The organism is Streptomyces sp. NPDC097129, from assembly GCF_055668065.1.
The window spans coordinates 1-56442 of sequence record NZ_JBVOQE010000013.1; the positions used below are offsets into that span (position 1 = coordinate 1).

Annotated in this window: 51 protein-coding genes (1 of these 51 only partly in view); 19 read left to right on the plus strand and 32 right to left on the minus strand. The window is 72.6% G+C overall.

Features of this window, described 5'->3' with window-relative positions; genetic code table 11:
* Window positions 1-526: 526 nt before the first annotated feature.
* From proC to AC0B9F_RS31055, 6 genes are all read right to left on the minus strand, one after another.
* Window positions 527-1339: a pyrroline-5-carboxylate reductase gene (proC, locus tag AC0B9F_RS31030; RefSeq protein WP_472008123.1), complete on the minus strand. Its 813-nt coding sequence runs from the start codon at window positions 1337-1339 to the stop codon at window positions 527-529.
* A 123-nt stretch (window positions 1340-1462) separates the two neighbouring features.
* Entirely contained in the window at window positions 1463-2233 is a 771-nt protein-coding gene (locus AC0B9F_RS31035; RefSeq protein WP_472008125.1) for an ABC transporter permease, read from the minus strand.
* On the minus strand, window positions 2230-3021 hold the full coding sequence (locus AC0B9F_RS31040) for an ABC transporter ATP-binding protein (protein ID WP_472008126.1): 792 nt from the start codon (window positions 3019-3021) through the stop codon (window positions 2230-2232). The genes AC0B9F_RS31035 and AC0B9F_RS31040 overlap by 4 nt, the downstream gene beginning before the upstream one ends.
* Window positions 3022-3178: 157 nt before the next feature.
* Window positions 3179-3994 carry a class I SAM-dependent methyltransferase gene (locus AC0B9F_RS31045; RefSeq protein WP_472008128.1) on the minus strand — a complete coding sequence of 272 codons (816 nt, stop codon included), beginning with the start codon at window positions 3992-3994 and terminating at the stop codon, window positions 3179-3181.
* Window positions 3995-4066: 72 nt separating this feature from the next.
* The gene (locus AC0B9F_RS31050) at window positions 4067-4561 is read right to left on the minus strand and encodes an EamA/RhaT family transporter (protein WP_472008130.1); all 495 of its coding nucleotides are present in this window, start codon (window positions 4559-4561) and stop codon (window positions 4067-4069) included.
* Window positions 4562-4682: 121 nt separating this feature from the next.
* Complete coding sequence (locus AC0B9F_RS31055; RefSeq protein ID WP_472008132.1) at window positions 4683-4994, minus strand: SH3 domain-containing protein; 312 nt, start codon at window positions 4992-4994, stop codon at window positions 4683-4685.
* Between the two features lie 178 nt (window positions 4995-5172).
* Between AC0B9F_RS31055 and AC0B9F_RS31060 the strand changes: the two genes are divergently transcribed.
* Complete coding sequence (locus tag AC0B9F_RS31060; RefSeq protein ID WP_472008134.1) at window positions 5173-7374, plus strand: outer membrane protein assembly factor BamB family protein; 2202 nt, start codon at window positions 5173-5175, stop codon at window positions 7372-7374.
* Window positions 7375-7447: 73 nt separating this feature from the next.
* On the opposite strand, the gene ilvD is transcribed toward AC0B9F_RS31060, so the two are convergent.
* The 4 genes from ilvD to AC0B9F_RS31080 form a co-directional block, all read right to left on the minus strand.
* Window positions 7448-9301 carry a dihydroxy-acid dehydratase gene (gene ilvD / locus AC0B9F_RS31065; RefSeq protein ID WP_472008135.1) on the minus strand — a complete coding sequence of 618 codons (1854 nt, stop codon included), beginning with the start codon at window positions 9299-9301 and terminating at the stop codon, window positions 7448-7450.
* A 126-nt stretch (window positions 9302-9427) separates the two neighbouring features.
* Entirely contained in the window at window positions 9428-10030 is a 603-nt protein-coding gene (locus tag AC0B9F_RS31070) for a TetR/AcrR family transcriptional regulator (RefSeq protein WP_472008497.1), read from the minus strand.
* A gap of 305 nt (window positions 10031-10335) precedes the next feature.
* Window positions 10336-11160, minus strand: a complete 825-nt coding sequence (locus AC0B9F_RS31075; RefSeq protein WP_472008137.1) for a sugar phosphate isomerase/epimerase family protein — start codon at window positions 11158-11160, stop codon at window positions 10336-10338.
* A 163-nt stretch (window positions 11161-11323) separates the two neighbouring features.
* A complete protein-coding gene (locus AC0B9F_RS31080; RefSeq protein WP_472008139.1) occupies window positions 11324-12256 on the minus strand; it encodes a Ppx/GppA family phosphatase in 933 nt (310 codons plus the stop codon).
* Between the two features lie 83 nt (window positions 12257-12339).
* Here AC0B9F_RS31080 and AC0B9F_RS31085 point away from each other — a divergent pair, with 83 nt between their 5' ends.
* Window positions 12340-13239, plus strand: a complete 900-nt coding sequence (locus AC0B9F_RS31085; protein WP_472008140.1) for a DUF3109 family protein — start codon at window positions 12340-12342, stop codon at window positions 13237-13239.
* 221 nt (window positions 13240-13460) lie between these two features.
* Here AC0B9F_RS31085 and AC0B9F_RS31090 read toward each other — a convergent pair whose 3' ends face one another.
* Window positions 13461-15197 (minus strand): BACON domain-containing protein, encoded by a 1737-nt coding sequence (locus AC0B9F_RS31090; protein ID WP_472008142.1) that lies wholly within the window; start codon window positions 15195-15197, stop codon window positions 13461-13463.
* 235 nt (window positions 15198-15432) lie between these two features.
* On the opposite strand from AC0B9F_RS31090, the gene radA reads away from it, so the two are divergent.
* Window positions 15433-16842: a DNA repair protein RadA gene (gene radA, locus AC0B9F_RS31095; RefSeq protein WP_472008144.1), complete on the plus strand. Its 1410-nt coding sequence runs from the start codon at window positions 15433-15435 to the stop codon at window positions 16840-16842.
* Between the two features lie 79 nt (window positions 16843-16921).
* Window positions 16922-18046 (plus strand): DNA integrity scanning diadenylate cyclase DisA, encoded by a 1125-nt coding sequence (disA, locus tag AC0B9F_RS31100; protein WP_472008146.1) that lies wholly within the window; start codon window positions 16922-16924, stop codon window positions 18044-18046.
* Between the two features lie 218 nt (window positions 18047-18264).
* Here disA and AC0B9F_RS31105 read toward each other — a convergent pair whose 3' ends face one another.
* A complete protein-coding gene (locus AC0B9F_RS31105; RefSeq protein ID WP_472008148.1) occupies window positions 18265-19107 on the minus strand; it encodes a hypothetical protein in 843 nt (280 codons plus the stop codon).
* A gap of 464 nt (window positions 19108-19571) precedes the next feature.
* On the opposite strand from AC0B9F_RS31105, the gene AC0B9F_RS31110 reads away from it, so the two are divergent.
* The 5 genes from AC0B9F_RS31110 (at window position 19572) to cseC (ending at window position 24231) form a co-directional block, all read left to right on the plus strand.
* A complete protein-coding gene (locus AC0B9F_RS31110) occupies window positions 19572-20501 on the plus strand; it encodes an HhH-GPD family protein (protein WP_472008150.1) in 930 nt (309 codons plus the stop codon).
* Window positions 20502-20832: 331 nt separating this feature from the next.
* Window positions 20833-21372, plus strand: a complete 540-nt coding sequence (locus AC0B9F_RS31115; protein ID WP_361633701.1) for a SigE family RNA polymerase sigma factor — start codon at window positions 20833-20835, stop codon at window positions 21370-21372.
* Window positions 21360-22028, plus strand: coding sequence for a hypothetical protein (locus AC0B9F_RS31120; RefSeq protein ID WP_472008152.1), 669 nt, complete (start codon window positions 21360-21362; stop codon window positions 22026-22028). Before AC0B9F_RS31115 ends, AC0B9F_RS31120 begins: the two co-directional genes overlap by 13 nt.
* A 130-nt stretch (window positions 22029-22158) precedes the next feature.
* Window positions 22159-22863: a two-component system response regulator CseB gene (cseB, locus tag AC0B9F_RS31125; protein ID WP_472008154.1), complete on the plus strand. Its 705-nt coding sequence runs from the start codon at window positions 22159-22161 to the stop codon at window positions 22861-22863.
* Window positions 22864-22875: 12 nt separating this feature from the next.
* Window positions 22876-24231, plus strand: a complete 1356-nt coding sequence (gene cseC, locus AC0B9F_RS31130) for a two-component system sensor histidine kinase CseC (RefSeq protein WP_472008156.1) — start codon at window positions 22876-22878, stop codon at window positions 24229-24231.
* Window positions 24232-24682: 451 nt separating this feature from the next.
* Here cseC and AC0B9F_RS31135 read toward each other — a convergent pair whose 3' ends face one another.
* On the minus strand, window positions 24683-26257 hold the full coding sequence (locus AC0B9F_RS31135) for an MDR family MFS transporter (RefSeq protein ID WP_472008159.1): 1575 nt from the start codon (window positions 26255-26257) through the stop codon (window positions 24683-24685).
* A gap of 151 nt (window positions 26258-26408) precedes the next feature.
* Between AC0B9F_RS31135 and AC0B9F_RS31140 the strand changes: the two genes are divergently transcribed.
* Window positions 26409-26996 (plus strand): TetR/AcrR family transcriptional regulator, encoded by a 588-nt coding sequence (locus AC0B9F_RS31140; RefSeq protein ID WP_472008161.1) that lies wholly within the window; start codon window positions 26409-26411, stop codon window positions 26994-26996.
* A 28-nt stretch (window positions 26997-27024) separates the two neighbouring features.
* On the opposite strand, the gene AC0B9F_RS31145 is transcribed toward AC0B9F_RS31140, so the two are convergent.
* Complete coding sequence (locus AC0B9F_RS31145; RefSeq protein ID WP_472008163.1) at window positions 27025-27747, minus strand: M23 family metallopeptidase; 723 nt, start codon at window positions 27745-27747, stop codon at window positions 27025-27027.
* A gap of 437 nt (window positions 27748-28184) precedes the next feature.
* Between AC0B9F_RS31145 and AC0B9F_RS31150 the strand changes: the two genes are divergently transcribed.
* Window positions 28185-28826, plus strand: a complete 642-nt coding sequence (locus tag AC0B9F_RS31150; protein ID WP_472008164.1) for an HAD family acid phosphatase — start codon at window positions 28185-28187, stop codon at window positions 28824-28826.
* Window positions 28827-28917: 91 nt separating this feature from the next.
* Here AC0B9F_RS31150 and AC0B9F_RS31155 read toward each other — a convergent pair whose 3' ends face one another.
* A complete protein-coding gene (locus AC0B9F_RS31155) occupies window positions 28918-31443 on the minus strand; it encodes an ATP-dependent Clp protease ATP-binding subunit (protein WP_472008166.1) in 2526 nt (841 codons plus the stop codon).
* A 429-nt stretch (window positions 31444-31872) separates the two neighbouring features.
* On the opposite strand from AC0B9F_RS31155, the gene AC0B9F_RS31160 reads away from it, so the two are divergent.
* Complete coding sequence (locus AC0B9F_RS31160; protein ID WP_472008167.1) at window positions 31873-32679, plus strand: SCO3374 family protein; 807 nt, start codon at window positions 31873-31875, stop codon at window positions 32677-32679.
* Here the strand turns inward: AC0B9F_RS31160 and AC0B9F_RS31165 are convergent.
* The 10 genes from AC0B9F_RS31165 to AC0B9F_RS31210 all read right to left on the minus strand — a co-directional run bounded on the left by AC0B9F_RS31165 (window position 32658) and on the right by AC0B9F_RS31210 (window position 41252).
* The gene (locus AC0B9F_RS31165) at window positions 32658-32993 is read right to left on the minus strand and encodes a histone-like nucleoid-structuring protein Lsr2 (RefSeq protein WP_472008169.1); all 336 of its coding nucleotides are present in this window, start codon (window positions 32991-32993) and stop codon (window positions 32658-32660) included. The genes AC0B9F_RS31160 and AC0B9F_RS31165 overlap by 22 nt on opposite strands.
* 251 nt (window positions 32994-33244) lie before the next feature.
* Window positions 33245-33778: an amino-acid N-acetyltransferase gene (locus AC0B9F_RS31170; protein ID WP_469816147.1), complete on the minus strand. Its 534-nt coding sequence runs from the start codon at window positions 33776-33778 to the stop codon at window positions 33245-33247.
* Between the two features lie 9 nt (window positions 33779-33787).
* A complete protein-coding gene (locus AC0B9F_RS31175) occupies window positions 33788-34252 on the minus strand; it encodes a BlaI/MecI/CopY family transcriptional regulator (RefSeq protein WP_472008170.1) in 465 nt (154 codons plus the stop codon).
* A 196-nt stretch (window positions 34253-34448) separates the two neighbouring features.
* Window positions 34449-34631 (minus strand): hypothetical protein, encoded by a 183-nt coding sequence (locus AC0B9F_RS31180; RefSeq protein WP_472008171.1) that lies wholly within the window; start codon window positions 34629-34631, stop codon window positions 34449-34451.
* A gap of 86 nt (window positions 34632-34717) precedes the next feature.
* Window positions 34718-35377 (minus strand): hypothetical protein, encoded by a 660-nt coding sequence (locus tag AC0B9F_RS31185; RefSeq protein ID WP_472008498.1) that lies wholly within the window; start codon window positions 35375-35377, stop codon window positions 34718-34720.
* Between the two features lie 352 nt (window positions 35378-35729).
* Window positions 35730-36527, minus strand: coding sequence for a type III pantothenate kinase (locus AC0B9F_RS31190; protein WP_472008172.1), 798 nt, complete (start codon window positions 36525-36527; stop codon window positions 35730-35732).
* A gap of 9 nt (window positions 36528-36536) precedes the next feature.
* Window positions 36537-37514 (minus strand): carboxylating nicotinate-nucleotide diphosphorylase, encoded by a 978-nt coding sequence (gene nadC / locus AC0B9F_RS31195; RefSeq protein ID WP_472008173.1) that lies wholly within the window; start codon window positions 37512-37514, stop codon window positions 36537-36539.
* A gap of 5 nt (window positions 37515-37519) precedes the next feature.
* Window positions 37520-39328 (minus strand): L-aspartate oxidase, encoded by a 1809-nt coding sequence (locus AC0B9F_RS31200; protein ID WP_472008175.1) that lies wholly within the window; start codon window positions 39326-39328, stop codon window positions 37520-37522.
* On the minus strand, window positions 39325-40317 hold the full coding sequence (gene panC / locus AC0B9F_RS31205) for a pantoate--beta-alanine ligase (protein WP_472008176.1): 993 nt from the start codon (window positions 40315-40317) through the stop codon (window positions 39325-39327). The genes AC0B9F_RS31200 and panC overlap by 4 nt, the downstream gene beginning before the upstream one ends.
* The gene (locus AC0B9F_RS31210) at window positions 40314-41252 is read right to left on the minus strand and encodes a Rossmann-like and DUF2520 domain-containing protein (protein ID WP_472008177.1); all 939 of its coding nucleotides are present in this window, start codon (window positions 41250-41252) and stop codon (window positions 40314-40316) included. Before AC0B9F_RS31210 ends, panC begins: the two co-directional genes overlap by 4 nt.
* 236 nt (window positions 41253-41488) lie before the next feature.
* Here AC0B9F_RS31210 and AC0B9F_RS31215 point away from each other — a divergent pair, with 236 nt between their 5' ends.
* Complete coding sequence (locus AC0B9F_RS31215) at window positions 41489-42712, plus strand: threonine aldolase family protein (protein WP_472008178.1); 1224 nt, start codon at window positions 41489-41491, stop codon at window positions 42710-42712.
* On the opposite strand, the gene AC0B9F_RS31220 is transcribed toward AC0B9F_RS31215, so the two are convergent.
* A complete protein-coding gene (locus AC0B9F_RS31220) occupies window positions 42684-42944 on the minus strand; it encodes a hypothetical protein (RefSeq protein ID WP_472008179.1) in 261 nt (86 codons plus the stop codon). The genes AC0B9F_RS31215 and AC0B9F_RS31220 overlap by 29 nt on opposite strands.
* Window positions 42945-43118: 174 nt before the next feature.
* Between AC0B9F_RS31220 and AC0B9F_RS31225 the strand changes: the two genes are divergently transcribed.
* Entirely contained in the window at window positions 43119-44225 is a 1107-nt protein-coding gene (locus AC0B9F_RS31225) for a DUF5937 family protein (RefSeq protein ID WP_472008180.1), read from the plus strand.
* Between the two features lie 9 nt (window positions 44226-44234).
* On the opposite strand, the gene AC0B9F_RS31230 is transcribed toward AC0B9F_RS31225, so the two are convergent.
* Genes AC0B9F_RS31230 through AC0B9F_RS31240 form a run of 3 tightly spaced genes read right to left on the minus strand, consistent with a single transcriptional unit; the run spans window position 44235 to window position 46806 of the window.
* Entirely contained in the window at window positions 44235-44867 is a 633-nt protein-coding gene (locus AC0B9F_RS31230; protein ID WP_472008181.1) for an AAA family ATPase, read from the minus strand.
* Window positions 44868-44900: 33 nt separating this feature from the next.
* Complete coding sequence (locus AC0B9F_RS31235; protein WP_472008182.1) at window positions 44901-45572, minus strand: response regulator; 672 nt, start codon at window positions 45570-45572, stop codon at window positions 44901-44903.
* 31 nt (window positions 45573-45603) lie between these two features.
* Window positions 45604-46806 carry a sensor histidine kinase gene (locus tag AC0B9F_RS31240; RefSeq protein WP_472008183.1) on the minus strand — a complete coding sequence of 401 codons (1203 nt, stop codon included), beginning with the start codon at window positions 46804-46806 and terminating at the stop codon, window positions 45604-45606.
* Window positions 46807-46924: 118 nt separating this feature from the next.
* Between AC0B9F_RS31240 and AC0B9F_RS31245 the strand changes: the two genes are divergently transcribed.
* The gene (locus AC0B9F_RS31245) at window positions 46925-47947 is read left to right on the plus strand and encodes an SAM-dependent methyltransferase (RefSeq protein ID WP_472008184.1); all 1023 of its coding nucleotides are present in this window, start codon (window positions 46925-46927) and stop codon (window positions 47945-47947) included.
* 81 nt (window positions 47948-48028) lie between these two features.
* On the opposite strand, the gene AC0B9F_RS31250 is transcribed toward AC0B9F_RS31245, so the two are convergent.
* On the minus strand, window positions 48029-49180 hold the full coding sequence (locus tag AC0B9F_RS31250; RefSeq protein ID WP_472008186.1) for an NADH-quinone oxidoreductase subunit D: 1152 nt from the start codon (window positions 49178-49180) through the stop codon (window positions 48029-48031).
* Between the two features lie 31 nt (window positions 49181-49211).
* Between AC0B9F_RS31250 and AC0B9F_RS31255 the strand changes: the two genes are divergently transcribed.
* Together AC0B9F_RS31255 and AC0B9F_RS31260 are read left to right on the plus strand one after the other, a co-directional pair.
* Entirely contained in the window at window positions 49212-49775 is a 564-nt protein-coding gene (locus tag AC0B9F_RS31255) for a PH domain-containing protein (protein ID WP_472008188.1), read from the plus strand.
* Window positions 49772-51106, plus strand: a complete 1335-nt coding sequence (locus AC0B9F_RS31260) for a PH domain-containing protein (RefSeq protein WP_472008190.1) — start codon at window positions 49772-49774, stop codon at window positions 51104-51106. Before AC0B9F_RS31255 ends, AC0B9F_RS31260 begins: the two co-directional genes overlap by 4 nt.
* A gap of 383 nt (window positions 51107-51489) precedes the next feature.
* On the opposite strand, the gene AC0B9F_RS31265 is transcribed toward AC0B9F_RS31260, so the two are convergent.
* Window positions 51490-52512, minus strand: coding sequence for a hypothetical protein (locus AC0B9F_RS31265; RefSeq protein ID WP_472008191.1), 1023 nt, complete (start codon window positions 52510-52512; stop codon window positions 51490-51492).
* Between the two features lie 113 nt (window positions 52513-52625).
* Window positions 52626-53750: an alpha/beta hydrolase gene (locus AC0B9F_RS31270; RefSeq protein ID WP_472008193.1), complete on the minus strand. Its 1125-nt coding sequence runs from the start codon at window positions 53748-53750 to the stop codon at window positions 52626-52628.
* 233 nt (window positions 53751-53983) lie between these two features.
* On the opposite strand from AC0B9F_RS31270, the gene AC0B9F_RS31275 reads away from it, so the two are divergent.
* Both AC0B9F_RS31275 and folP read left to right on the plus strand, forming a co-directional pair.
* Complete coding sequence (locus AC0B9F_RS31275) at window positions 53984-55792, plus strand: phosphatidylglycerol lysyltransferase domain-containing protein (RefSeq protein WP_472008195.1); 1809 nt, start codon at window positions 53984-53986, stop codon at window positions 55790-55792.
* A 110-nt stretch (window positions 55793-55902) separates the two neighbouring features.
* On the plus strand, window positions 55903-56442 hold the 5' portion of the coding sequence (gene folP / locus AC0B9F_RS31280) for a dihydropteroate synthase (RefSeq protein WP_472008197.1). It continues 432 nt past the right edge of the window; 540 of the gene's 972 nt are visible here — the first part of the coding sequence; its start codon is at window positions 55903-55905; its stop codon lies beyond the right edge, outside the window.

Here is a 56442-nt window from a genome sequence, read left to right on the forward strand (position 1 = left end):
TCAAGGAACGGTCGCTTCCTTTGTACTCACCCTCTCGGGCTTTCCTCCGGGCTTCCCTTCGGTCTTGCGTTTCCGACTCTATCAGATCTTTCCGACCCGATTTCCTCGGTGCTTTCCAGGTTTTCGCTCTCGCGTTTCCCTTTCCGGCGGTTCCGACTCTATCAGATCCTTTCGGCGTCTGATCCCCGGTCAGCGGGGTTTGTCTTCCCGGCTGTTCGGCCGTTCCGACGAGTGAGACTTTAGCGGATTCCCGGCCCCCGAGCTAATCGGGGCCCCTGCGTCCTTTCGAACGCGGATTCCTCATTTCGCAAATGCACGCGCCTACGACACGACAGCAGCGCAGTGAAACGACTGGCCGTCGAGTAGAAGGTGGTGCTTGCGGAATGGCTGTCCGGGGACCGACCGGAGTCGGCTCTCACGTCGGACAACTCGAAGAACCCTACGGATGCCACCGGGGTGTGTCAACTCGTGGCGGGACGACACCCCGGCGGTCGTTTCGGTACCTGTGGCCCTGGGGCGGGCGGGGTCAGTCCTTCGTGCCGGCGGCGAGCTCGCGGCTGCGGTCGCGGGCGGCTTCGAGGGCGGCGATCAGGGCGGCGCGCACGCCGTGGTTCTCCAGCTCGCGGATGGCGTTGATGGTCGTACCGGCGGGAGAGGTGACGTTCTCACGCAGCTTGACCGGGTGCTCTCCGCTGTCGCGGAGCATGGTCGCGGCGCCGATCGCGGACTGGACGATCAGGTCGTGGGCCTTGTCGCGGGGCAGGCCGAGCAGGATGCCGGCGTCCGTCATGGCTTCGACGAGATAGAAGAAGTAGGCCGGCCCGGAGCCGGACAGTGCCGTGCAGGCGTCCTGCTGGGACTCGGGGACGCGGAGCGTCTTGCCGACGGCGCCGAAGATCTCCTCGGCGTGGGCCAGGTGGGCCGCGGTGGCGTGGCTGCCGGCGGAGATGACGGACATGGCCTCGTCGACGAGGGCGGGCGTGTTCGTCATGACGCGGACGACCGGGGTGCCGGCGCCGAGGCGGTCCTCGATGAACGCGGTGGTGATGCCCGCGGCGCCGCTGATGACCAGGCGGTCGGCGGGGACGTGGGGGGCGAGTTCGTCGAGGAGGGCGCCCATGTCCTGCGGCTTGACCGTGAGGATCAGGGTGTCCCCGCTCTTGGCGGCCTCGGCGTTGGTGACCGGGGTGACGCCGTAGCGGGTGCGGAGTTCGTCGGCGCGTTCCTGACGGCGGGCCGTGACGAGGAGGTCGGCCGGGGTCCAGCCGCTGCGGATCATTCCGCTGAGCAGGGCTTCGCCGATCTTGCCGGTGCCGAGAACCGCGACTTTCTGCGTCATGGCTGGGGATGCCTCCGAGGGGTGCGTCGTCCTGGGGGCATCCTCGCACCCGCCGGCGGGGGTGGGCCCGTGTTGTCCGGTGGGCGGGACGGCGTACGGGGCGTCTCGGCGCTCGGGCGTGGTTCAGGCCGTACGGCGTCGGAGGGTGGCCGCGCCGAGGGCGAGGACGAGCAGGGCGCAGCCGGCCACGATGACGGTGTCGCGGACGAAGGCGGCGGTCAGGTCGGTGTGGTGGAGGACCTCGTTCATGCCGTCGACGGCGTACGACATGGGCAGGACGTCGGAGATCGCTTCGAGGGCGGGGTGCATGGCGGACCTCGGGGTGAACAGGCCGCACAGGAGCAGCTGCGGGAAGATCACGGCCGGCATGAACTGGACCGCCTGGAATTCGGAGGCCGCGAAGGCCGAGACGAAGAGGCCGAGGGCGGTGCCGAGGAGCGCGTCGAGCAGGGCCACCAGGAGGAGCAGCCAGGGGCTGCCGGTGACGTCCAGGCCGAGGACCCACAGCGCGAGGGCGGTGGCGAGGGCGGACTGGAGGATCGCGACGGCGCCGAAGGCGAGGGCGTAACCGGCGATCAGGTCACCTTTGCCGAGGGGCAGGGCGAGGAGGCGTTCGAGGGTGCCCGAGGTGCGTTCGCGCAGGGTGGCGATGGAGGTCACGAGGAACATCGTGATCAGCGGGAAGATCCCCAGCAGGGACGCGCCGATGCTGTCGAAGGTGCGTGGGCTGCCGTCGAAGACGTAGCGCAGCAGGACCAGCATCAGGCAGGGGACGAGCAGCATCAGCGCGACGGTGCGCGGGTCGTGGGTGAGCTGGCGCAGGACCCGGGTCGCGGTGGCGGTGGTGCGGGCGGGGTGCAGGGCGCGGGCCGGTGTGGTCGTGGTGGTGCTCATCGGGCGGTCTCCTGGGCGCGGGCTGTGGCGGTTGCCTGGTCGACCAGGTGGAGGAAGGCGGCCTCGACGGTGTCGGCGCCGGTGCGGTCGCGCAGGGCCTCGGGGGTGTCCTCGGCGAGGATGCGGCCGTCGCGCATGAGGAGCAGGCGGTGGCAGCGTTCGGCCTCGTCCATGACGTGGGAGGAGACGAGGAGGGTCGCGCCGCGGTCGGTGAGGGTGTGGAAGAGGTTCCACAGGTCGCGGCGCAGGACGGGGTCGAGGCCGGCGGTGGGTTCGTCGAGGACGAGCAGGTCGGGCGTGCCGAGCAGGGCGACGGCGAGGGAGACGCGGCTGCGCTGGCCGCCGGAGAGGTTGCCGGCGAGGGCGTCGGCATGGCGGGTGAGGTCGACGTCGGTGAGGACGCGGTCGACGTCGGCGCGGCGGTCGGGGGTGGCTTGTGCGGGGTGGAGGACTGCCGCGAAGTAGTCGAGGTTCTGGCGGACGGACAGGTCGTCGTAGACGGACGGGGCCTGGGTGACGTAGCCGATGCGGGTGCGCAGGGCGGGGTGGCCGGCGGGGTGGCCGAGGACGTCGAGTGTGCCGGTGACCTTGGCCTGGGTGCCGACGATCGCGCGGATGAGGGTGGATTTGCCGCAGCCGGAGGGGCCGAGCAGGCCGGTGATGCGACCACGCGGGACGGAGAAGTCCACGCCGTGCAGGACGGTGCGGCGGCCGCGGACGACGGTGAGGCCGGTGGCGTGAAGGGCCGGGGGGTCGGTGGGGGGCGCGCCGGACGAGTAATTCATCATGCGATGAATAATGCGCCGGGTGCGGTGCGCCGTCAAGCGCCTGGTGCGGGGCAGCGTCAAGCGCCCGCGGGGCTCGGGGCCTCGCGGGCGCAGGGGTGGTGAGGGGAGAGGGGTGGTGAGCGGGGAGGGGAGGGATGGGGGCGGGAGTGGGGACGGGTCAGGGGGTGCGGGCCACGAGAAGTTCCACGTCGTAGGTCTCCTCCACTGCGCCGTCCGGGAAGGCCGTCAGCAGGTGGGCGCGCTCGGCGGTGAGGAACGCGCGGGCACTGCTGTCGCCGTGGACGAGGAAGACGGAGTGGCTGCCGATGTTGGCGAGGTGGGTGTCGACGGGGACGCGGCGGCTCCAGCGCACCCGGCGGTGCGTGAAGTGGAGGCGGCCGCTGGGGTCGGCGGCGCGTGGGTCGAAGGCGCCTTTCTTCGCGTGGGAGTCCTCGATGCGGAAGTGGCGGGCGATCCGGGTCGCCTGGTCGGCGATCCAGGGCACGTCGAGGGCGCTGGTGTTCCACCACAGTGCGAGTGCGCCGCCCGGACGCAGCACGCGCCGGGCCTCCGGGACCGCGCGGGAGGGGTCGGTCCAGTGCCAGGACTGGGCGTAGGTGAGCAGGTCGACGGAGGCGTCGGCCAGCGGCAGGGCGTTGCCGTCGCCGCGGACGAGCGGCACCTCGGGCAGGCTGCGGCGCAGCTCGGCCGCCATGCCGGCGCCCAGCTCGACGGCGAGGACGTCGGCGCCGCGGCGGGACAGGAGAGCGGTCGCGATACCGGTGCCCGCTCCTACGTCGGCGACGCGCGCGCCGGTGAGGGAGCGGCCGGCGAGCTCCTCGACGACGTCGAACAGCGCGTCGGGGTACGACGGGCGGTGGGCGGCGTACTGGGCCGCCGCGTTGTTGAAGGAGTGGGCGCGGGCGGCGTGGAGGTGGGTCAGGTCGCGGGGTTCCGGTGGGGGGACGCGGGTGGGTTCCGACGTGGCTGCCATGAGGCCATGGTGGCCGGGACGGTCGCCGGGAGCGGGCGGATTTCGCTCACCGCGCTCGCCGCCAGGGGGCTTCTAGGAGCGCCGCCGCTTCCTGGTGGGGTTGCCCGAGCGCTTGGCGGTGCGGCGTCGGTGCTGGTCGAGGGCTTCCTCGTAGGCGGCGCGGTGGAGTTTCTCGCCCGGTGCCTCGGTCAGGGAACGGAAGAAGTAGGCGAGCAGGGAGCCGACGAAGCCGATGGCGAGCAGGCCGCGCAGGTTGGCGTGCCGTTCCGGGTCGGGGTGCCGGCCGAAGGAGTCCCAGGTGTGCCGGAAGGCGAGCGCGCTGCAGATCGCGAACATCGCGACGACCAGCACGGTCACGAAGCTGCCGGTGTCCGCCAGCGCCAGCCCCTCGTAGGCGAAGCGCAGCACGAGGCAGGCGGCCGCCGCGGCGACGAGGGAGCCGACGGCGACGCCGATGCGGCGGGCGGTGTAGCCGTGGGTGTGGTCGACCCAGCTGGTGCCGAAGAAACGCAGGGGTTCCGGGCGGGGGCCGGGGGCGGTGGCCGGAGTGCCGTTCTCGTCGCTCACGCCCTCGATTATGGCTCCGGCCGCCGCCCGGCGGGCCCGGGTCGCGGCCGCCTCGCGGTGCCGCGCCCGGGCCCGCCGTCGGTCAGGCGCTGCGCGGGGCTGTCAGGCGCTGCGCGGGCTGTCAGGCGCAGCGCGGGGCTATGTAGCCGTCGCTGCCCGTGTGCACGTACGCGTCGGAGACGAACTCGCCGTTGCCGATGTTGTCCCAGATGTTGGTCGTGCCGTAGGTGCCGGAGACCCAGGTGCCAGGGGTCTGGCAGTAGACGGGCACCTTGATGCCCAGCGGCAGGATCGTGACGAGCGGGTAGCCGGTGCCGGGGCCGCTGCGCACGTTCAGACGGACGCCGGGCGCCACATCGTAATAGCGCAGCGCCGTCGCGGCCTGGGTCCGCACTGCCTCACCTGCGGTTTCGTCGACATGGTCGACCGACATGATGACCTCCCCCGTTGCACCCCATGTCGCCATGGGGTCCCGTTGATTCCCTCTCGTCGCGTGGTGAAACACCTGTGCGCGACTCGCACGCGAACGCTAGCAAGCCGCCTCTGTCTCGTTCGAGTCATCGACTAGGCTCCGTGCGTCGCGCGCGCGGACGGACAGCACGGGGGGTTCCATGGCGCCACAGAGGAACACCGGGGCGAGCGCGGAAGCGGAACTTCCGGAATACGCCGGTCACTATCTGCTGGAGTCCCGCCTGGGCTCGGGCGGCATGGGCGTCGTCCATCTGGCCCGCAGCGCGTCGGGCATGCGGCTCGCGGTGAAGGTCGTGCACGCCGAGTTCGCCCGGGACCCCGAGTTCCGGGGCCGGTTCCGGCAGGAGATCGTGGCCGCGCGCCGGGTGAGCGGCGCCTTCACCGCGCCCGTCGTCGACGCCGATCCGGAGGCCGAACGGCCCTGGATGGCCACGCTGTTCATCCCCGGGCCCACGCTGTCGGAGCAGGTGAAGCAGAACGGGCCGATGCCGGCGGCGGAGCTGCGCCGGCTGATGGCCGGGCTCGCGGAGGCGCTGCGCGACATCCACCGGGTCGGGGTGGTGCACCGGGATCTGAAGCCGAGCAATGTGCTGCTCGCCGAGGACGGCCCGAAGGTCATCGACTTCGGCATCTCCCGACCCAAGGACAGCGAACTGCGCACCGAGACAGGGAAGTTGATCGGCACGCCGCCGTTCATGGCGCCGGAGCAGTTCCGGCGGCCCCGTCAGGTGGGGCCCGCAGCCGACGTCTTCGCGCTGGGGTCCGTGATGGTGCACGCGGCGACCGGGCGGGGTCCGTTCGACTCCGACAGTCCGTACGTCGTCGCCTACGCGGTCGTGCACGACGAACCGGATCTGACGGGCGTGCCGGGGAACCTCGCGCCGCTGGTGGGACGTTGTCTGGCCAAGGAGCCGGAAGAGCGGCCGACACCGGACGAGCTGATGCGGGAGCTGCGCTCGGTGGCGGCGTCGTACGACACGCAGGCGTTCATACCGGCTCAGCGGACGGGGACGTGGCGGACCGGGGCCTGGCGGACCGGGGCCCGGCGGACTGGGGGCGGCCCAGCGCCGTCCGCGCCGAAGGACAGCCCGGCCAGTGGAGCGGTGGGAGGTGACGCGGGGGCGCAGGAGGGCGACGCGGCGGGAGCAGCGGGCACGGACAAGCGTGCGCGCGGGCGTCGGCGCGCACGGATCGCCGCCGCCGTGGGGGCGGTCGCGCTCGTCGCGGGCGGTGCGTTCGCCGTCGTACCGCTGATCGGCGGCGGGAGCACGGCGGGCGGTACGGCGGCGCGGTCCACGCCGGACGGTTTCGCCGGGTGGGAGGCCGACCCGGTGGCCGGGAGCGGTGGCGGCGCCGCGTGCGCCCTGGGCGCCGGCCGGCTGCTGTGCGCCCGGCCCGGCGTGGTCTTCGCGCTCGACCCCGATGACGGGCGGCTGTTGTGGCGGCACCCCGCCGCGCGGGGGCGCACCGGTGGCCCGCCGGTCGTCGCGGGCGGCCTCGTGTACGCCCCGGAGGACCAGGGGCGGCGGCTGGAGGCGCTCGACCCGGCGTCCGGCGAGGTCCGCAGACGGCAGGACGTGCCGGCGTACGCCGGGTTCCGGGCCGTCGGAGGCATGCTGCTGCTCACCGGTGCGCACGGCACGGTGACGGGCCTGGACGCGGCGACGGGCGCCACGGTGTGGAGCCACCGGGTCGCGGGGCAGGCGATGCCGTCGTTCGAGGGGTTCGCCGGGGACGCGGCGGCGTACGCGGCGAGCGTGTCGGGCGACGGCAAGCACACCCGCGTCACCGCCGTGGATCCACGCACCGGCCGTGTGCGCTGGGAGACCCGGCTGGACGGGATGCTCGACCTCGTCGGCGCCCAGGACGGCTCGGTGTACCTGCTCGACCTCGACCGGGCGTACGGCGAGGCGAAGGCCGTCGTCCGCTACTCGCCCGCGACCGGGGCGACACGCCGCCTCGCGCTGCCCGTCGCCCGGCAGGGGGTGCAGGCCACCGTGCGGAAGGACGTCGTCTACCTCATGGGCGTCGGAGGCTCCTTGGACGCGGTCGACATGGGCGCGCCCCGGCGGCTGTGGTCCCTGGAGACGTCCGTGAGCCGCGCCTCGGCGCCGGCCGCTGACGGCGACCACGTGTACGTCACGGCGGCCGACGGGCGCCTGCTCGCCGTCGACGCCCGCACGGGCGGCCTCGTCGGCCAGACCCGCGCCCGGCTCGGCACCGGCGCGGACCGCATCGCCGCGAACCTGCCCACGCCGGTGGTCGCCGACGGCCGCGTGTACGCCTCCGCACCCGACGGCACGGTGTTCGCGGCGCCGGCGGGGGCACCGGGTCGGTGGTGACTCCTGGCGCCCGGGGGCGGACAGGCGAAGGGCCGCCCCCCAGGGAGCGGCCCTTCGATGTCGTACGGCGAGGTCAGCCCAGCTTGGACACGTCGCGCACCGCGCCCTTGTCGGCGCTGGTGGCCATCGCGGCGTAGGCGCGCAGGGCCGCGGAGACCTTGCGGTCGCGGTTCTTCGGGCGGTAGGCGCCGTTCAGGGCCTGCTCGCGGCGGGCCAGCTCGGCGTCGTCGACCAGCAGCTCGATGGAGCGGCCCGGGATGTCGATGCGGATGCGGTCGCCGTCCTCGACGAGCGCGATCGTGCCGCCGGAAGCCGCCTCGGGAGACGCGTGGCCGATCGACAGGCCGGACGTGCCGCCGGAGAAGCGGCCGTCGGTGACCAGCGCGCACGCCTTGCCCAGGCCCCGGCCCTTCAGGTACGAGGTCGGGTAGAGCATCTCCTGCATGCCGGGGCCGCCCTTGGGGCCCTCGTAGCGGATGACGACGACGTCGCCCTCCTTGACCTGCTGGGTGAGGATCTTCTGGACGGCCTCCTCCTGCGACTCGCAGACCACCGCCGGGCCCTCGAAGGTCCAGATCGACTCGTCGACGCCGGCGGTCTTCACCACACAGCCGTCGACGGCGAGGTTGCCCCTGAGGACCGCGAGGCCGCCGTCCTTGGAGTAGGCGTGCTCGGCGGAGCGGATGCAGCCGCCCTCGGCGTCGGTGTCCAGCGCCTCCCAGCGCTCGGACTGGGAGAAGGCCTCGGCGGAGCGGACGCAGCCGGGCGCCGCGTGCCACAGCTCGACGGCCTCGGGCGACGGGGAGCCGCCGCGCACGTCCCAGGTCTTGAGCCAGTCCGCCAGCGACGGGCTGTGCACCGAGTGCACGCCCTCGTTCAGCAGACCGGCCCGGTGCAGCTCGCCGAGGAGGGCCGGGATGCCGCCGGCGCGGTGCACGTCCTCCATGTAGTACGTGCGGTCCTTGGCGACGTTCGGCGCGACCTTCGCCAGGCACGGGACCCGGCGGGAGACGGCGTCGATCTGCTCCAGGCCGAAGGGCACGTCCGCCTCCTGGGCGGCGGCCAGCAGGTGCAGGATCGTGTTGGTGGAGCCGCCCATCGCGATGTCGAGGGCCATGGCGTTCTCGAACGCCTCGATCGTGGCGATGTTGCGCGGCAGGGCGGAGTCGTCGTCCTGCTCGTAGTAGCGGTGGACGAGGTCCATCACGGTGCGCGCGGCGTTGACGTAGAGCTGCTTGCGCGCGGTGTGGGTGGCCAGGACCGAGCCGTTGCCGGGCAGGGACAGGCCGATGGCCTCGGTCAGGCAGTTCATCGAGTTGGCGGTGAACATGCCGGAACAGGAGCCGCAGGTCGGACAGGCGTTCTCCTCGATACGGAGCATGTCCGCGTCCGAGATCTTCTCGTTGACGGCCTCGGACATCGCGTCGACCAGGTCGAGCGTGCGGACCGTGCCGTCGACGAGGGTGGCGCGGCCGGACTCCATCGGGCCGCCGGAGACGAAGACCGTCGGGATGTTCAGGCGCAGGGCCGCGTTCAGCATGCCCGGCGTGATCTTGTCGCAGTTGGAGATGCAGACCAGGGCGTCGGCGCAGTGCGCCTCGACCATGTACTCCACGCTGTCCGCGATCAGGTCGCGGGAGGGCAGGGAGTACAGCATGCCGCCGTGGCCCATCGCGATGCCGTCGTCGACGGCGATCGTGTTGAACTCGCGCGGGATGCCGCCCGCCTCCGTGATCGCCTCGCTGACGATGCGGCCGACCGGGGCCAGGTGCGTGTGGCCGGGGACGAACTCGGTGAAGCTGTTGGCGACCGCGATGATGGGCTTCCGGCCGATGTCCGCACCCGGTACACCGGAGGCGCGCATCAGGGCGCGGGCGCCCGCCATGTTGCGGCCGTGGGTGACTGTGCGGGACCTCAGCTCGGGCATCGTCGCTCGCTCCTTCTAAGACCTTCGGTCAGAGAACTCTGACTGCAGTCGAGCGTACGCCGGTCATCCAGGGGCCGGGACAGGGTGTCCGGAATGCGGGACGGGCGTCTCGCCGTACAGCGTCCGTCAGCCGCCCGTCAGGTGCGTCTGTACGACCGGGGCGAGGCGGGCGATGATCTGTTCGACGTCCACCGACGCCAGCGGCTCCACCTTGATCACGTACCGCAGCATCACCGTGCCGACCAGCTGCGCGGCCGCCAGCTCGGCGCGCAGCTCGGCGTCCGCGGTCCGCAGCTCCCCGGCGACCCGGCGCAGCAGCTGCGCGGAGACCAGGCGGCGCAGGGCGGCCGCCGCGGTCTCGTTGTTCACGGCCGAGCGGACGATCGCGAGCAGCGATGTCCGGGTGACGGGGTTCTCCCAGAGGCCGAAGAGCAGGCGCGTCATGCGCTCGCCGACATCGGCGAGGGGGCCGGCCAGGGCCGCGTCGCGCGTCGCCAGGGCCGGTGCGAAGGCGACCTCGATGGCCGCTTCGAAGATCTGTTCCTTGGTGCCGAAGTAGTGGTGGACGAGCGCCGAGTCGACACCGGCGGCCTTGGCGATGCCGCGCACGGACGTCTTGTCGTAGCCCCGCTCGGAGAACTCCTCGCGGGCCGCGCTCAGGATGCGGTCCCGGGTGCCGGCCGACTCCGTACGCGGCGGCCGCCCCCGGCGACGGGCGCCGGCGGGCAGGTCGGCCGGGGGCGGGGGGTCGCCGTGGTCCGTCGGCGGCGGGGCCGGAGGGTCGCCGTGGTCCGCCGGGGCCGGGGGGGCGCCGTGGTCCGCCGGGGCCGGGGGGGCGCCGTGGTCCGCCGGGGCGGGGGCCGGGGTGTCGCGGTGGTCCGTCGGCGGTCGCCGCGGTTCGTCGCCGTGGTCCGCCGGGGCCGGGGTGTCGCCGTGGCCCGCCGGGGCCGGGGCCGGGGTGTCGCCGTGGTCCGTCGGCGGTCGCCGCGGTTCGTCGCCGCGGTCCGCCGGGGCCGGGGAGTCGCCGTGGTCCGTCATCGGCGGGGCACCTTCACCGCGGACGCCAGGTGCAGGCGGGTGAAGGCCAGGGCCTCGGCGAGGTCGGCCTCGCGCTCCGCGCCGGACATGGCGCGGCGGGTGTTGACCTCGACGACGACATGGCCGTCGAAGCCGTTCAGGGCGAGCCGCTCCAGCACCTCCGCGCAGGGCTGCGTGCCACGGCCGGGCACCAGATGCTCGTCCTTGGCCGAACCGCGGCCGTCGGCGAGGTGCACATGGCCGAGGCGGTCGCCCATGCGGTCGATCATGGCGATCGCGTCGGTGCGGGCGGTCGCGGTGTGGCTGAGATCGATCGTGAAGTGGCGGTAGTCGTCCTTCGTGACGTCCCACTCGGGGGCGTACGCGAGCATCTCGCGGTCGCGGTAGCGCCAGGGGTACATGTTCTCGACGGCGAACCGCACATCCGTCTCGTTCGCCATGCGCCAGATGCCGTCCACGAAGTCCCGGGCGTACTGGCGCTGCCAGCGGAAGGGCGGGTGGACGACGACCGTGCTCGCGCCGAGCTTCTCGGCGGCCGCCTGGGCGCGCTGCAGCTTGGTCCACGGGTCGGTGGACCACACCCGCTGCGTGATCAGCAGGCAGGGGGCGTGCACGGCGAGGACCGGGATGCGGTGGTAGTCGCTGAGTCTGCGCAGCGCCTCGATGTCCTGGCTGACCGGGTCGGTCCACACCATGACCTCGACACCGTCGTAACCGAGGCGCGCGGCGATCTCGAAGGCCGTGGCCGTCGACTCCGGATACACCGAGGCCGTCGACAGCGCGACCTTCGCATCCGGGATCCGTACGACTGGCTCTGCCATGGGGGACAGGTTACGGGGTGCGGCGTTGTGGACGCCGGGTCCCCAATGGCCGTTGTGGCGAGCGCCATACGCGGCTGCGGGCCGGCGAGGGTGCGGGTGCGTTGTGGTTGCGCGCGCCCGCGCTGCGGAGCCGTACGTCGGCAGCGCCGCGCCCCTCAGGGCGTTACGCCGACCCCATGTGGTCGAGGCGTCGCAAGATCACTCCCTCCCGCAGGGCCCACGGGCAGACTTCCAGGGCCTCCACCTCGAACAGGTCCATCGCGCCCTCGGCGACCAGCGCGCCGGCGAGGAGCTGGCCCGCGCGGCCCTCGGAGACGCCGGGGAGTTCGGAACGCTGGGCGGCGGTCATGTCGGCGAGCTTGGGGACCCACGCCTCCAGGCTCTCCCGCTTCAGCTCCCGCTGGGCGTACAGGCCCTCAGCGGAGCGGGCGGCGCCTGCGATGCGGGCCAGCTGCTTGAAGGTCTTGGAGGTGGCGACCACGTGGTCCGGGGCGCCGAAGCGGCTGAATTCGCCGACCGTACGGGCGATCTGCGCGCGGACGTGACGGCGCAGGGCGCGGACGTCCTCGGGGTCGGGCGGGTCGCCGGGCAGCCAGCCCGCGGTGAGGCGGCCGGCGCCCAGCGGCAGCGACACGGCCGTGTCCGGCTCCTCGTCCATGCCGTAGGCGATCTCCAGGGAGCCGCCGCCGATGTCGAGGACCAGCAGCTTCCCGGCCGACCAGCCGAACCAGCGGCGGACGGCGAGGAAGGTGAGGCGGGCCTCCTCCTCGCCGGTGAGCACCTGCAGCTCGACACCGGTCTCCTCACGCACGCGCGCGAGGACGTCGTCGGCGTTGCCGGCCTCGCGGACGGCGGAGGTGGCGAAGGGCACCAGGTCCTCCACGCCCTTGTCCTCGGCGGCCTGGAGGGCGTCCTTGACGACGGCCACCAGTTTGTCGACGCCCTCGGAGCCTATGCAGCCCTCGTCGTCCAGGAGTTGGGCGAGCCGCAGCTCCGTCTTGTGCGAGTGCGCGGGCAGCGGGCGCGCGCCGGGGTGCGCGTCCACCACCAGCAGGTGCACCGTGTTCGATCCCACGTCGAGGACACCGAGTCTCATGTAGGGAACGCTACTGCCAGCCACGCTGCCTTCGGCCCCGCGTGCGGTGCCGGGACGGGCCCCTGGCGACTTACCCTGGACGGGTGCCAAAGACGAAAAAGGCGAAGGACGAAAAGCCGACCAAGACGGCGAAGGCCGAAAAGTCGACCAAATCCTCCAAGGTTCCTTCGCAGGCGAAGGCGGTGAAGACAGCGAAGGCGAAGAAGGCCCGGCTGGGGGCGGAGGCGGCGGTGTCCGACGAGAAGGGCCTCGACTTCGCACGCGCGTGGGTGGAGTTCCCGGATCCGGCGGACGACGACCAGGTCTTCCGGTGCGATCTGACATGGCTGACCTCCCGCTGGAACTGCATCTTCGGCAGCGGCTGCCAGGGCATCCAGGCGGGCCGCGCGGACGACGGGTGCTGCACGCTGGGCGCGCACTTCTCCGACGAGGACGACGAGCAGCGGGTCGCCGGGCATGTGGCGCGGCTCACGCCGGAGATCTGGCAGCACCACGCCGAGGGCACGAAGAACGGCTGGGTGTCCGAGGACGAGGACGGTGAGCGGCAGACCCGGCCCTTCCAGGGCTCCTGCATCTTCCAGAACCGGCCCGGCTTCGCCGGCGGCGCGGGCTGCTCGCTGCACATCCTGGCCCTGCGCGAGGGCCGCGAGCCGCTGGAGACCAAGCCGGACGTGTGCTGGCAGCTGCCGATCCGGCGGACCTTCGACTGGATCGACCGGCCCGACGACACGCGCGTGCTCCAGGTGTCCATCGGTGAGTACGACCGCCGGGGCTGGGGTCCGGGCGGCCACGACCTGCACTGGTGGTGCACGTCGGCGACCTCGGCGCACGGCGGGGGCGAGCCGGTGTACGTCTCCTACCGGGCGGAGCTGACCGAGCTGATGGGCAAGGCCGGCTACGACCGGCTGGCCGAGCTGTGCGAGGAGCGGCTGGCATCCCAGCTGCCGCTCCTCGCCCCACACCCGGCGGACCCGGCCGGCTGACGGAGCGGCTCGGGGGCGCGGCGGGCGCGAGTGCCGAGCCGGCGAGCCCGTAAGCCGCGAGCGACGAGCCCGCGGGCGCATAGCCCGCGGGTGCGTGCTTCGCGGCCGCATAGCCCGCGGGTGCGTGGCCCGCGGGTGCGTGGCCCGCGGGTGCGTGGCCCGCGGGTGCGTTTTTTCGGCGCCGTACGCGTGAGGCGTACGGCGCCGTGTCGTGTCCGGTGTCACGACGTCGTCGGGCTCGGGTCGCCGCTGTCGCCGGGCGGCGGGGTCGAGCCACCGGGGTCGGTGGAGCCGCCCGGGTCGGACGGGGTGGACGCGGTGGGCGTGGGGTCGGGGGACGACGGCGGGCTGCTCGGGGTGGGCGAGCCGCCCGGGTCCGAGGGAGCCGAGGTGGTGGGCGTCGGGTCGGGGTCGGACGGGGGCGGGGCCGTGGGGCTGCCCGGGCCGGGTCCCGTGCCGGGGTCGGAGGGGCTGGGCGCGGTGCCGTAGCCCTCGATGGAGACGATGGCGCCGGCGGGTGCGATCGCCACCCGCGCGCTCCAGTGGCCGGACGGCTCGCGCAGGGGGTCGACGTGCACCTGGATCGTGAACGACTCGCCGGGTTGGAGGGTTCCCGAGGTCTGGCTGAAGTAGAGCCAGTGGGCCGAGGTGGTGGCCGACCAGCGCACGGGGCCCGAGCCGGTCGCGGTGAGGGTGATCAGGGTGGTGTCGCCCCGGTTGCCGGCGGTCACCTCCAGGTCCGTGCCCCGGGTGCCGGCTCCGGCGACGCTGACGACCTCGACCGAGACGTCGCCGTCCTCGCCGTGGCCGAACCGGGCGCCGGGTTTGGTGCTGGCGTTGCCCGCGTTCTCGTAGCCGCCGCTCGCCGTCTCGCCGTCGAGCGTGCTCGCGCCGTGGTCCTGGCGGGCGGTGGCCGGGCCGCCGGCGGTGCCCTCGCCGACGGGTGCGCCCCGGTAGGCGGCCCACAGGGCGAGCACGGGGGCGGCGACGACCGTGGCGACGACGGTCGTGGTCACGGCACGCGCGCGCAGGCGGTCGCGGCGGGCCGCGCGGTCCTTGGGGTCCAGGGGGAAGCCGCGCCGGTCGAAGCGCGGCACGGCGAGGCCACGCGCGCGTGGATGGTGCGCGAGGGCGACGTGCAGGGCCGCGCGGGGCGCCTCCAGCACGGGCAGCTCGGCGGGGGTGACGCCGGCGCCGGGCCAGCGGCCGGGGACCGCGCGCTCGGCGGTGCGACGGCAGCGGGGGCAGTCGTCGACGTGCCGGACCAGTTCGCGGCGCAGGGTGCTGCTCAGCACGAAACGGCCGTCGCCGGTCAGGCGGGCGACGCTCGCGCAGGCGCCGGTCTCCACGACGGCGAGCGCCGCGCGCGTGCGCTCCACCTCACAGGCCGCGGTGGCCAGCAGTTCGCGGGCGGCGGCGAGGTCCAGGCCGAGCACGGCGGCGACCTCGTGGGCGGCCAGGTGGTGGCGCACGGCGAGTTCCAGTGCCTCGCGCTGCTCGGGCGTGGTGCCGGCGGCCTCGGGCCAGGCGAGCAGACCCAGTTCGCGGCGCCGCTGCTCCTGCGTCTGCGGGGCGACCGGCACCGTGGTCTCCGGCTGCTTGCCGGGGCCGGGGCGGCTTGCGGCGTGGGTGGCCTGACGTTTCTGCTTGGCCTCGGCGAGCCCCCGCAGGCACGCCCAGCGGGCCAGCGCGTACAGCCAGGCGCGGCGGTCCCCGGCGGCCTCCGGCACGCGCGTGCCGCGCCGCTCGGCGAGCGCGAGTGCGTCGGCGAGGGCGGCGGTGGCCGCGTCGTGGTCGCACAGGACGGACAGGCAGTAGGTGAACAGGCCGTCGAGATACGGCTCATAGCGCGCGGGCGGGCGCTGCGCCAGGGTGCGCGCCGCCGCGCGGTCGCGCGCCTCCCGGTGCGCCCGGTGTGCGCCGGTGGTGCGGGTCGAGGTCTCCGGACTGCTGCTCATCACCCGTGCGACCGTAGGCGGCACGAGCAGGCCCTCTCGGGCGCCTTGAGCTCTTTTAATCCGTACGGGTGAAACGATCCCTCAATAGGGGACAGGAGCCCTCCGTTCCGTGGCCGGTTCCGGGCGGGAGGTGGCCGGTTCCCATCCGGCGAGCGCGGGCTCCCCCCTCCCCCGCCCACACCGCCGTACCGCCGCCGGAGCCCCGCTGTCAGACCCGGCCGCTACGGTGTGCTCCATGGCTGCCCGTACCAAGACCACCAAGGACCGTCCTTCCTACCGCTGCACGGAATGCGGCTGGCAGACGGCGAAGTGGCTCGGCCGCTGCGCCGAGTGCCAGGCCTGGGGCACGGTCGAGGAGTACGGCGCACCCGCGGTCCGCACCACCGCACCGGGCCGTGTCACCACTTCCGCGCTGCCCATCGGCCAGGTCGACGGCCGGCAGGCCACCGCCCGCCCCACCGGTGTGCCGGAGCTGGACCGCGTCCTCGGCGGCGGCCTGGTCCCCGGCGCGGTCGTGCTCGTCGCCGGTGAGCCCGGCGTCGGCAAGTCCACCCTCCTCCTCGACGTCGCCGCCAAGTCGGCCAGCGAGGAGCACCCCACTCTCTACGTCACCGGCGAGGAGTCCGCGAGCCAGGTCCGGCTGCGCGCCGACCGGATCAAAGCGATCGACGACCACCTCTACCTCGCCGCCGAGACCGACCTCTCGGCCGTGCTCGGCCACCTGGACGCGGTCAAGCCGTCCCTGCTGGTCATGGACTCGGTGCAGACCGTGGCCTCCCCGGAGATCGACGGCGCGCCCGGCGGCATGGCCCAGGTCCGCGAGGTCGCGGGCGCCCTCATCCGCGCTTCCAAGGAGCGCGGCATGTCCACGCTGCTCGTGGGCCATGTCACCAAGGACGGCACGATCGCCGGACCTCGTCTGCTGGAGCACCTCGTGGACGTGGTGCTGCACTTCGAGGGCGACCGGCACGCGCGTCTGCGCCTGGTGCGCGGCGTGAAGAACCGCTACGGCACCACGGACGAGGTCGGCTGCTTCGAACTGCACGACGAGGGCATCACGGGCCTCGCCGACCCGAGCGGACTCTTCCTGACCCGTCGTGACGAACCGGTCCCGGGGACCTGCCTGACGGTCACCCTGGAGGGCCGCCGCCCGCTGGTGGCGGAGGTCCAGGCGCTCACGGTGGACTCGCAGATCCCCTCCCCGCGCCGTACGACATCCGGCCTGGAGACGTCCCGGGTGTCGATGATGCTGGCCGTGCTGGAGCAGCGCGGCCGGATCAGCGCACTGGGCAAAAGGGACATCTACTCCGCGACGGTCGGCGGCGTGAAGCTGTCGGAGCCGGCCGCGGACCTGGCGATCGCCCTCGCCCTGGCCTCCGCCGCCAGCGACACCCCCCTGCCGAAGAACCTGGTCGCGATCGGCGAGGTGGGTCTGGCGGGCGAGGTCAGACGGGTCACGGGCGTGCAGCGGCGTCTCTCCGAGGCGCACCGGCTGGGCTTCACGCACGCGCTCGTGCCGGGCGACCCGGGCAGGGTCCCGCCCGGTATGAAGGTCCTGGAAGTCGCCGACATAGGGGACGCGCTGCGGGTGCTGCCGCGCTCCCGTCGCCGAGAGGCCCCACGGGAGCCGGAGGACCGCCGGTAGACTTTGCCCTGGTCTCGCCCGTCCGTACGAACCGAGTGCGCAACGGGAGCACCCCAGAACCTGCGACCGGAGGAGTGCAGTGGCAGCCAACGACCGGGCAGCAGCTCCCGGAAAGTCCGGTGGGAGTGCCGGTTCCGATGGCCTGATGCGCGCCTCACTGAGCGCTGTGGCACCGGGTACGTCCCTGCGGGACGGCCTCGAACGGGTGCTGCGCGGCAACACCGGCGGTCTGATCGTGCTCGGCTTCGACAAGACGGTCGAGACGATGTCCACCGGCGGCTTCGTCCTGGACGTGGAGTTCACCGCGACCCGGCTGCGCGAGCTGTGCAAGCTGGACGGCGGCATCGTGCTCTCCTCGGACCTGTCGAAGATCCTTCGGGCGGGCGTCCAGTTCGTGCCCGACGCGACGATCCCTACGGAGGAGACCGGCACCCGGCACCGCACGGCGGACCGGGTCTCCAAGCAGGTCGGCTTCCCGGTCGTCTCCGTCTCGCAGTCGATGCGGCTGATCGCCCTGTACGTCGACGGGCAGCGCCGTGTCCTGGAGGATTCGGCGGCGATCCTGTCCCGCGCGAACCAGGCACTGGCCACCCTGGAGCGCTACAAGCTGCGCCTGGACGAGGTCGCGGGCACGCTGTCGGCGCTGGAGATCGAGGACCTGGTGACGGTCCGGGACGTCTCCGCGGTGGCCCAGCGGCTGGAGATGGTGCGCCGCATCGCCACCGAAATCGCCGAATACGTGGTCGAACTGGGCACCGACGGGCGGTTGCTCGCCCTCCAGCTCGACGAGTTGATCGCCGGCGTCGAGCCCGAGCGTGAGCTGGTCGTGCGGGACTACGTCCCCGAGCCGACCGCGAAGCGTTCCCGCACGGTCGAGGAGGCACTGGCCGAGCTGGACAAGCTCAGCCACGCCGAGCTGCTGGAGCTGTCCACGGTGGCCCGCGCCCTGGGTTACACCGGCTCCCCCGAGGCCCTCGACTCCGCGGTCTCCCCGCGCGGCTTCCGGCTGCTCGCGAAGGTCCCGCGGCTGCCCGGCGCCATCATCGACCGCCTGGTGGAGCACTTCGGCGGCCTGCAGAAGCTGCTCGCCGCCAGCGTCGACGACCTGCAGACGGTCGACGGCGTCGGCGAGGCCCGCGCCCGCAGCGTCCGCGAGGGCCTGTCCCGGCTGGCGGAGTCGTCGATCCTGGAGCGGTACGTCTAGCCTCCGGCGGTTCGTGAACCGCTGACACGCGCGAGGGGTGCCGCCCGATCTGGCCGGCACCCCTTGTCGTATCCGTGCGGTCGTATACGTGCGGTCGTATACGTGCAGTCGTCTCCGCGTCGCCGTACCCGTGTGGCCGTACCGGCGTGGCTCTACCCGTGTGGCCCGGGTCCCGTGTGGCCCTACACGTGTGGCCGTATCCCTGCGCGTGGCCCGTGTCAGTCCGCCGCGAGGACGAACGACGTCTGCGCCTTCTCGAACCCGGGCGCCTTCGCCTCCACGAGATACGTCCCCGGCGTGGCCGTCCGCGCCGGCGGCGTCGCGCACTGCGGCGCGCTCGCCCTGCGGTCCCACGTCACGACGTACGTGATGCTGCTGCCCGCCGGGACCCGGTACAGCAGGCTTCCGCTGCCCTTGGGGCAGTCCGCGGACGACCAGAAGTGGTCGCCTTCCTGACTGATCGTCACCACGGTGCTCTTCGGGCCGAGGTCGGCCTTGCAGTCGTGCGCGGAGGTGTTGCGCGCGACGATCTGGATCGTCGGCGTCTGGTCCGGCGTGTAGCTGTTGCGAACGCTGCGCAGCGTCAACGTCGCCGTGCTGGACGTGCAGTTGGGCAGCGGCGAGCCGGCAGGCAGGGCCGCGCCCGCACCGGTGCCGCCGCCCGCGCTGCCGTTGATTCCGTCGTCCGACCCACCGGCCGAACCCGCACCGCCACCACCGGAACCGTCGGCACCACCGGAACTCCCGGTGCCGCCTGAGCCGGAACCGCCGCCCGCGCCGGATCCGGCACCCGAACCGCCGGAGTCACCGCCGCTCGACTCGTCGCGGCCGCCGGGGTGTTGGCTGATCGCCGGGCCGGAACCGGAGGGTCCGGGAGTGATCGAGGACGCGGGATTCTTGCCGTTGGACCCACCGGCACCGTTCTTGCCGCCGCCGTCACCCGAGGTGACGACCCAGGTGATCAGCAGCGCCAACAGCGCGATCACAGACAGCAGTACGGCCCTCCGACGCCAGTAGATGGTGGAGGGAAGCGGCCCGACCGGATTGCGCAGAGATCCCACGGCGCAAACTGTACGAGAGATCGCCGCGTTCGCTTGCGCCACCCGCCGCCTGCGGCGCAACTTTTCCGGATCATCATTCCGGAGACCACCCCTTGAACGCACCTGGGTCGACTCGCCTGTTCGCGATCGCGGCACTTGCGGCCGTGGCCACGGCTGTGGAGGGCGGAGTTTCAAGTGATCGATTCAGATGAGGTGTTCGAGACTCGACGCGCCCGAACGATGGGCTTTCGTCCCACTTCGCCCTATCCGGGCCTGCGCCCCCAGCGGCGGCCCGGGCGCCGGCCGTCCCACCACCGCCACCCCCTCTCAGCCACCCCCACCCGTGCTCTCCGCTGCCCCTCCCCGCCCGGTGTCTTCGCCGCCAGTTCCGCGCGTCCCGCACCGGCGGACGCCGCCCGCGCTCCGACCCGCCCCCCGTCGGTGCGCACGCGCGCGTGGTCGTGCATGGCAGGATCGGTAGGGTCATGACTGCGCCCACGAAGCTTTTGCACAGCAGCCCCGTCCCGTCGGCAGCGCCGGCCGGGGAGGAACTGCACGCCCCTGTCATCGCCTGGTTCGACGGGCACGCGCGTGATCTGCCCTGGCGGCGCCCGGAGGCGGGTGCCTGGGGTGTGATGGTCAGCGAGTTCATGCTCCAGCAGACGCCGGTCAGCCGGGTGCTGCCCGTCTACGAGCAGTGGCTGGCCCGCTGGCCCCGCCCCGCCGACCTGGCCGAGGAGGCGCCCGGCGAGGCGGTACGCGCCTGGGGCCGGCTCGGCTACCCGCGCCGCGCGCTGCGTCTGCACGGGGCCGCGGTGGCGATAGCGGAGCGGCACGGCGGTGACGTACCCGCCGACCACGCCCAGCTGCTCGCGCTGCCCGGCATCGGCGAGTACACGGCCGCGGCGGTGGCGTCGTTCGCGTACGGACAGCGGCACGCGGTGCTGGACACCAATGTGCGCCGGGTCTTCGCACGCGCGGTGAGCGGGGTGCAGTACCCGCCGAACGCCACCACGGCCGCCGAGCGGCGGCTGGCCCGCACGCTGCTGCCGGAGGACGAGCGCACCGCCGCGCGCTGGGCCGCGGCCTCGATGGAGCTGGGCGCCCTGGTGTGCACGGCGAAGAACGAGGACTGTCACCGCTGCCCGATCGCCGCGCAGTGCGCGTGGCGGCTGGCGGGCAAGCCGGAGCACGACGGGCCGCCGCGGCGCGGCCAGACGTACGCCGGCACCGACCGGCAGGTGCGCGGCAAGCTGCTCGCCGTCCTGAGGGAGGCGCACGCGCCCGTGCCGCAGGCCGCCCTGGACCGGGTGTGGCACGAGCCGGTGCAGCGCGCCCGGGCGCTGGACGGCCTCGTGGCGGACGGTCTGGTGGAGCCGCTGCCGGGCGGGCTGTACCGGCTGCCGCTGAGCTGAGGCACGGACTTCGCAGGGCACGCGGCCGGTGCGCGCACGGGTCGCTCCGGGCTGACGTACAGACATGTCACAGCACCCGGCCGCGTGTTACGGTCCATCACAGACGTCAAATCGGGTCATACTCCGACAAACAGCCCAACCTCCTTACCCACGAGCGGCTTCCGTTACACAACCGACGTACAGCCGAGCGCTGGCCGCAGGCTGCTCCGCACAGCGCCGTGACAACCCCTCCGTACCTTCGTTGTCGTGCCCGTCAGGGACACGACGACCACAGGCAGGACACCGGCAGCACGCGGCCGGCACCACGGGGACTTTTCGGAGGCGGTTGATCATGGCGCAGGGCGAGGTGCTCGAGTTCGAGGAGTACGTCCGCACCCGGCAGGACGCGCTGCTGCGCAGCGCACGCCGGCTGGTCCCGGACCCGGTCGACGCCCAGGACCTCCTCCAGACCGCGCTGGCCCGCACCTACGGCCGCTGGGAGGGCATCGCCGACAAGCGGCTGGCGGACGCCTACCTGCGCCGCGTGATGATCAACACGCGCACCGAGTGGTGGCGGGCCCGCAAGCTGGAGGAGGTGCCCACCGAGCAGCTCCCGGACGCGTCGGTGGACGACTCCACCGAGCAGCACGCCGACCGCGCCCTGCTGATGGACATCATGAAGGTGCTCGCCCCGAAGCAGCGCAGCGTGGTCGTGCTGCGACACTGGGAGCAGATGTCCACGGAGGAGACGGCCGCCGCCCTCGGCATGTCGGCCGGAACGGTCAAGAGCACGCTGCACCGGGCGCTCGCCCGGCTCCGCGAGGAGCTGGAGGCCCGCGATCTGGACGCACGCGCGCTGGAGCGTGAGGAGCGGGAGCGGTGCGCGGCCTGACGGACGGGGAGTCCTCCCCGTCCCGGGGGAGTCTTCAGGCGGTGATCACGGCGGCGGCCTTGCTCGCCGCCCTCGCCCTTTTGGTCTCCGCGTGCGCCACCGGCGGCACCGGGACCCGCGACGAGGGACCAGCCCGGGCCGACTCGGTCGCGGGCGCGGCGGTCTCGCCCTCCCCCAGTCCCTCGCACACCATGCAGACGGTGGATCCCGTCCGGCTCGTCAAGGACGACCCGCTGGTCTCGGACGCGGTCAAGAAGAGCCTGCGGCCCTGCGTCGGGGACGACTATCCCGTCGACGTGTCGTACGGCGACCTGACCGGAGCGCCGGTCGACGATGTCGTCATCAACGTGCTGACGTGCGGTGACGCGGTGGGGGTCGGCTCGTACGTGTATCGCGCGGACGGCGATCGGTACCAGAATGTGTTCCAGTCCGAGGAATCCCCGGTCTACGCGGAGATAGACCGCGGCGCTCTGATGGTGACCAAGCAGGTGTACAAGAATGGCGATCCGGTGTCGAACCCGTCCGGCGAGAACGTGATCACGTACGCCTGGAAAGCGGGCAGGTTCGTACAGGACGACTTCCACCACACCGACTACGGCACCACGGTGGACACCTCTCCGACCAAGGCGCCGGCACCGGCGCCGGCGGACAACTGACGCGGAAATCGCGGCGGGCGTGAACCGGTCGGACCTCTCGTTCCGATGGAGAAGTGAACGCACCACGAGATCCACGCGTCCACGCACAGAGCTTTACGACCGAAAAGCAACAAGGACTGAGAGCACCGGGATGGCAGACCAGACCCACGTCCTGTTCGTCGAGGACGACGACGTCATCCGCGAGGCCACCCAGCTCGCCCTGGAGCGGGACGGCTTCGTGGTCACCGCCATGCCCGACGGCCTGTCGGGCCTGGAAGCGTTCCGGGCGAACCGCCCCGACATCGCCCTCCTGGACGTCATGGTCCCGGGCCTGGACGGCGTCAGCCTGTGCCGGCGCATCCGCGACGAGTCCACCGTCCCGGTGATCATGCTGTCGGCACGCGCCGACGCGATCGACGTGGTCCTGGGCCTGGAGGCGGGCGCCGACGACTATGTGACCAAGCCGTTCGACGGGGCCGTGCTGGTCGCCCGCATCCGCGCGGTGCTGCGCCGCTTCGGGCACGCCGGCGGCGACCGTCAGGCGGAGGACGCGGCCTCGGCGGACGCGGGCGGCGTACTGACCTTCGGCGACCTGGAGGTCGACACCGACGGCATGGAGGTCCGCCGGGCCGGGCGACCGGTGGCACTGACCCCGACCGAGATGCGTCTGCTGCTGGAGTTCTCCTCCGCGCCGGGCTCCGTCCTGTCGCGGGACAAGCTCCTGGAGCGCGTGTGGGACTACGGCTGGGGCGGGGACACCCGCGTCGTCGACGTCCATGTGCAGCGGCTGCGCACCAAGATCGGCCAGGACCGCATCGAGACGGTCCGCGGCTTCGGCTACAAGTTGAAGGCCTGAGCGGGGCTCGGCATGCGGGGGATCATGCGACGCCTGCTTCCGGATCACCTGGAGCGCGCGGGTATCCGGACGGGGCTGAGATGGAAGCTCAGCGCAGCCATCGCGCTGGTCGGCGCGCTGGTGGCGATCGTGCTGAGCCTGGTCGTGCACAACGCGGCACGGGTGTCGATGCTGGACAACGCCCGCGATCTCGCCGTGGAACGGATCAAGATCGCCCAGCGGAACTACGACCTCACCCATCGGGCGAACTTCCCGGGCGTCGCGATCAACGACGCCGGGCTGCCCGCACCGCTGCGTGACCGCGTCCTGGACGGCCGGGTGGCGACATACGTCTCCGACCACCGGGGCCACCCGCCCGACATCTGGGCCGCCACCCCGGCGAAGGACGGCCACATCCTCTCGCTGCACACCCACTTCACCGACCGCAGCACGGACATCCTGCGCGACCTCGACCAGGCCCTCGTCATCGGCTCCATCGCCGTCGTACTGGGCGGCAGCGCGCTGGGCGTGCTCATCGGCGGGCAGCTGTCACGCCGGCTGCGCAAGGCGGCGGCCGCCGCCAACCAGGTCGCCCGCGGCGAGAGGGACGTGCGGGTGCGGGACGCCATCGGCGGCATCGTGCGGGACGAGACCGACGACCTGGCGAGCGCGGTGGACGCCATGGCGGACGCGCTCCAGCAGCGACTGGAGGCCGAACGCCGGGTCACCGCCGACATCGCGCACGAGCTGCGCACCCCGGTGACCGGGCTGCTCACGGCGGCCGAGCTGCTGCCGCCGGGCCGCCCGACCGAGCTGGTGCTGGACCGGGCGAAGGCGATGCGCACCCTGGTGGAGGACGTCCTGGAGGTGGCCCGCCTGGACGGCGCCTCGGAGCGGGCCGAGCTGCAGGACATCCTGCTGGGCGAGTTCATCGCCCGCCGGGTGGCGGTCAAGGACCCGGAGATCGAGGTGCGGGTCGTCCACGAGTCGGAGGTCACCACCGACCCCCGGCGCCTGGAGCGCGTGCTGTTCAACCTCCTCGCCAACGCCGCACGGCACGGCAAGCCGCCGATCGAGGTGACGGTGGAGGGCCGGGTCATCCGGGTCCGCGACCACGGCCCCGGCTTCCCCGAGGACATCCTCGCGGAGGGCCCGAGCCGCTTCCGCACCGGCAGCACGGACCGCGCCGGCCACGGCCACGGACTGGGCCTGACCATCGCCGCCGGCCAGGCCCGCGTCCTGGGCGCCCGTCTGACCTTCCGCAACATCCGCCCCGCCGGCGCCCCACCCCACATACCGGCCGAGGGCGCCGTAGCAGTCCTCTGGCTCCCGGAACACGCCCCCACCAACACAGGCAGCTACCCCCTACTCCCGCCCTCCACCCCGTAACCCCCCGGGGCACCCCAGCCGTCGTTCCCAACCGGGCGCACCCCCTGGCACCGCCGACCCCGAAGCGGAAGACGCGACAGCCCGCAGCCGCCCGCGGCGGGAAGGGGCCGGGGTGGGGGGTGTCCGCCCGCAGCGGCCGGCACCGACCAACAGCGAGCGCGTCGGAAACGGGCGGCCGGACCGAGGACGGACACCCCCCACCCTGGCCCCGACCCAGAATCCGGCCGCAGGCGCGACAGCAACCGGCCACCGGACCGCAACGGGCCGCCGCAGGCACAAAAGGGGCGCGGGGAACTGCGCGACCAGCCCCCACGCACCCGCAGACGAAACGCGACCCAGCGCCGCAGGCACCCGCAGACAAAACACGACCCAGCGCCGCAGGCACCCGCCCCCACAGACAACAAAAAGGCGCCCGCCAAACCCGACGGGCGCCCACTTCACAACCTACGCGTCACACGGCCTCGACAACCGCCGGAGGCCCCGCCGCATCCTCCACCGCACCGGACTTGGGCCCAGCCCCCCGCAGCGGCACTTCCTTCACGAACAGCGCCGACACCAGCACCACAACCGCAACCACCGCACCGAGCAGGAACGCCGCATGCGTCCCGGAGGACACCGCATGCTGGTACGCCTCCCGCGCCGCAGCCGGCAGCTTCGCCAGGCTGGCCGCATCAAGCTGCGCGGACTTCTCCGTGATCTTCGACCCCAGCGCCCCGGCCTTCTCGGTCATCACGTCCTGCACCCGGTGGTTGAACAGCGCGCCCATGATCGCGACACCGAACGAGGAGCCGAGCGTACGGAACAGGGTGGTGGAGGAGGACGCGACGCCCATGTCCCTCATCTCCACGCTGTTCTGCGCCACCAGCATGGTGATCTGCATCAGGCAGCCCATGCCGAGACCCAGCACGGCCATGTAGAGCCCGGAGGTGAACCGCGACGTGTCCGTGTCCATCGTGGACAGCAGGTACAGCCCGACGACCATCAGCACACCGCCGACGATCGGGAAGACCTTGTAGCGCCCGCTGTTGGTCGTGACCCGCCCCGCCACCATCGAGGTGACGAGCATCGCGCCGAGCATCGGCAGGAGCAGCAGCCCGGAGTTGGTGGCGGACGCCCCCTGCACGGCCTGCTGGTACAGCGGAAGGAACAGCGTGGCGCCGAACATCGCGAAGCCGGTGATGAAGCCGATGATCGACATCAGCGTGAAGTTGCGGCTGCGGAAGATGTGCAGCGGCACGACCGGCTCGGCGGCCTTGGTCTGCCAGAAGACGAACCCGATCAGCGCGACGACGCCGATGCCTATCAGCTCCATGATCCGCGCGGAGGTCCAGGCGTACTCCGTGCCGCCCCACGTCGTGACCAGCACGATCGCGGTGATGCCGACGGTCAGCAGCCCGGCGCCCAGGTAGTCGATGCGGGCCTGGGCCCGCTTCCTCGGCAGATGCAGCACGACGCTGATCAGGCCGAGCGCGACGACACCGAGCGGCAGGTTGATGTAGAAGGCCCAGCGCCAGCCCCAGTGGTCGGTGATGGTGCCGCCGACCAGCGGGCCGCCGATCATCGCCAGCGCCATGACGCCGGCCATCATGCCCTGGTACTTGCCGCGCTCGCGCGGCGGGATCAGGTCGCCGATGATCGCCATGACGCCGACCATCAGACCGCCGGCGCCGAGGCCCTGCACGGCGCGGAAGCCGATCAGCTGCCCCATGTCCTGTGCCATGCCGCTGAGCGCGGAACCGATCAGGAAGATGACGATCGACGCCATGAACGAGCCCTTGCGGCCGTACATGTCACCGATCTTGCCCCAGAGCGGGGTGGAGGCGGCGGTGGCGAGGGTGTAGGCGGTGACGACCCAGGAGAGATGCTCCAGGCCGCCGAGCTCACCGACGATCGTCGGCATCGCGGTGCCGACGATCATGTTGTCCAGCATCGCGAGCATCATGGTGATCATGAGCGCGAGCAGGACGACTCGTACACTCCTGGGCCGTTTGCCCGTCTGTGTCTCGACCATTTCTGTGGCGGCCATCGTCCCTACTTCCCCCAGCGACTGCTACTTACTTGCCGACCGGCTAGTTATCCCTACACTGGGAAGGTAGCTCCGTAACTAGCCGGTCGTCAAGTAAGTTTTACCAGCCGGGCGGCAGGTAAGTTTCCGGGGAAGCCCTAGGAGGACGAGGATGGACGTCACCATGGACGGCACCAAGCAGCAGCGTCGCGGGAACACCCGCCAGCGCATCCAGGACGTCGCGCTCGACCTCTTCGCCGGGCAGGGCTACGAGAAGACCTCCCTGCGGGAGATCGCCGAGAGCCTCGACGTCACCAAGGCGGCGCTGTACTACCACTTCAAGACCAAGGAAGAGATCCTCGTCAGCATCTTCGAGGATCTGTCCCGGCCGATCGAGGACCTGATCGAGTGGGGCCGGCAGCAGCCGCACACCCTCGAGACCAAGCAGGAGATCGTCCGCCGCTACAGCGACGCCCTCACCGGGGCGGCCCCGCTCTTCCGCTTCATGCAGGAGAACCAGGCGACGGTGCGGGAGCTGCGCATCGGCGAGATGTTCAAGGAGCGCATGCTCGGACTGCGGGACATCCTCGTCGACCCGGACGCCGACCTGGTCGACAAGGTCCGCTGTATCAGCGCGATGTTCACGCTGCACGCGGGGATGTTCCTCCTGCAGGACATCGAAGGCGACCCCGAGGAGAAGCGCAGGGCCACTCTCGAGGTCGCGTTCGATCTGGTGGCTCAGGCCCACAAGGGGGCCTGAGCGTCCGCCCCCGTGGGGCGGCGGTGGATCAGACGGACACACCCTTGGACCGCAGGAAGGCGACCGGGTTGATCGCGGAGCCGTAGTTCGGCGTCTTGCGGATCTCGAAGTGCAGGTGCGGGCCGGTGGAGTTGCCGGTGTTGCCGGACTTGGCGATGTGCTGGCCGGTGGCCACGACCTGGCCGACCTTCACGTCGATGCGGGAGAGGTGGGCGTACTGCGAGTACGTCCCGTTGCCGTGCCGGATGACGATGGCGTTGCCGTAGGCGGGGCCGTCACCGGCGCCGTTCGGACCGGCCTTGACGACCGTGCCGCCGTGGGCCGCGACGACGTTGGTGCCGAGCGGCACGGCGAAGTCCTGGCCGGAGTGGCGGTGCTCCCACATGCCGCCGGCCTGGTTGAAGCCCGCGGACAGCGTGTAGTGCTCCACCGGGTGGACCCAGGAGGCGGCCTTCTTCTTGGCGGCGGCCTGCTGAGCGGCGGCCTTCTTCGCGGCGGCCTGCTGGGCCGCGGCAACGGCCTTGGCCTTGGCGGCCGCGGCGGTCTTCGCGGCCTGCGCGGCCTTGGCCTGCGCGGCGGCCTGCGCCTCGACCGCGCCGGCAGTGGCGGTGGTGGAGGCGGACGTGGCGTCGGCGGCGGCCGCGACCCCGGCTCCCAGCGCGACCGAGACCCCCAGACCGGCGGCCAGGACGGCGGCGCGGGTGCGGATGGCGGACGTACGGGACTGACGGGACGTGACGCGCTGGGACATGTGAACCTCGTGAAGCCGGGGACAGAGAAGAGCCACCCGACGCACAGGCATCCGCCGGATGGGCTCATCCTTGGTAACCCCTCGGTGCACATCCGCCCAAATGTGCGATCTACGACGACTTCTAGTAGTCCAACGCAAAACCTTCGACTTCCGGCGCAACTGACATTCCGGGCAAACCGCCCTCAGGCGCCGGATAAGCAGGCGGCTTCCGGGCTGAAAGTCCCTTTTGTGGATCTCCCCGGGCCACTATTCCGCCTCGTACGTGACGCAGGTCGCGTGCGGCACATCACCGGGGCGCCGCGTCGGGGTGTGTGTGAATGTGGCGCAGACCTCTAGCCACTTACCAGCCGGTAACCCTACGGTTCCTCCCGCGCCACCCTCACCAAAGAGCATGCACACGACACCACCGTGTGTACGGACGGGAGAGGAACCCCCACATGACGATCAGACGCGCCTGGCTGCACCGGGCCTCGACGGCCGCCGTCCTCGCGGCCGCCCTGACGGCCCTGGGCGCCCCCGCGGACGCCGCGGAGCCGGCGGCGGCCCCTGCGGCGCCCACCGCGCTCGGCACGGCGACGGCCGGGGCCGTCGACTACGCCACCTGGCAGCACGACTGCCAGAGCGTGATGGACCAGGCGCTGCCCTACCTGAAGCAGCGGATCGCCGCCGCCCGGCCGGGCGAGCGGCAGGCGATCGTCCTCGACATCGACAACACGACCCTGGAGACGGACTTCGGCTTCCACTACCCGCAGCCGGCCAACAAGCCGGTCCTTGAAGTCGCCCGCTACGCCCAGGAGCACGGCGTCTCGCTGTTCTTCGTCACCGCCCGCCCCGGCATCCTCTACGCGCCCACCGAGTTCAACCTGCAGTACGACGGCTACGACGTCGCAGGGCTGCGCGTCCGTGGCCTGTTCGACCTGTTCAAGGACGTCTCCGCCTACAAGACCGCGCAGCGCGCCCAGATCGAGAGCCAGGGCTACACGATCATCGCGAACATCGGCAACAGCGCCACCGACCTCTCCGGCGGCCACGCCGAGAAGACGTTCAAGCTGCCGGACTACGGCGGACAGCTGTCCTGACGCACGGCACCCACGGAAAAAGGGAGCTGCCCCGGGACGTGAGTCCCGGGGCAGCTCCCTTTCGTGCTCCGGCTCGGGCCGAGCGCGGCGCTTACGCGTCCTTGCTCAGGTTCGGCCCGGCGCCGCCGGCCGCCTGCTCGATCGGCGGGACGTCGGGCAGCGCCGACTTCTCCTCGCCGCGGAAGGTGAAGGTCTTCTCCGCACCCTCGCCCTCGGTGTCCACGACCACGATCTGACCGGGGCGCACCTCGCCGAAGAGGATCTTCTCCGACAGCGAGTCCTCGATCTCGCGCTGGATCGTGCGGCGCAGCGGCCGCGCACCCATCACGGGGTCGTAACCCTTCTTGGACAGCAGCTCCTTGGCGGCCGGGGACAGCTCGATGCCCATGTCCCGGTCCTTCAGGCGCTCGTCCACCTTGCCGATCATCAGGTCGACGATCCGCAGGATGTCCTCCTGGGTCAGCTGCGGGAAGACGACCACGTCGTCGACGCGGTTGAGGAACTCGGGGCGGAAGTGCTGCTTGAGCTCGTCCGACACCTTGTTCTTCATGCGCTCGTAGTTGGTCTTCGTGTCGCCCGCGGCGGCGAAGCCCAGGTTGAAGCCCTTGGAGATGTCCCGGGTGCCGAGGTTGGTCGTCATGATGATGACCGTGTTCTTGAAGTCCACGACCCGGCCCTGGGAGTCGGTCAGGCGACCGTCCTCCAGGATCTGCAGCAGCGAGTTGAAGATGTCCGGGTGGGCCTTCTCGACCTCGTCGAAGAGGACGACCGAGAACGGCTTGCGGCGCACCTTCTCCGTCAGCTGGCCGCCCTCCTCGTAGCCCACGTAACCGGGAGGCGAACCGAAGAGACGCGACACCGTGTGCTTCTCGCTGAACTCCGACATGTCGAGGGAGATCAGCGCGTCCTCGTCACCGAAGAGGAACTCGGCGAGGGCCTTGGACAGCTCGGTCTTACCGACACCGGACGGGCCGGCGAAGATGAACGAGCCACCGGGACGCTTGGGGTCCTTCAGACCGGCACGCGTACGGCGGATCGCCTTCGACAGCGCCTTGACGGCGTCGTTCTGGCCGATGACCCGCTTGTGCAGCTCCTCCTCCATACGGAGCAGGCGGCTGGACTCCTCCTCGGTCAGCTTGAAGACCGGGATGCCGGTGGCCGTGGCGAGGACCTCGGCGATCAGCTCGCCGTCGACCTCGGCGACGACGTCCATGTCGCCGGCCTTCCACTCCTTCTCCCGCTTGGCCTTCGCCGCCAGCAGCTGCTTCTCCTTGTCGCGGAGAGACGCCGCCTTCTCGAAGTCCTGGGAGTCGATCGCGGACTCCTTGTCGCGGCGGACACCGGCGATCTTCTCGTCGAACTCGCGCAGGTCCGGCGGAGCGGTCATCCGGCGGATGCGCATGCGCGAACCGGCCTCGTCGATCAGGTCGATCGCCTTGTCCGGCAGGAAGCGGTCCGAGATGTACCGGTCGGCCAGGGTGGCGGCCTGGACCAGCGCCTCGTCGGTGATGGAGACGCGGTGGTGCGCCTCGTACCGGTCGCGCAGGCCCTTGAGGATCTCGATCGTGTGCGGCAGGGACGGCTCGGCGACCTGGATGGGCTGGAAGCGGCGCTCCAGGGCCGCGTCCTTCTCCAGGTGCTTGCGGTACTCGTCCAGGGTGGTCGCACCGATGGTCTGCAGCTCGCCACGGGCCAGCATCGGCTTGAGGATGCTCGCGGCGTCGATGGCGCCCTCGGCGGCACCCGCACCGACCAGCGTGTGCAGCTCGTCGATGAACAGGATGATGTCGCCGCGGGTGCGGATCTCCTTGAGCACCTTCTTCAGGCGCTCCTCGAAGTCACCGCGGTAGCGGGAGCCGGCGACCAGGGCGCCGAGGTCCAGGGTGTAGAGGTGCTTGTCCTTGAGGGTCTCGGGCACCTCGCCCTTGACGATGGCCTGGGCGAGGCCCTCGACGACGGCGGTCTTGCCGACGCCGGGCTCACCGATCAGCACCGGGTTGTTCTTGGTACGGCGGGACAGCACCTGCATGACCCGCTCGATCTCCTTCTCGCGCCCGATGACCGGGTCGAGCTTGGACTCACGAGCGGCCTGGGTGAGGTTCCGGCCGAACTGGTCGAGGACCAGGGACGTCGAGGGGGTGCCCTCGGCAGGGCCGCCGGCGGCAGCGGTCTCCTTGCCCTGGTAACCGGAGAGCAGCTGGATCACCTGCTGCCGCACACGGTTCAGATCTGCGCCCAGCTTGACGAGGACCTGGGCGGCGACGCCCTCGCCCTCGCGGATCAGGCCGAGCAGGATGTGCTCCGTGCCGATGTAGTTGTGGCCCAGCTGCAGAGCCTCGCGCAGCGAGAGCTCCAGCACCTTCTTGGCACGGGGGGTGAAGGGGATGTGGCCGGACGGCGCCTGCTGGCCCTGCCCGATGATCTCCTCCACCTGCTGGCGGACCGCCTCGAGCGAAATCCCGAGGCTCTCAAGGGCCTTGGCGGCGACACCCTCACCCTCGTGGATCAGGCCCAGGAGGATGTGCTCGGTGCCGATGTAGTTGTGGTTGAGCATCCGGGCTTCTTCCTGAGCCAGGACGACAACCCGCCGCGCGCGGTCGGTGAACCTCTCGAACATCGTTAATCGCTCCTCAGAGCGGTCAGGCAGTGGGGGGAACTTCCCCTCCCTGTCCTTCCGCAGCTTAGTCCCGCAAGCGGGGACCGCTCATTCCAACTGCCGACACCGTCGATGGCCTCCTGACCCCGAACGCCGACATCTGCTCCAACCCGATGGTGCGAGACGATGTTCCCGCAGGCCAGGCAGTTACCCCAGTCGCCAGTACGCCGATGGCGAACGGGAGCCGTCCCGGGCTGCGTGTCGCCCCCTCCCACAAGGGATGTCTTACCCGCTGCGACGGACAGTCCATGCCGCGTGCACGGCCTCCCTCCGCTACGGGCGAACAACCTTGCGCCTCCCGGCGCCCCGCGCGCCCCCCGGGCGGAAACTCATCGCACTCATCGGAGCACCCAGCGTAACCCGCACGCGTTTCCGGCTGTTGCACTTGGCATGGCTGGCGCTGTCCCCCCATGGCCCGCGGTCCCCTTCCCCCGGCGGTCGCCCGAGGCGGCCGATCCCGTCCGGCTCTGGTACGAGAACGAACTGGGCTGGCCGGTGGTGCCCGGAGAGCCGGTACGACTTTCCGTGGGCCCGCGCTTCGACGTCCTGGACGTCCCGGCCGAGGCGGGGCGAGCGGCGCTGCGCCACCTGGCGCCCGCCTCGCCCGTGACCCTGCACGGCGGCCGCATGCGGCTCCTGCTGGCCCCGGGCAGCGCGGAGGAGCTGCCGGGCCTGCTGGAGTGGCTGGAGTGGGGCCCGCTCGCCGCGTCCCTGGACCTGTGGGCCATGGGCCCGGGCGGCACACTGGAGGCTCCCCTGCCGGTGCCCCTCGGCACGGAGCCGCAGCACTCGGGGGCGGGTGCGTCAGGTGCGGCGATGGGTGCCTCAGCGTGGCCGGTGGGGCATGTGGGGCCCGTGGGGCCGATGGGTCCCATCGCGCCGGGCGGGGACGGACCGGGAGAGCCGGCCGGAGCCGGGTCGCGGGGGCCGGCCGTCACGGGGACAGGGGCGCCCGCCGGGGCCGGAGCGGACGGCGCGTGGGCGGACGGAGCCGGCCGCTCCGCTTCGCAGGGGGCCGCCGTATGGCTGCGGCCCCCCGTGCCGGGGAGCGAGGCCGAGTCCTCGCTGCCGACGATGTCGGCGTTGGGGGGCCGTGCGGGCGCCCCTGATCTCGTACGCGTGGTGGACACGGTGGCCGCGCAGTGCCACCGGATCCGCCTGCGGCGCGCGTGTGCTCAGCCGTTGGCCTTCTCGTAGGCCTCACGAATGGACGCGGGAACACGGCCGCGGTCATTGACCTCGTAGCCGTTCTCCTTGGCCCAGGCGCGGATCGCGGCGGTGTCCTGCGTGCCACCGGAAGCGGCACGCGCCTTTCCGCGACTGCCCGACGCACGGCCTCCGGTGCGACGCCCATTCTTCACGTACGGCTCGAGAAGCCCGCGCAGCTTGTCCGCATTGGCGGTCGTGAGATCGATCTCGTACGTCTTCCCGTCCAGCGCGAACGTCACGGTCTCGTCTGCCTCGCCGCCGTCGAGGTCGTCGACAAGAAGGACCTGAACCTTCTGTGCCACCGGATTTCCTTTCATCGAAAACGCTGAGGGGTAGGGGAGCGTGGCGTCCGCCCGTTTCGCCACCGCCCCTGTTATATGCAGTACAGCAGTACGTCGGAAAGCAAACCGCTTTTGCCGGAAAAACACAAACCCCTGGCAGAGACCGCTCCGCCCGCCCCGGGACGGAAACATGTGCGTTTCGGACATAGGGAACCCGGGCAGCCTGCCGTCACGCCGAATAGGCGTTGACCCGCTTGCCCGTTGCCCGACGATCACAGATGCAGAAGCATCCGGCTGTTGCCCAGGGTGTTCGGTTTCACTCGTTCGAGACCGAGGAACTCCGCGACGCCCTCGTCATAGGAACGCAGGAGCTCCGCGTACACATCGCGGTCCACCGGTGTCTCACCGATCTCCACGAAGCCGTGCTTGCCGAAGAAGTCGACTTCGAAGGTCAGGCAGAATACGCGGCGAACGCCCAGCCAGCGGGCGGTCTGCAGCAACTTCTCCAGCACCTGGTGACCGACGCCCGCGCCCTTCAGGCCGGGCTTCACCGCGAGAGTGCGCACTTCCGCGAGGTCTTCCCACATCACGTGCAGCGCGCCGCAGCCGACCACCTCGGCGTTGTCGTCGCGTTCCGCGACCCAGAACTCCTGGATGTCCTCGTAAAGAGTCACCATCGCTTTGTCGAGCAGGATGCCGTCACGGGCGTAGGCGTCGAGGAGCCGGCGCACGGCGGGGACATCGCTGGTGCGCGCCCGCCGGACGGTGATGGCTTTAGCGGTGGGTTCCGGGCTTCGTGCGGACATGACGGGACGCTATCGCCCGCCGCCCCGCGTTGCCGAGCCGGGGTTCTCCTGGGTACCGGCGGGGTTCGGGCCGGCGTCTTCCGTGCCTTCGGGAGCCGCCGCCGTTTCCGCGACGGGTTCCTCTCCGCCGTCGCGGATGATGCGCAGGGCGTCCCGCAAGGCCTGCCGTTGTTCGTCACTCATCATGCCGAAGAAGGCGACGAGAGCGGCGGCGGGGTTGTCGCTCTGCGCCCAGGCGTCGTTCATCAGGGCGGCGGCGTAGGCGGCCCGGGTGGAGACCGCCTCATATCGATAGGCCCGGCCTTCCGCTTCGCGGCGCACCCAGCCCTTCTGATGGAGATTGTCCAAAACGGTCATGACCGTGGTGTAGGCGATCGACCGTTCCTGTTGCAGATCTTCCAGGACTTCTCGAACCGTGACAGGGCGGTTCCACTTCCACACCCGCGTCATGACGGCGTCTTCGAGTTCTCCCAATGGGCGAGGCACAGCTCGACACAATAGTGGGACATCCCGCCATTGGCGTGCCGGACGTGCGCTTTCAGGAGCAAACGGGAACAAAAAGGGCGTACGACTCGGCGGCGGAGGGCCACACGGGGAGTCGTACGCCGGTGAGGGCGCCGCGGCGCGGCTGCGGGGGCTGCCGCGCTCGCCGCTGCCGTGCTCGCCGCTGTCAGGCGTCGCCGACGGCGGAGGAGGACTGGCGGGCGCCCTCGGCGCGCGCGAGGGCGGCGTCGACGGCCGCGTCCTCCTTGGCCTTGTTGGCGCCGCCCTGGGTCTTGACGATCACCCGGATCACGCCGATGAAGAACACGGCCATGACGACCGGGGGCAGGAGCGCGGAGACGTAGTCCATGGCTCCAGAGTAGCCACGCGCGTGTGCGGATTTCGGGCGGGGTCGGACGATTCGGCCGGTCCCGCCCGGGCGGGTGAACGCGAGCGTCAGCCGGCCGCCAGCTGCTGGGGCGGCTTGCCGGGCGACGGGGCGGGCTTACGGGGCGGGAAGACCTCGCCGGGGGTCGGGATGGGGCGGCGTTCCGGCGTGGGATCCGAGGGGGACGGCCGGGGGGCCGGCTCCGGCTTCTGCGCCGGCCGCTTCTGCGGCTGGTCGCCGTCGCCGGCCACGGGGCCCTCGCCCGCCGCCGTGCGGCCGCCGGGCAGCGCGTGCAGGCGGGTGCGGCAGGCGGGCACGGTCGGTACGGCCGTGACGGTGGCCCCGCGAGCCGTCGTGCCGCGCGCCAGACGGGCCCGTACGTCCTGCTCGGCCATGGTCTGACAGCGGTCGAGCAGGGCGGCCGCGACGGGGTTGCCGCGCAGCGCGCGCAGGGCGGCCAGGTCGTCGGGGTTCGGCCGGTACCCGGCGCCCAGCACCTCGTCGAGCAGGGCGAGGTAGCCGGCGGCGGTGCCCGGGAGCGCGGCGCGGTAGCGGCCGAGGTCGGCCACGAGGAAGGCCCGCAGCCGGGCGCCCTCGCGCATCGCCTCGTCGAGGGACTCGGCGAGGCTGAGGCAGTCCTGGACGTCCTCGGCCGAGGCGGGGGCGGGGTTCAGGGCGAGGGCGAGGGCGCGGCGGAGCACACGGAGCTCCTCCACGCCGAACGCCATGCCGCCGCGGGATCCGTATGGCGTGGGCATGCGGCGACCATACGCGCTAATCAGACAAACCAGACACATCGCCGGGGCGTGGCGCACCGAGCCACCCAGGTGGAGGGCGCGCTCTGGAGACCGGTCGGCGGGCATGCCCATGGCAGGGTCTCGGTCCGGCGCGTTGGGGGTGCGCCCCTCACACGCGTGCCACGGCTCGCACCCGGGCTGCGGGTGCGTGCCCCGGCCGGCACCCGCGCCGCGGGTGGCTTGCCTGCCGGGCGGACGCCGGCGTCGCCCCCGCTCACCGACCGCGCCCCTCCGGCGCCGGAGCGCCCGGCCTCGCCACCGCGCCGGGGCCCCGGCGCCTGTCTCACATGCGGGACACGTTCCGCTCGTACACCAGGCGCAGGCCGATCAGGGTCAGCCACGGCTCGTGTTCGTCGATGGCCGAGGACTCGCCGAGGACCATCGGGGCCAGGCCGCCCGTCGCGATGACGGTGACCTCCTCGGGGTCGTCGGCGAGTTCGCGCGCCATGCGGCTGACGACGCCGTCGACCTGGCCGGCGAAGCCGTAGACGATGCCGGCCTGCATGGCCTCGACGGTGTTCTTGCCGATGACGCTGCGGGGGCGGGCGACCTCGATCTTGCGCAGCATCGCGGCCCGCACGCCGAGCGCCTCGACGGAGATCTCGATGCCGGGCGCGATGACGCCGCCGACGTACTCCCCGCGCGCGGAGACCGCGTCGAACGTGGTCGCCGTACCGAAGTCGACGACGATCGCCGGGCCGCCGTACAGCTCGTTCGCCGCGACCGCGTTGATGATGCGGTCGGCGCCGACCTCCTTGGGGTTGTCGAAGAGGATCGGCACGCCGGTCTTCACGCCCGGCTCGACCAGCACGGCGGGCACGTCGCCGTAATAGCGCCGCGTCACCTCGCGCAGCTCGTGCAGCACCGACGGCACGGTCGCGCAGATGGCGATGCCGTCGATGCCGTCGCCGAGGTCCTCGCCGAGCAGCGGGTGCATGCCCATCAGGCCCTTGAGCAGGACCGCCAGCTCGTCGGCGGTACGGCGGGCGTCGGTGGAGATGCGCCAGTGCTCGACGATCTCCTCCCCGTCGAACAGCCCGAGGACGGTGTGCGTGTTGCCTACGTCGATCGTCAGCAGCATGGCCGGCCCCTACTCCGCCTCGCGCAGGTCCAGGCCGATGTCGAGGATCGGCGAGGAGTGGGTGAGGGCGCCGACGGCGAGGAAGTCCACGCCGGTGTCGGCGTACACGCGCGCGGTGTCGAGCGTCAGCCGGCCCGACGCCTCCAGCAGCGCCCGGCCGCCGACGATCCCGACGGCCTCGGCGCACTCGGCCGGCGTGAAGTTGTCCAGCAGGATCAGGTCGGCGCCGGCCTCCACGACCTCACGCAGCTGGTGCAGCGTGTCGACCTCGACCTCGATCGGCACCTCGGGGAAGGCCTCCCGCACGGCCTTGAAGGCCTGGGCGACGCCGCCCGCCGCGACGACGTGGTTGTCCTTGACCAGGGCCGCGTCGGACAGCGACATGCGGTGGTTGACGCCGCCGCCGCAGCGCACCGCGAACTTCTCCAGCGAGCGCAGGCCCGGCGTCGTCTTCCGGGTGTCCCGCACGCGTGCGTTCGTGCCCTCCAGCACGTCCGCCCACGCGCGCGTGGCGGTGGCGATGCCGGACAGGCGGCACAGGATGTTCAGCGCGCTGCGCTCGGCGGTGAGCAGGTCACGCGTGCGCGTGGTGACCGACAGCAGCTTCTGCCCGGCCTCGACGCGGTCGCCGTCCTCGACGTGCCGCTCGACCTCGAACTCGTCGGTGCACACCACCGAGAGCACCGCCTCGGCGACCCGGAGGCCGGCGACGACGCCCGCCTCACGCGCGGTGAAGTCGGCCGTGGCGACGGCGTCCTCGGGGATCGTCGCGACGGTCGTCACGTCCACGCCGCCGTCCAGGTCCTCCTGGATGGCGACGTTGGCGATGTCCTCGACCTCGACCGGGTCGAGTCCGGCGGCGGCCAGGAGCGCGGCGAGCGCGGGGTCGAGGCCGCACTCCAGGTACTCCTCGCCGGTGTCCGCGCCGCAGGCGCAGCCGTCGCCGCAGCCGCCGTTCGAGGCGAGGGAAAGGTCCTGATCGGTCACTTGGGTCACTGCTCCTGGGGACGCCGGGGCGCGGGGGCCTCGGGGCGGGTCGGGGGGAAGTCGGCGGTGTCGGTGGTGTGCACGGCGAATTCAGGAGATGCGGCGCGGAATTCAGCAGATGCGGCGCGCAGCGCCTCGTCGGAGGGCTGGTGGCGGGAGACGGGCGGGTGGTCCGGGTTCAGCCGTACGACGATGTGGCGGCGCCAGTGGGTGTTGTCGCGCTCGGTGCGGTCCTCGCGCCAGTGGCAGCCGCGGGTCTCCTCGCGCTGCCGGGCGGCGGCGACCAGGACGCGGGCCACGCACAGGAGGTTGGTGGCCTCCCAGGTGTCGACGCCGGGCTCGGCTGTCTTGCCGTTCTCCTCCAGCGCGTCGCGGGCCTCGGTGTGCAGGCGCTGAAGCTGGTCGGCGGCCCGGGCGAGGGACTCGGCGGAGCGCAGCACACCGGCGCCCTCGGACATGATCCGCTGGACGGCGAACCGGGTCTCGGGGGCGAGCAGCGGGTGCGCGGGCTTGTCCGGATACGGCAACGGCTCGGGCACGCGCGCGTGCAGGGCGCCCGCGGCGTGGCTCCCCGCGATGTCGTCGGCGATCCGCTCGGCGTAGACCAGGCCCTCCAGCAGGGAGTTGGAGGCGAGCCGGTTCGCGCCGTGCACGCCGGTGCAGGCGACCTCGCCGCACGCGTACAGGCCGGGCACGGTGGTGCGGCCGTGGAGGTCGGTGCGCACGCCGCCGGAGGCGTAGTGGGCGGCCGGGGCGATCGGGATGGGCTCGTGGACGGGGTCGATGCCGTGGGCGCGGCAGGCGGCGAGGATGGTCGGGAAGCGCTGCTCCCACATGTCGGCGCCGAAGTGCCGGGCGTCGAGGAACATGTGCTCGGCGTCCTGCTCCAGCATGCGGCGCATGATGCCCTTGGCGACGATGTCGCGCGGCGCCAGCTCGGCCAGTTCGTGCTGCCCGACCATGAAGCGCACGCCGTCGGCGTCGACCAGGTGGGCGCCCTCGCCGCGCACCGCCTCCGAGACCAGCGGCTGCTGGCCCTCGGCCTCGGGGCCGAGGAAGAGCACCGTCGGGTGGAACTGCATGAACTCCAGGTCGGAGACCTCCGCGCCCGCGCGCAGGGCGAGCGCCACGCCGTCGCCCGTCGACACGGACGGGTTGGTGGTCGCGGAGAACACCTGCCCCATGCCGCCGGTGGCGAGGACGACCGCGGGCGCGTGCACGGCGCCCACGCCGTCGTGCTGGCCCTCGCCCATGACGTGCAGGGTGACGCCGGCGGTACGGCCGTCGGCGTCGGTGAGCAGGTCGAGCACGAGCGCGTTCTCGATGGTGCGCATCCCGCGCGCGCGTACGGCCTCGACGAGTGCCCGGGAGACCTCGGCGCCGGTCGCGTCGCCGCCCGCGTGGGCGATGCGGCGCCGGTGGTGGCCGCCCTCGCGGGTCAGCTGGAGGCCGCCCTCGGCGGACTCGTCGAAGTGGGCGCCGGTCGCGATGAGCCGCCGTACCGCGTCGGGGCCCTCGGTGACGAGGACGCGCACGGCCTCCTCGTCGCACAGCCCGGCGCCGGCGACGAGGGTGTCCTCGAGGTGCTGCTCGGGGGTGTCGCCCTCGCCGAGGGCGGCGGCGATGCCGCCCTGCGCCCAGCGGGTGGAGCCGTCGTCGAGGCGGGCCTTGGTGACGACGACCGTGTTCAGGCCGGCGGCCTCGCAGCGCAGGGCCGCGGTCAGGCCGGCGACGCCGGAGCCGACGACCACCACGTCCGCGGCGATGGACCACCCGGGGGCGGGCGCGTGCAGTCGTATGCCTGTGCTGGTCACGAGGCGGCTCCGAAGGTGAGAGGAAGGTTGTCGATCAGCCGGGTCGAGCCGACCCGGGCGGCGACGGCGAGGACGGCCTCGCCGGTGAAGTCGTCCCCGATCTCGGTGAAGTCGAAGGGGTCGACGAGTCCGAGGTAGTCCAGTTCGAGCGGCGGGTCGTGGCGGGCGGCCTCGTCGAGGACGGCCCGCGCGGCGGCGCGTACGGCGGCCGGTCCGCCGGGGGCGGCGGTGGCCACGGCGTGCGCGTCGGCGGCGGCGCGGGACTCGCCGAGGGCGCTGAGGGCCTCGGCACGCGCTTGGGTGGCGGGCACCTCACGCGCGCGGGCCCGCAGCGCCTCCTGGGCGGCGTGCCGGTCGCGGCCGGAGAACAGCGCGCGGGACAGCGCGAGGGCGGTGCGCCGCTCCTGCGGGGACAGGTAGCGGTTGCGGCTGGACAGGGCCAGTCCGTCGTCCTCGCGGACGGTGGGCACGCCGACGATCTCGACGCCGAAGTTCAGGTCGCGCACCATGCGCCGGATCAGTGCGAGCTGCTGGGCGTCCTTCTGGCCGTACAGGGCGACGTCGGGGCGGGTGAGGTGCAGCAGCTTGGCGACGACGGTGAGCATGCCGTCGAAGTGGCCGGGGCGCGAGGAGCCCTCCAGCCGCTCCCCCATGGGGCCGGCGCTGACGCGGACCTGCGGCTCGCCGCCGGGGTAGACCTCCTCGACGGACGGCGCGAAGACGGCGTCCGCGCCGGCCTGCTCGGCGATCTTGAGGTCGGCGTCCAGGGTGCGCGGGTAGCGGTCGAGGTCCTCGCCCTTGCCGAACTGCAGCGGGTTGACGAAGACGGTGACGACGACCTCGCCGCCGGCGCCGGCGATCCCGCGCGCGGTGCGGATGAGCGTCGCGTGGCCCTCGTGCAGGGCGCCCATGGTCATCACGACGGCGCGGCGGCCTCCACGCGTGCGTGCGTGGAGTTCGCCGGCGGTGCGCAGCAGGGCGATGGTCATCGGGCGTCCCCTTCGGTGCCGTCGGTCCCGTCGGTCCCGGTGGCGAGTACCCCGAGGAGATCCGTCGCGAGTTCCGGCTTGAGCAGTCCGTGGGCGAGCGCCCGGTCGGCGGTGGCGCGGGCCATCGCCAGGTACCCGGCGACGGTCTGCGGCGCGTGCTTGCGCAGCTGTTCGACGTGCGCGGCGACCGTGCCGGCGTCCCCGCGCGCGACGGGGCCGGTCAGGGCGGCGTCGCCGGAGCGCAGGGCGTTGTCGAGGGCGGCGCCCAGCAGCGGGCCGAGCATCCGGTCGGGCGCCTCGACGCCGGCCTCGCGCAGCAGCTCCATGGACTGGGCGACCAGGGTGACGAGGTGGTTGGCGCCGAGGGCGAGCGCCGCGTGGTACAGCGGGCGCTTCTCCTCGGCGATCCACTCCGGTTCGCCGCCCATCTCGATCACCAGCGCCTCGGCGGCCAGCCGCAGCTCCTCGGGCGCGGTGACACCGAACGAGCAGCCGGCCAGGCGCTGCACGTCCACGGGCGTGCCGGTGAACGTCATCGCCGGGTGCAGGGCCAGCGGCAGCGCGCCCGCGCGCAGCGCCGGGTCGAGCACCTTCGCGCCGTAGCGCCCGGAGGTGTGGACGAGCAGCTGGCCGGGCCGGACGGCGCCGGTCTCGGCGAGGCCCGTGACGAGGCCGGGCAGGGTGTCGTCGGGGACGGTGAGCAGGACCAGGTCGGCGCGCTGGAGGACCTCGGCGGGCGGGACGAGGGGGACGTCGGGCAGCAGCAGCGCGGCGCGCCGCCGGGAGGCGTCGGAGACTCCGGAGACGGCGACCGGGCGGTGCCCGGCGAGCTGGAGGGAGGCGGCGAGCGCGGGGCCCACGCGCCCGGCGCCGACGACGCCGACGGTGAGCCGCGCGGGGCGGTCCCTGGGGTCTGGCTGTTGGCTTGTACTCACGCGACGGCGGCCTTCCGTTCCAGTCCGCTCCGGGTACCGGACGATTTCTCGTCATGTTAACGCTATCGGGTCGGCGGGCGTCCGTCCGTCCACAGGCTGTGGGTTACGCCACGCCCCGCACGGGCGCACCGGAGCGGGGCCGCGGGCACGCGGCGAGAGAGCGCGGGCGCACCGGAGCGGGCCGTGGGGGTAAATGCGGATGCCCGCTCTGTCCGGCCCACGGCATGATCGCGCGCATGAGCGATGTGGCGGAGCAGGGCGGGCAGCGGGTGGACGAGACGGGCGAGTCGGCGCGGCGGGCGGACGAGCCGGCGGACGGCGGGTGGCGCCGGCAGATGCGCGATCGGCGCCTTGTCGCACACAGGGGCGCTCAACGGGTGCTCTCGCGCCCCGGCTATCTGGCGACCCTGCGGGAGCGCCTGGCGTTCCTGGAGCGCGCGGCCCGGCTGCACGACCTCGACGACCGCCCCGACCAGTACGGCGACGGCATCGTCGAGACGCTGGAGGGCCGGGTCGCCGAGCTGCTCGGCACCGAGGCCGCCGCGTTCTTCCCGACCGGCACGATGGCGCAGCAGGTCGCCCTGCGCTGCTGGGCGGCGCGCACCGGCAATCCCACCGTCGCCCTTCACGCGCTGGCCCATCCCCAGGTGCATGAAGGCGGTGCGTTCACCGTCGTCAGCGGGTTGCGCACGGTCCCCGTGACGAGCGCGCCGCGGATGCCGACGGCCGAGGAGGTGCGCTCCTTCCCGGAGCCGTTCGGGGCGCTGATGCTGGAGCTGCCCCTGCGCGACGCCGGTTTCCTGCTGCCGTCCTGGGAGGAGCTCACCGAGGTCGTGGAGGCGGCGCGCGAGCGCGACGCGGTGGTGCACATCGACGGCGCGCGTCTGTGGGAGTCCACGGCCCACTTCGGCCGCCCGCTCGAGGAGATCGCCGGCCTGGCGGACAGCGTGTACGTGTCGTTCTACAAGTCCCTCGACGGCTTCGGCGGCGCGGCCCTGGCCGGCCCCGCGACGCTGGTGGAGGACGCGAAGACCTGGCGGCACCGGTACGGCGGCATGGTCCTGCAGCAGTTCCCGACCGTGCTGTCCGCGCTGGCGGGCCTCGAGTGGGAGCTGCCGCGGCTGCCGGAGTACGTCGCGCACGCGCGCGTGGTCGCCGCCGCGCTGCGCGAGGGCTTCGCGGAATCCGGCCTGCCCTGGGCACGCGTGCACCCCGAGGTGCCGCACACCCACCAGTTCCAGGTCTGGCTGCCCTACGACTGCCGGCTGCTGTCCGAGGCGGCGGTGCGCCAGGGCGAGGAGACGAGGACGCTGCTCTTCCAGAGCCCCTGGGAGGAGGCCGGTCCGGGTCTGGCGCGCACCGAGATCACGGTGCGCGCCGCCGGCCTGGAGTGGGGCGAGGCCGACGTGCGCACCGCGGTGGCCGGCTTCGTCACGCGCGTGCGTGCGCTCGCCGGCTGACGTCCGCGCGCCGCGACCGCAGCCGCAGGCCCAGACGCTGAGGCAGCCGCAGCGGTAGCCGCAGGCGGAGCCGCCGGCTCGCCGGGCGCCCGGCGAGCACCGCGCGGAACCGTCCGTAGTCCCGCAGTTCGCGCACCAGCTGCCACTCGTGGGTGCCGGGCGCGGGCGGTGCCGCCTCACCGTGCTGCAGGGCGCGGTGGGCGTCGAGGAGGTACTGCTGGGTGATGCTCATGACGGATCGCCTCTTCGGGACGTGGAGTGGACGGTGGAACACAGGAGGTCCGGAAGGCTCCGCGGCTGCCCCGGTGTCCTCAGCCTGCGCCCGGCCGACCGCGCACGTCCCGCCGATTGACGGCTGCCGTCAATCGGCGGCGGCGCTGTCAGTGGCGGGGTGCACCATGGGCACATGAGCGTGCGCATCGACATCACGGGGCTGCGGCCGGAACAGGTGGCCGTCGTGCCGTCCGCGCTGGCCGAGCTCGGCATGGCGCTGCACGCCCTGTCCGAACCCGGCCACCACCCGGGCCTGCAGGGCTGGGTGACCGGGGTGACGGCCCGGCTCGACCCGCATCTGGCCGACCGGATGTGCGAGGCCGACTTCCTGTGGCGGACGACGTTCTCCGACCTGTTCCTGCCCTTCGCGGGCATCCCGGGCCGCAGCACCCTGCCCGGGGCCACGCTCGCCGAGGACCTCGACCTGCTGGACAAGCTGTCGGACGAGCAGTTCGTCGACGCCGCGCTGGAGTTCACCTGCACGCCCGCGTCCGTCGCACCGCAGGTGGGGACGCTGGACAACCCGGAGGTGCGCTGCCGCGCCCTGGAGGTGGCCGCCTCCCGGGGCCCCCGGCAGGTGCGTTTCACCCGGCGGCTGCTGGACGAGCCGCCGGTCGTCCGGGCCTGGCTGCGGCGCTTCCTGGAGGACTGCGAGGAGGCCTTCTTCGCCGACGTCTGGGCCCGCTTGCGCCACCAGCTGGCGGCCGACGCCCGGCACAAGACGGAGCTGCTGCGGCGCAAGGGCCTGGCCGAGGCCCTGAGCGCGGTCTCACCCGCGACGAACCTCGACGAGGAGCGCGGGCACATCGTCGTGGACAAGCTGGCGCACGCGCTCACGATCACCGCGGGCGGCGGTTTCCTGCTCGTCCCGACCAGCCTCGGCTGGCCGCATCTGAACGTGCTGCACCGCTGGGGCTGGCAGCCCCTGCTGCACTACCCCGTCGGCTCCCCCGACCTGGCCGCGCCCACCTCGGTCGAGGAGCTCACCCTGCGGATGAGCGCCCTGTCTCACCCGGTGCGCATGCGCATCTGCCGCCATCTGGCCCGCACCGCGTACACCACGGGCGAGCTGGCCCGGGTGCACGGCATGACGCCGCCCGAGATATCCCGGCACCTCGGTGTGCTGAAGAAGGCGGGCCTGATCACCACGCGCCGCCGCGGGCGGTACGTGCTGCACCAGCTGGACGTGACGGTGGTGGCCCGGCTGGGCAGCGACTTCCTGGAGGGGATCCTCCGGTAGTCCGGCGTATCAGTCGAAGCGGATGTGGCGCAGCCCGACCGCCGTCTGGCGCAGCCGCGTGCGCAGCCGGCTCTCGGTGTTCGGGGTCAGCCGCAGGCCGGCCAGGACGGCGATGCGGTCGGCCGTCTTCGGCACCGTGGTGTGGTCGGTCCACAGGTGCTCCGCGAACTCGGGCTTGCGCAGCCGCTCCAGGCAGTGGTCGAGCTGCTGCACGGCCCAGCTTTCGTGCCGCAGCCCGGCCCTCTTGCCGCCGACGAACGACACGAGGTGACCGAAGCCGCGCTCACGCAGCCGCTTCAGCACGGTCTCCCGCTCGGCGAGCAGTGCGAAGTGCCGGACGTCGTGGCCCAGTTCGCGCAGCCGGCCGACCGTTTCCGCGAAGTGTCCGGAGTCCGTGACCGTCATGGGGACGATCACCACGCCGTCATGCCGGGTGAGCGCGAGGTCGAGCACCTCGACGACGCCCTGCCGCCAGGAAGCCAGGTCCTGGAAGTCGCCGCGCAGTTCGGGCGGAAGCATCCGGCGCAGACCGAAGCCGGCGTGCTCGGGGTCGCAGATGACACTGCCGGGCAGCCGGCGCCGTATCTCGTGAGCCGTCTGTGTCTTGCCGCCCCCGAAGGGGCCGTTGATCCACAGGAGCATGGCCCGACACCCTACCGGCGCGGCACCGGCCGGTCAGCCGTGTCCGCCGGCCCGCACCAGCCCCGTCTCGTACGCCAGGACCACCACCTGTACGCGGTCGCGCAGCCCCAGTTTGGTCAGGATGCGGCCCACGTGCGTCTTCACGGTCGCCTCGGACAGCACCAGCCGCGCGGCGATCTCGCCGTTGGACAGGCCCTGCGCGACCAGCACCATCACCTCGCGCTCCCGCTCGGTGAGCCGCCCGAGCTCCTTGACCTGCGGCTCCCGGCCGGCGGACGGCAGCATCGGCGCGAAGCGGTCCAGCAGCCGGCGCGTGGTGGACGGCGCGACGACCGCGTCACCGCTGTGCACGGCCCGGATCGCCGCGAGCAGGTCGCCGGGCGGCACGTCCTTGAGCATGAACCCGGAGGCGCCCGCCTTCAGCCCGGAGAAGGCGTACTCGTCCAGGTCGAAGGTGGTCAGGATGAGCACCTTGGGCGGGTCGGGTTCGGAGCAGACACGGCGGGTGGTCTCGACGCCGTCCAGCTTGGGCATGCGCACGTCCATCAGGACGACGTCGACGGCCGTCGAGCGCAGTACCTGCAGGGCCTCGACGCCGTCACCCGCCTCCGCGACGACCTCCATGTCCGGCTGGGCGGCAAGCACCATCCGGAACCCGGTGCGCAGCAGCACCTGGTCGTCGACGAGCATCACGCGGATCGTCATCGGGCCTCTTCCGTTCGGGTCACAGGGTCGTTCAGTGGGCCGGCTTGAGCGGCAGGAGGGCGCTGATGCGGAATCCTCCGCCCGGGCGCGGCCCGGCGTCCAGGGTGCCGCCGACCATGCCGACCCGCTCGCGCATGCCGATCAGGCCGTGGCCGCCGCCGTCGATGCCGCCCTCGTCGTACAGCTCGTGCGGGGCGCCCTTGCCGTCGTCCTCGATGAGCAGGCCGAGCCCGTCGTCGAAGTACACCAGGCGCACACTGGCGCCCGCGTTCGGCCCGCCGTGCTTGCGGGTGTTGGTGAGCGCTTCCTGCACGATCCGGTACGCGGTCAGCTCGACGCCGCTGGGCAGCGGGCGCGGCGTGCCCTCCACCCGGAAGTCGACGGGCAGTCCGGAGCCCCGGCACTGCTCGACCAGGTCCTCGATCTGCTCCACATCGGGCTGCGGGACGTACTCGCCGCCCTCCTGGTGCTCGCCGGTGCGCAGCACGCCGAGCAGGCGGCGCATCTCGGCGAGGGCCTGCCGGCCGGTGGAGGAGATCGTCTCCAGGGCCTTCTTCGCCTGGTCGGGCGCCGCGTCCAGCACATAGGCGGCGCCGTCGGCCTGGACCACCATCACGGACACGTTGTGCGCGACCACGTCGTGCAGCTCGCGCGCGATCCGGGCGCGCTCGGCGGCCACCGCGACCTTCGCCTGTGCCTCGCGCTCCTTCTCCAGGCGGGCGGCGCGCTCCTCCAGCTGGGCGTAGTAGGCGCGGCGGGTGCGTATCGAGTCGCCCAGCACCCAGGCCAGCGCGAACGGCACGGTCTGGAAGACCACGATCGCAACGTGGCCCGCCAGGCCCGTGTCGTGACTGGGCCAGCGAAGCTGCGCCGCGGTGGCCGCGCCCAGCCCCACGGCCAGCGCCAGCCGGGAGGCCCAGCGGGCGCCGGTCGCGGCGACCGTGTAGGTGATCACCAGCATCGCGAAGTCCGCAGTCATCGTGTCGACGTCCAGGACGAGCTGCACCAGGCCGAGCGCGACGGCCAGCAGCAGCATCTTCTCCGGCATACGCCGCCGCAGCGCGACCACCAGACACAGCAGCAGCACCACCGGCACGATCAGCGCGGGGGCCTTCGTGCCCCGGTTCGCCTGACCGGCCCCCGCGGCCATCAGCGAGATCCCGGACAGGACGACCGCCCAGAAGGCGTCGACCCCGGTCGGGTGTCTGCGGAAGAAGTCGTAGAGGCGCTGCACGTAACCCAGCGTAGGCAAGCGAGATAGGTGCAGGGGTCAACCGGAGGGCCGATCCCCGCCCGGCGGGTGTACTCCCCAAGGTGGAGGCCGCGATCACCTGTACGCCTAGTCTGAGCGGGTGGGCGAGGAGACGGCGGACGGCGTGGACGGCGTGGACGACGCGGACGGCTGGCGCGGCTGGCGGGCCGCGGCCGGGGACGCGCTGTACGGCGCGCACGGTTTCTACCGGAGGCCGGAGGGGCCGGCCGGGCACTTCCGTACGTCCGTGCACGCCTCGCCGCTGTTCGCACGGGCCGTGGCGGCGCTGCTGGTCCGGGTGGACGAGGCCCTGGACCGGCCCGCCGTGCTGGACTTCGTCGACATGGCCGCGGGACGCGGGGAGCTGGCCGCCGGGGTGCTGGCCGCGCTGCCCGCCGAGGTGGCCGCACGCACGCGCGTGCGCGCCGTCGAGATCGCCGGCCGCCCCGCCGGGCTCGATCACCGGATCGAGTGGCTCGCCGAGCCGCCGCGGGAGATCACCGGGCTGCTGTTCGCCAACGAGTGGCTGGACAACGTACCCGTCGAGGTCGCCGAGGTGGACACGTCGGGCACCGCCCGGCTGGTGCTCGTCCGGCGCGACGGCGCCGAGCGGCTGGGCGAGCCGGTGTCGGGCGCGGACGCCGCGTGGCTGGCCCGCTGGTGGCCGCTCACCGGGGAGCCGGGGCTGCGCGCGGAGATCGGACGGCCGCGGGACGAGGCGTGGGCGGCCGCGGCCGGGTGCGTGGCGCGGGGGCTGGCGGTGGCCGTGGACTACGCGCACACGGCGGCGGCGCGGCCTGTGTTCGGCACGCTGACGGGCTTTCGCGAGGGGCGCGAGACGGCGCCCGTACCGGACGGGTCGTGCGACCTCACGGCGCATGTGGCGCTGGACGCGTGCGCCTTGCCGGGCGGGCGGACGCTCCCCCAGCGCGACGCGCTGCGCGCCCTCGGCATCACCGGCGCACGCCCCCCGCTCTCGCTCGCCTCCACCGATCCCGCCGCCTATGTGCGCGCCCTCGCGGGCGCCGGTGAGGCGGCCGAGCTGACCGCGCCGGGCGGCCTCGGCGACTTCGGCTGGCTGCTCCAGCCGGTGGGCGCGCCGGACCCGTTCGCGGCCGGGTGACCGGCCGGCGGCCGTCCGCCGAGGTCGGCCGGTCCGCCGAGGTCAGCTGGTCCATCGAGGTCCGGCGGTCCGCCGCGTGAGCTACTTGTCGATGTCCCCGACCACGAAGAACATCGACCCCAGGATCGCCACCATGTCCGCGACCAGCGTCCCCGGCAGCAGCTCGGTCAGCACCTGGATGTTGTTGTACGACGCCGAGCGCAGCTTCAGCCGGTACGGGGTCTTCTCACCCTTGCTGACCAGGTAGTAGCCGTTGATCCCGAGCGGGTTCTCGGTCCACGCGTACGTGTGCCCCTCGGGTGCCTTCAGCACCTTCGGCAGCCGCTGGTTGATCGGGCCCGGCGGCAGCGCGGCGAGCCGGTCGAGGCAGGCGTCGGCCAGGTCGAGCGCGTTGTGCGTCTGCTCCAGCAGGCACTCGAAGCGGGCCAGGCAGTCGCCCTCGGTCCGCGTGACCACCTTCAGCGTGTCCTGCAGCTCCCCGTAGGCCAGGTACGGCTCGTCGCGGCGCAGGTCGAAGTCGACGCCGGAGGCACGCGCGATGGGGCCGCTCACGCCGTAGGCGTGCACCGCCTCGGGCGCGAGCGTGCCCACGTCCCGGGTGCGCCCGCGGAAGATCTCGTTGCCGAGGACCAGGTCGTCGAAGACGTCCATACGGGAGCGCACGGCGGCGACGGCGGCACGCGCGCGTGCGCTCCAGCCGGCCGGCAGGTCCTCCTTGAGGCCGCCGACGCGGTTGAACATGTAGTGCATGCGCCCGCCGGAGACCTCCTCCATGACGTTCTGCAGCACCTCGCGCTCGCGGAACGCGTAGAAGACCGGCGTGATCCCGCCCAGCTCCAGCGGGTAGGAGCCGAGGAACATCAGGTGGTTGAGCACCCGGTTCAGCTCCGCCAGCAGCGTGCGCGTCCACACCGCGCGCTCGGGCACCTCCATGCCGAGCATCCGCTCGACGGCGAGGACCACGCCCAGCTCGTTGGAGAATGCCGACAGCCAGTCGTGGCGGTTGGCGAGCACGATGATCTGGCGGTAGTCGCGCGCCTCGAAGAGCTTCTCCGCGCCGCGGTGCATATAGCCGATCACCGGCTCCGCGCGCATGATGCGCTCACCGTCCAGCACGAGCTTGAGCCGCAGCACGCCGTGCGTGGACGGGTGCTGGGGCCCGATGTTGAGCACCATGTCGGTGCTCTCCGCGGCGCCGCCGATCCCGACCATGGTCTCCGTCGTAGGAGTCATGGACACAGTCTCTCCTACGTACGCTGGCCCCATGGAAACGGGGAGCCCGCAGGACCGGCGGGATGCGGGAGACACGGGGACGACTCGGCAGACGACGGAGCAGTCTGAGGAGCGGACGGGGCAGCGGACGGCGGAGCCGGTGTGGACCGGGCTGCCACCGGGGCTGCTGCGGATGCGGCGGCTGCTGCTGGTGGTGTGGACGGGGGTGCTCGCCCTGGCCGCCGGGGTGCCGCTCGGCCTGTTCGCCGGGCCGGCCTGGGCGGCGTTCGCGCTGCTGCCCCTGGCGCCGGCGGCGTGGGGCTGGGTGCTGCTCGGCCGTAACTGGCGCTCCTGGCGGTACGCCGAACGCGCCGACGACCTGCTGATCAGCCGGGGTGTGCTGTGGCGCGAGGAGACCGTCGTGCCGTACGGGCGGATGCAGCTGGTCGAGGTCACCTCCGGTCCCGTCGAGCGGTACTTCGGGCTGGCCAGCGTGCAGCTGCACACGGCCGCCGCCGCGACCGACGCGACCATCCCGGGCCTGGAGCCGGCCGAGGCCGAACGGCTGCGCGACCGGCTCACCGAGCTGGGCGAGGCCCGATCGGCGGGGCTGTGACGGCGCCGGACGCCGTGGACGGCGTAGCCGGGGAACGGGTTCTGAACGAGCGGCGGCTGCATCCCGTGACGCCGCTGCGGCGGGCGTGGGCGCCGATCGCGGTGATCGTGGGCTGGGCGGTGCACGACCCCGACCAGGCGCAACGGCAGCTGACCCGGCTGACGACCACGACGCTGCTGCTCGCACTCGCCGTGATCGTCCCCGGAGCCGCGCTGTACGGCTTTCTGACGTGGTGGTTCACGCACTTCTCGGTCACCGACACGGAACTGCGCATCCGTACCGGGCTGCTGTTCCGGCGTATCGCGCACATCCGGCTGGAGCGGATCCAGGCGGTCGACGTCACGCAGCCGCTGCTCGCGCGGATCGCGGGGGTGGCGAAGCTGCGGCTGGACGTGGTCGGCGCGAAGAAGAAGGACGAGCTGGCGTTCCTGGGCGAGCGTGAGGCGCGTGCGCTGCGCGCGGAGCTGCTGGCGCGCGCCGCCGGGTTCGCGCCCGAGACGGCGCACGAGGTCGGGGAGGCGCCGGCGCGCGAGGTGCTGCGCGTGCCGCCGCGGGTGCTCGCGCTCTCGTTGGTGCTGACGGGCGCCACCTGGGGTTCGCTGGTCGCCGCGCTCGTCGTCCCGCCGGTGCTGTGGCTGGCCACCCACAGCCTGTGGACGGTCCTCGCGACCGCGGCGCCGCTGCTGGGCACGGCGGGCGCGAGCAGCGTGGGACGGTTCGTCGCCGAGTACGACTGGACGGTCGGCGAGTCGCCGGACGGGCTGCGCATCGACCGGGGACTGCTGGACCGCAGCCACGAGACGGTGCCGCCGGGGCGGGTGCAGACGGTGCGGATCGTGCAGCCGCTGCTGTGGCGTCGGCGGGGGTGGGTGCGGGTCGAGCTGGACGTGGCCGGGTCGTCGAACTCCGTGCTCGTGCCGGTCGCTCCGCGCGAGGTCGCCGAGGCGGTCGTCGCGCGCGTGCTGCCGGGGGTTGTGGTGCCGGCGATGTCGTCGCTGTCCCGGCCGGGGCGGGGGGCGCGGTGGTGCGTGCCGGTGTGGTGGCGGGGGTACGGGCTTGCCGTCGGCGGGGACGTGTTCGCGGCGCGGCACGGGCTGCTGCGGCGGCACCTCGCGCTCGTGCCGCACGCCAAGGTGCAGAGCGTGCGGGTCACTCAGGGGCCGTGGGAGCGGTTGTGGGGGCTCGCGGATGTGCATGTGGACACGGGGGCCGGCAAGACCGTCACGGGGCGGCTGAGGGGCGCGGGGGAGGCGGCGGAGCTGCTGGGGAGTCAGGCGGAGCGGTCTCGGACGGGGCGGAGGGCTGCGGTGGGGGATCGGTGGATGGCGTAGCCTGCGGCGCCGGGTCGTGTGTCGGGTGCGGGTGCCTGCGGCGCTGGGTGCGTGGTCGTCTGCGGGTGCCTGTGCCTGCGGCGCCGGGTGCGTGGTCGTCTGCGGGTGCGTTGTGGCTGGTCGCGCAGTTCCCCGCGCCCCTTTTGTGCCTGCGGCGGCCCGTTGCGGTTGCGTCGTGGCGTGCGTCGCGCCTACGGCCGGTTTCTGAGGCGGGGCCGGGGTGGGGGGTCTCCGTCCTCGGTCCGGCCGCCCGTCCCCGACGACGGCGCCCACCGCCGGTGCCGGACGCTGCGGGCGGACACCCCCCACCCCGGCCCCTTCCCGCCGTACGCGGGTGCGGCGTCGTCGTGGTGAGCTCCTCGGTCCTGCTAGCTGCCGTCGGGTCAGGATGCCGCTGTGCGGAGGCTCTGGACGTCTATCTGTTCTGTTTCGTCGTGGGCCGTCAGGTCGATGACCTGGCCCGCGCGGGGGGCGTCCTCGGTGGCCGGTTTGAAGGCGGCCTCGGTCTCCGCCTTGTGCAGTGCGAGGGCCTCCTGGCCGACGACGTCGGCGAGGTCCTCGTTCTGGACGGCCTCCAGGGCCGCCGGTGTCGGGGACGCCTTCGTGCCGAAGAAGTCGAATCCGCCGCCGGTCACGGGACGCCGTACGGGCGGGGTGGGCGGTACGACGGCCACCGCGGTCGGTACGGCGAAGTGACCGCCGGGCTGGGTCTCGGCGCTCTCACGTTCCGCCGCGGTCCCGGTGGCGGCGGCCGCGTGCTCCTGCGCGTCGGCCGCCTCGGGCTTCCCCTCCGCCTCGTCCTCCCGCTCGGCGCCGGTGGCGAGGCGGATCAGCGCCGCGTTCGCCGCCCGGAACAGGCGCGTGCCCTCACGGGAGAAGGCCGCCGGGGGCACCGGCCTGTCCTCGCTCACCGCGTCCTTCTTCGGGGGCGCCGGCGGCAGCGCGCGTGCCGGGCCCTCGAGCTCCAGCAGGCGGCGGCCCTCCAGGGCGCTGGCCCGTTCCGTCTCCGCCGTGGCGTAACGGCGCAGCAGGGCCGCGTGCTCGTTGCGCAGGCCCGCCAGCTCGGTGCGCTTGGCCCGCAGCCGCTGCTCCAGCTTGGCGCGCAGTTCGCGTGACTCCTCGAGGTCGGTCTCCAGTTCGGCGACCCGCTCCTCGTACCGCCACTCGTCACCGGCACGCGCGCGCGTGAGGTCGGCGACCTGCTTGCCCGCCTGGATGTCCCAGCGCCGCATGACGAACGCCCCGAGGACGGCCGTCACCGCGCCCGCCCCGGCGACGACGCGCAGCACCAGGGCGTCGGTGGACACCCAGGGGCCCAGGGCGCAGACGACCGAGACGCCTGCGATCGCCGACGGTGGCAGCACCCTGTGCAAGGGCGGGGAATGACGGTGACGTCCACGTGGCATGGCCAGAAACTTACCGCGCGTAGGCGGCTCGTGAAGCCCCGGCCCGTAAAAACAAGGCGATGGGCAAGGGTTCACGGGGCATCGGCAAAAGCCAAGGGGCGCAAGGGCTGTGGTCAGCCCGCCGTCAGCCGGCCGCTCAGCCACGCCAGCGACTCGGGGATCTCGCGCCGCCACGTGTTGAAGTTGTGCCCGCCGCTGTCGAGGATGATGGACGAGATCCGTGTCGTGCCGGTCGCCTTCACCGCGTCGATGAACTTCGTCGTGCTCTTGTAGTTGTTCTCCCCCACCTTGCTGCTGGTGACGAGCAGTGAGGTGTCGGGCGCCGGCATGTGCTTGAGGTACCACATCAGGTCGGCGCGGTTGCGCAGCTGCTTGTCGCCGTGGAAGAGGTCGCCCGTCGTCGGGTCGATCGGCGCCTTGTAGTAGGGCGAGAGGCCCACGGCCGCCGCGTACGTGTCCGGGTGGTGCATGGCGAACTTCAGCGCGCAGTAGCCGCCGGTGGAGTCCCCCATGACGCCCCAGGAGCCGGGTCCGCGGCCCACCCGGTAGTGCCCGGCCAGCGCCTGCGGCAGGTCCTTGGCGAAGAACGTCTCCGTCTGCGGGCCGCCGGGCACGTCCACGCACTCGGTGTCGCGCGGGGGCGCGACCGTCGGGCGCATCATCACCAGGATCATCGGCTGCATCCGGCCCTGCTTGGCGAGATCGCGCGCGGTGCGCGGGTAGTGCAGCTTGTCCACGAGCGCCTCGGCCGTCCCCGGGTACCCGGTCAGCACGACGGCCGCCGGGAACGCGCGCGTGCGGTACTGCGCCTGGAAGTACTCCGGGGGCAGATAGACGTACGCGGGCGTGGCGATGTGCGTCGTGGGGCCGGTGATGGCGATCTTCTGGATCTGCCCGCCGATCTCCGGTCGGCCGCCGGCCTGGCTCACCTTGCGGGTGTCGAGCACCTGGATCGGGCCGCCGTCGGCGCCGTGCGCGTTGTGGTCGACGACCACGCCCTGGCCGTTCTCCTGCCCGAAGAGGTCGGCCCAGCTGGCGTAGAAGCCGAAGGAACGGTTCGCCGCGAGTCCCACGCACGCGAACAGCGTCACCTGCGTGATCAGGAGCAGCCCGACCCGCCCGGCGATCGCGCGCCAGTTGCGGCGGGACAGACGCGGCCACAGCCACACCGTGCCGATGAACAGCACCGCGGCGACCACGATCGCCAGCACCAGCACCTTTTTGCTCGTGAGACCCATGGGGTGTTCCTGCCTGCGCTTTCCATCCGGGACCGGCGCAACCCACGCTTCCTTCGCGAAGGCTTGCCCCGGACTTTCCTCGGCCTTTGAACCGGCTTTGACGGGGCGAGTGAACCTCTCCCCCCGAGACACCGTCCTAGAGGACGCAATGTCGCCGGATGCCCCATACGGCACCGGGTTCAAGGTCTCTCGCAGAACTACGGGATGCGATGTCTGTCAGGGAAGATGGGGAAATGTCGGACGGGGTTCCGAGCCGATCAAGCCGGCTGCGGCGTGTTGTGCGCGGCCCGCGCCCCGAGGCCAGTCCGGTCCTCGTCGGCAGAGCGGCCGCACTGGTGGGTGTCCTGGACATCGCCGCGGGGGTCTTTCCGCGGTTCAGGCACAGCCGTATGCACGCCATCGCCGAGGTGCTGCCCGGATCGTTCGGGCCGTTCGCCGCGGCGGTCTCGCTGGCCGACGGAATCCTGCTGCTGCTGCTCGCCCACGGTCTCAAGCGCGGCAAGCGCCGTGCCTGGCGCGCCGCCGTCGTCCTGCTGCCGATCGGCGCGGTGGCCCAGTTCGTGTACCGGCACTCGGTCATCGGGGTGCTGATCTCCGTCGCGCTGCTCGCGCCGCTGATCCTGCACCGCGAGCAGTTCACGGCCCTGCCCGACCCGCGCAGCCGCTGGCGGGCCCTGGCCAATTTCGTCCTCATGAGCGCCGGTTCCCTCGTGCTGGGCCTGATCATCGTCAGCGTCCATCCCAACCGGATGGTCGGCGACCCGAGCCTGGCCGACCGGATCACGCACGTGATCTACGGCCTGTTCGGCTTCGAGGGCCCGGTCGACTACCAGGGCAACACCTCCTGGACCGTCGCCTTCTCCCTCGGGGCGCTCGGCTGGCTGACCGCCGTCACCACCATCTATCTCGCCTTCCGCCCCGAGCACCCGGCCGCCCGCCTCACCGAGGACGACGAGGCGCGGCTGCGGGACCTGCTCGCCAAGCACGGCGGACGCGACTCCCTCGGCCACTTCGCGCTGCGCCGCGACAAGGCCGTCGTCTTCTCCCCCAGCGGCAAGGCCGCCGTCACCTACCGCGTCGTCTCCGGCGTGATGCTCGCCAGCGGCGACCCCATCGGCGACGTCGAGGCCTGGCCGGGCGCCATCGAGCGGTTCATGGACGAGGCCAAGGCCCACTCCTGGACGCCCGCCGTGGTCGGCTGCTCCGAGACCGGCGGCGAGGTCTGGACCCGCGAGACCGGCCTCGACGCCCTCGAACTGGGCGACGAGGCGGTGGTGGACGTCAAGGATTTCTCCCTGGCCGGCCGCGCGATGCGCAACGTGCGCCAGATGGTCAAGCGCATCGAGCGGGCGGGTTACGAGACGCGGGTACGGCGTGTCGGTGACCTCGGCGAGGCCGAGCTGGAGCGCATCCGGCGCGCCGCCGACGACTGGCGCGGCACCGACACCGAGCGTGGCTTCTCCATGGCGCTGGGCCGCCTCGGCGACCCCGCCGACGCCGACTGCCTCGTCGCCACCGCCCACAAGGCCGACGAGTCCGGCGCGTACGGCGACCTCAAGGCGATCCTGCACTTCGTGCCCTGGGGCACCGACGGCGTCTCGCTGGACCTGATGCGACGCGACCGCAGCGCCGACCCGGGCATGAACGAGCTGCTGATCGTGGCCGCCCTGCAAGCCGCCCCGAAGCTCGGCATCGAGCGCATCTCGCTGAACTTCGCCGTCTTCCGCTCGGCGCTGGCGCGCGGCGAGAAGCTCGGCGCGGGCCCGGTGCTGCGCACCTGGCGCGGGCTGCTGATCTTCCTCTCGCGCTGGTTCCAGATCGAGTCGCTGTACAAGTTCAACGCGAAGTTCCAGCCGCGCTGGGAGCCGCGCTTCATCGTCTACCGCGCCTCCGCCGACCTGCCGCGCATCGGCTTCGCCTACATGCAGGCCGAGGGCTTCGTGAACCTCGCCCCGCCGCTGCCGCGCTTCCTGCGCCGCCGCGGCGCCGCCCAGCGCCCGTGCGCCCACGGCGTGCCCGAACGGGACGTGCGCGCGGCCTGACCCACCGCTTCGGCGGACACCACCGGCCCGGGCGCGGGTCCCCTCAGCACCGGGGCCCGCGCCCGGGCCGTACGGCGATACGGCCCCGGTGAGGGGCCTAGGCTGAAGATATGAGCAACCACAGCGGACGCCGGCGCGTCGCGGGCCTTCCGGACTGGGACCGCTGCGCGGTCATGGGTGTCGTGAACGTCACCCCGGACTCCTTCTCCGACGGCGGCCGCTGGTTCGACACGACCGCCGCCGTCAAGCACGGCCTCGACCTCGTCGCCCAGGGCGCCGACCTGGTCGACGTCGGCGGCGAGTCCACCCGCCCGGGCGCCACCCGCGTCGACGAGGACGAGGAGCTGCGCCGGGTCATCCCCGTGGTGCGCGGTCTCGCCTCGGAGGGCGTCGTCGTCTCCGTGGACACCATGCGCGCGTCCGTCGCCGCGCGGTCCCTCGCGGCCGGCGCCGCCCTCGTCAACGACGTCAGCGGCGGCATGGCCGACCCCGCGATGATCCCCGCGGTCGCCGACGCCGGCGCCCCCTTCGTCGTCATGCACTGGCGCGGCTTCCTCCAGGGCGGCAACGTCCCGGGCCACTACGCCGACGTCGTCACCGAGGTCGTCGACGAGCTCCACGCGCGCGTGCAGGCCGCCCTGGCCGGCGGC

Coding starts and splice junctions, on each gene's coding strand:
- ilvD (WP_472008135.1), bottom strand. CDS start 9,301: ATGCCCGAGCTGAGGTCCCGCACAGTCACCCACGGCCGCAACATGGCG.
- AC0B9F_RS31080 (WP_472008139.1), bottom strand. CDS start 12,256: ATGAGACTCGGTGTCCTCGACGTGGGATCGAACACGGTGCACCTGCTG.
- AC0B9F_RS31160 (WP_472008167.1), top strand. CDS start 31,873: ATGGCTGGCGCTGTCCCCCCATGGCCCGCGGTCCCCTTCCCCCGGCGG.
- AC0B9F_RS31215 (WP_472008178.1), top strand. CDS start 41,489: ATGAGCGATGTGGCGGAGCAGGGCGGGCAGCGGGTGGACGAGACGGGC.
- AC0B9F_RS31225 (WP_472008180.1), top strand. CDS start 43,119: ATGAGCGTGCGCATCGACATCACGGGGCTGCGGCCGGAACAGGTGGCC.
- AC0B9F_RS31235 (WP_472008182.1), bottom strand. CDS start 45,572: ATGACGATCCGCGTGATGCTCGTCGACGACCAGGTGCTGCTGCGCACC.
- AC0B9F_RS31140 (WP_472008161.1), top strand. CDS start 26,409: ATGGACGTCACCATGGACGGCACCAAGCAGCAGCGTCGCGGGAACACC.
- AC0B9F_RS31265 (WP_472008191.1), bottom strand. CDS start 52,512: ATGCCACGTGGACGTCACCGTCATTCCCCGCCCTTGCACAGGGTGCTG.
- AC0B9F_RS31230 (WP_472008181.1), bottom strand. CDS start 44,867: ATGCTCCTGTGGATCAACGGCCCCTTCGGGGGCGGCAAGACACAGACG.
- AC0B9F_RS31075 (WP_472008137.1), bottom strand. CDS start 11,160: ATGGCAGAGCCAGTCGTACGGATCCCGGATGCGAAGGTCGCGCTGTCG.
- radA (WP_472008144.1), top strand. CDS start 15,433: ATGGCTGCCCGTACCAAGACCACCAAGGACCGTCCTTCCTACCGCTGC.
- cseB (WP_472008154.1), top strand. CDS start 22,159: ATGGCAGACCAGACCCACGTCCTGTTCGTCGAGGACGACGACGTCATC.
- cseC (WP_472008156.1), top strand. CDS start 22,876: ATGCGGGGGATCATGCGACGCCTGCTTCCGGATCACCTGGAGCGCGCG.
- AC0B9F_RS31190 (WP_472008172.1), bottom strand. CDS start 36,527: ATGCTGCTGACGATCGACGTAGGCAACACGCACACCGTCCTCGGGCTG.
- AC0B9F_RS31255 (WP_472008188.1), top strand. CDS start 49,212: ATGGAAACGGGGAGCCCGCAGGACCGGCGGGATGCGGGAGACACGGGG.
- AC0B9F_RS31180 (WP_472008171.1), bottom strand. CDS start 34,631: ATGGACTACGTCTCCGCGCTCCTGCCCCCGGTCGTCATGGCCGTGTTC.
- AC0B9F_RS31040 (WP_472008126.1), bottom strand. CDS start 3,021: ATGATGAATTACTCGTCCGGCGCGCCCCCCACCGACCCCCCGGCCCTT.
- panC (WP_472008176.1), bottom strand. CDS start 40,317: ATGACCATCGCCCTGCTGCGCACCGCCGGCGAACTCCACGCACGCACG.
- AC0B9F_RS31045 (WP_472008128.1), bottom strand. CDS start 3,994: ATGGCAGCCACGTCGGAACCCACCCGCGTCCCCCCACCGGAACCCCGC.
- proC (WP_472008123.1), bottom strand. CDS start 1,339: ATGACGCAGAAAGTCGCGGTTCTCGGCACCGGCAAGATCGGCGAAGCC.
- AC0B9F_RS31135 (WP_472008159.1), bottom strand. CDS start 26,257: ATGGCCGCCACAGAAATGGTCGAGACACAGACGGGCAAACGGCCCAGG.
- AC0B9F_RS31275 (WP_472008195.1), top strand. CDS start 53,984: ATGTCGGACGGGGTTCCGAGCCGATCAAGCCGGCTGCGGCGTGTTGTG.
- AC0B9F_RS31035 (WP_472008125.1), bottom strand. CDS start 2,233: ATGAGCACCACCACGACCACACCGGCCCGCGCCCTGCACCCCGCCCGC.
- AC0B9F_RS31270 (WP_472008193.1), bottom strand. CDS start 53,750: ATGGGTCTCACGAGCAAAAAGGTGCTGGTGCTGGCGATCGTGGTCGCC.
- AC0B9F_RS31055 (WP_472008132.1), bottom strand. CDS start 4,994: ATGTCGGTCGACCATGTCGACGAAACCGCAGGTGAGGCAGTGCGGACC.
- AC0B9F_RS31170 (WP_469816147.1), bottom strand. CDS start 33,778: ATGTCCGCACGAAGCCCGGAACCCACCGCTAAAGCCATCACCGTCCGG.
- AC0B9F_RS31155 (WP_472008166.1), bottom strand. CDS start 31,443: ATGTTCGAGAGGTTCACCGACCGCGCGCGGCGGGTTGTCGTCCTGGCT.
- AC0B9F_RS31220 (WP_472008179.1), bottom strand. CDS start 42,944: ATGAGCATCACCCAGCAGTACCTCCTCGACGCCCACCGCGCCCTGCAG.
- AC0B9F_RS31250 (WP_472008186.1), bottom strand. CDS start 49,180: ATGACTCCTACGACGGAGACCATGGTCGGGATCGGCGGCGCCGCGGAG.
- AC0B9F_RS31145 (WP_472008163.1), bottom strand. CDS start 27,747: ATGTCCCAGCGCGTCACGTCCCGTCAGTCCCGTACGTCCGCCATCCGC.
- AC0B9F_RS31185 (WP_472008498.1), bottom strand. CDS start 35,377: ATGGCGTTCGGCGTGGAGGAGCTCCGTGTGCTCCGCCGCGCCCTCGCC.
- AC0B9F_RS31060 (WP_472008134.1), top strand. CDS start 5,173: ATGGCGCCACAGAGGAACACCGGGGCGAGCGCGGAAGCGGAACTTCCG.
- AC0B9F_RS31110 (WP_472008150.1), top strand. CDS start 19,572: ATGACTGCGCCCACGAAGCTTTTGCACAGCAGCCCCGTCCCGTCGGCA.
- AC0B9F_RS31090 (WP_472008142.1), bottom strand. CDS start 15,197: ATGAGCAGCAGTCCGGAGACCTCGACCCGCACCACCGGCGCACACCGG.
- AC0B9F_RS31150 (WP_472008164.1), top strand. CDS start 28,185: ATGACGATCAGACGCGCCTGGCTGCACCGGGCCTCGACGGCCGCCGTC.
- AC0B9F_RS31115 (WP_361633701.1), top strand. CDS start 20,833: ATGGCGCAGGGCGAGGTGCTCGAGTTCGAGGAGTACGTCCGCACCCGG.